Below are 45,473 nucleotides of genomic sequence, written 5' to 3'. Positions count from 1 at the left end.
CCGGAAATCCTCCAACCGATCCGACCACCGCAACCCCCCACGCGCCACCGCACCGAACCGCAAATGCACACCCTCCACCCGCGGCGAATACACAAAAATCTCGAACCGCGGACGCGGCTGCGGCAGCTCGACGATCTGCTGCGGTTCCACCTTGATGGCGAGGAATTCGCGGGGTGTGCCCGCCGCGTCGGTGACGTAGTAGTTGGTCCGCAGCGTTGCCGCGATGAGACCGAGGAAAGCACGCAGGATACGGTCGGCATCCAGGCTGACGACTTGATCGATGCGTTTGCGCACCTGCTCTTCGAGTTCGGCGGCGCGCTCCGCGGAATGGGCTTCCGGATCGAAATGGGCCGCGAACAGTTGCGCGAACAGCCGCGCGGCATCCGGGTAGGCGAGCAGCACCCGCGCGATATTGGCCTGGCTGTACGGGAAGTCCGCCTGTTGCAGGTATTTGGCATAGGTGCGCAGTACCGCGACCTCGCGCCACGGCAGACCGGCGCGCAGCACCAGCTCGTTGAGGCCGTCGGCTTCGGCCCGTCCGAACCAGGTCGCTTCGAAGGCTTCGATGAACCTTTCCCGCACCCCTGAGGTCCGGGTTTCCACCGCGCCTGCCACGGTCAGTCCGTCGCGGGCTGCTTCGAGCAGTTCCGCGTCGAGATCCTGGTCCACCGCGCCACGCAGCAGTTCCGGACGGGCCAGCAAGCCGAAATCGTAGATCCAGCGTTCGCTCCGGTCGCCGTCGGCAGCCCCGTCGAGCTCGATTCGATAGGGGCGTTCGTCGACGACTTCGACGCCGAGGCTCTGCAGCACCGGCAGCACCTGGCTCAGTGATATCCCGGCACCACCGATATAGAGGGTGAAGCGCCAGGAGCCTGCACCGGAATCGGCGCGGCGGTACAGGTATTGGTCGATATCGCCTTCGGACAGCTGCTCGAGCCGGGCGATATCGGCCAGCGCTCGGCGCGGCGGGAAATCCTGTTTGTAGCTTTCGGGAAATGCCGCGGCGTAGCGTCGTACGACGCCCGGGTCGAGCACCGTCGAGGTGCTGACCGCTTCGTTGAGGTAGTCGTCCCAGGTGTGGCTCGCCTCGGCGAGCAGGTTCTGGATGCGGCGGCGGTCGGTTTCGGAAATCTCGGGAACCGCCCCGGCTTGCGCCGACCCAGCTGCGTCGGCGTCCGCACCCGGCATCCGGACCGTGAAATACACGCTGGCGAGCTCGCTTTCGCTCACCCGTGCCGAATAATCGATCGATACACCGCCCAGCTCGCGGACCAGGATGTCCTGCATTTCCAGCCGCACCCGGGTGGTGTAACGGTCACGGGGCAGATAGACCATGGCCGCCACGAACCGGCCGAAGGTATCGGTGCGCAGGAACAACCTGACCTGCCTGCGCAGGCCGACGTTCAGCACCGCGGTGGCGGTGCGGCGCAGCGTTTCGGTGTCGGAGGAGAACAGTTCGGTGCGTGGGAACGACTGCACCACTTCGAGCATGGCCTGCCCGGAGAACGAGTCCAGATCGAAACCGCTTTCCTCGATCACGGTGCGCACCCGGCGCGAGATGACCGGGATGTCGAGCACGTTCTCGTGCATGGCGGTGACGGTGAACACCCCGAGGAACAGGTGCTGACCGATCACTGCGCCGGAGGTGTCGAGCTCGGCGACACCGATGAAGTACGGATATACCGAACGGTGCACGGTCGCAGGCACCAACCCCTGCGTCATCAACAGCAGCGGGATATCGGCGCCGGTGGCCGGCACCCGGAAGTCGGTGCCCACATCGGGCCGCAGCACACCAAGGCACGAATCGGGCACCACTTCCGTCGCCGCCGCAGTCCTCCGATAGCGGGCGTAGCCGAGGATGGTGAAATGCCCTTTGGCCAGCCAGCGCATCAGGCTCGCGCAGTCGGCCAGGTCGATGGACGGCAGCGAGCCGTTGCCTGCGGTGGCGGCACGATCCAGGTCGTCGGCGAGGGTGCGCTGCGTTTCCCGGATGGCTGCGGTGTCGTCGACGACCTGCCGGACATCGGCCACCACATCGGGCATGGCCGCCTCGATCCGTTCCAGCAGTTCGCTGCTGGTCGAGGGATGTAGCTGCACATGCATCCACGATTCCCGTAGTCCGGTGCCACCGGTGCCGTCGACCTCGCGCGGTTTCGCGTCGGTAAGCTGCCCCTCGGTATCCCGATGCACCTCGAAGATCGGGTGAATGACCTCGCTGACGCTGGCGCCCATCCGGCTCAGTGACGAGCTGATCGATTCGACCAGCAGCGGCATATCGTCGCTGACCAGTTGCACGGCCGCCCCGAGCCCCGAACCGTCCTCCGGGTGGTAGACCCGAACCAGAGCACGGCCGGGGCGCCGGAGCATGGCCAGCTCCACGTGCCGCCGGAAGATCTGGGTGATACCGGTGATCACACAGTCCACATCGCTTGCATCGACATGGCGGAAGTACGCCTCTTCCAGAGCGCCGAGGTCGCTGCGCAACGCTTCGGGCAACTCGGCAACCCATGCCGCACCGGACAATTCGGACGAGACCGTCATTTTCGCCAACTCCCTCGGATCTGGTTCCGCACTAAAGTGACGCCGGTCTCGACCCTAGCCCTGCGCTCGCGCGCAGAGAAAGTTTCCTGCGGTTACCCGCGGGTCAGCTTCCGGTGGGTCACGCGGTGCGGGCGAGCGGCTTCCGGACCCAGGCGTTCGATCTTGTTCGCTTCGTACGCCTCGAAGTTGCCTTCGAACCAGAACCACTTGGCCTCGTTGTCGGCGTCGCCTTCCCAAGCCAGGATGTGGGTACAGGTGCGGTCGAGGAACCAGCGGTCGTGAGAGATCACCACGGCGCAGCCGGGGAACTGCTCGAGCGCGTTCTCCAAGGAACCGAGGGTTTCCACGTCCAGGTCGTTGGTCGGCTCGTCGAGCAGGATCAGGTTGCCGCCCTGCTTCAGCGTCAGCGCCAGGTTCAACCGGTTGCGCTCACCACCGGACAGCACCCCGGCCGGCTTCTGCTGGTCGGGCCCCTTGAAGCCGAACGCGCTGACATAGGCACGCGACGGCATCTCCTGCTGACCGACCTCGATGTAGTCCAGGCCTTCCGACACCACTTGCCACACGGTTTTGTTCGGGTCGATACCGGCCCGGTTCTGGTCCACGTAGCTCAACTTGACGGTATCGCCGACGCGCACGGTACCGCTGTCGGGCTCCTCGAGGCCGACGATCGTCTTGAACAGAGTGGTCTTACCGACGCCGTTGGGTCCGATGACACCGACGATGCCGTTGCGGGGCAGCGTGAACGACAGATCCTTGATCAGCTGCCGATCGCCGAAGCCCTTGTCCAGATGCTCGACCTCGACCACCACATTGCCCAGGCGCGGACCCGCCGGGATCTGGATCTCCTCGAAGTCCAACTTGCGCGTCTTCTCGGCTTCGGCGGCCATCTCCTCGTACCGACCCAGACGCGCCTTGTTCTTCGCCTGCCGCGCCTTGGCGCCCGAACGCACCCAGGCCAGTTCTTCCTTGAGCCGCTTCTGCAGCTTCTGATCCTTCTTGCCCTGCACCGCGAGACGTTCGGCCTTCTTCTCCAGGTAGGTGGAGTAGTTGCCCTCGTAGCCGATGGCGCGGCCGCGGTCGAGCTCAAGGATCCAGCCCGCCACATTGTCGAGGAAGTACCGGTCGTGGGTGACCGCGAGCACGGCGCCGGGGTACTGGGCCAGATACTGCTCGAGCCAGAGCACGCTCTCGGCGTCGAGGTGGTTGGTCGGCTCGTCCAGCAGCAGCAGGTCGGGTTTGCTCAGCAGCAACTTGCACAGCGCGACCCGCCTGCGCTCACCACCGGAGAGGTTGGTGACCGGTTCTTCCGGCGGCGGGCAGCGCAGCGCGTCCATCGCCTGCTCGAGCTGGGAGTCCAGGTCCCAGGCGTCGGCATGGTCGAGATCCTCCTGGAGTTTGCCCATTTCCTCCATGAGCTCGTCGGAGTAGTCGGTGGCCATGAGCTCGGCGATCTCGTTGAAGCGGTCGAGCTTCACCTTGATCTCGCCCATACCCTCCTCGACGTTGCCGCGGACGGTCTTCTCCTCGTTCAGCGGCGGTTCCTGCTGCAGGATCCCGACGGTGGCCCCCGGCGCGAGGAAAGCGTCGCCGTTGTTGGGCTGGTCCAGTCCGGCCATAATTTTCAGCACGCTGGATTTACCGGCGCCATTGGGGCCGACGACGCCGATTTTGGCGCCGGGAAGGAAGTTCAAGGTGACATCGTCGAGCACGACTTTGTCGCCGTGCGCCTTGCGAACCTTCTTCATTTGGTAAATGAACTCAGCCATACCGATCACCCTAACCCGTCCAGGACCGCCCACCCACACTCGGCACATGCGTAACACATATACATAAGTGCTGGTAACAGCCCGATTTCCTACGAACAAATATCCGGAGGTCCGTGTCTTGCGGACCAGGCCCGCGCTCCCCACTCGACTGCGGGCACACCACGTTCACCGGACCTGTTCCGCGGCGAACCGCTCAACCGACCCTCGCGAGTGTAGGTACCCACTCGATCCGGTGGCCACGAACCCTCGGCTCAAGTGCCAGCCGGCTCGGGATCCAGGGCCCGCTCGCCACCCGGGACAGCCGGGTCGCTGGGTCCTGCGAACCTGCCCGCCGCTTCCGGCTCCCGGCTCTGCCCCTCCTCAGCGTTCGCGGAGGCAGAATTGTTCCCCGCCGTCCGCCACCGGCGCACCGTTGCCGTGCACCGGGACAGATCCGGCCCGACAGCGTTGGCCCGCATCTCCAGGTCACGGCGCTCGACACCGTCGCGGGTGCGGTACTCGTTGGACCGCAGCTGCCCCTGCACGATCACCGGGTCACCGCGCCCGATCGAGGCGTCCACCCCGGCCACCAGTTTGCGCCAGCAGTTCACGGTGAGAAACAGCGTCCCGCTGTCGACCCACTCCCCGGAGTCGTGGTCGAGCCTGCGCGCATTGCTCGCCATCCGGAAGGTCAACACCTGTTCCCCGCCGGCCAGTACTCGCTTGACCGGGTGGGTGACCACGGTGCCGACCACCGTCGCGATCGTTTCGTACATATCGTTCCCCCTTCCGCCGCCCGCTCCCGCCGGGCCTCGTCCGTTGCTCGTTGCACGACACCATCGTCGCCCGCCGCGCACAGATTCGGGGCCAGGCAAGGGAAATTGTGGACAACTACACCCGCTGTGAACACCGGGTGTTCCAGTTCGAACGGCAGTGGCACGCAGACCGCGACCGGGCGGTTACAGCACGCCCAGGTCGGTATTCGCTCCGCACAGCACGATTACCGGCCGCTCCCCCTGCGGCGGCACATACGCCCCGCTGCGGATCGCCGCCAGCGCCGCGGCTCCCGCGAGTTCGACCACGATCCGGAACTCCCGCCACAGATACTCCCGGGCGTCGGTAATCGCGTCATCGCTGACCAGTATCGAACGCAGCCCGTAGCGCTGGCTCACCTCGAAGGCGATATCGCCGATCCGCGCCGCGCCCAGCGCGTCCGCGGCGATACTGGACACCCCGACGGACACCGGTTCCCGCGCGGCCAGCGCGGCATGCAGCGTCGGATTTCCTTCGGGTTCCACACCGATCACCTGCTGGCGACGCCCCAGCGCCGCCGCCACCCCCGCCAGCAGCCCGCCGCCGCCGACGGCGACCAGTATCGGCGGTTTGCCGCGCACCTGTTCTTCCAGTTCCAGCCCGATCACTCCGGCACCGGCCACCACGGCGGGCAAGTCATAGGCATGTAAGTGCAGGGCGCCGCGCTCGTCGGCGAGTTCGGTGGCGTAGATGTAAGCCTCGGCGTAGGTGGTCCCGTGCCACAGCACCTCCGCACCGTGTGACCACATGGCCGCCACCTTGGTGTGCGGCGCCGACTCGGGAACGACGACGGTGCACGTTTTACCGAGACCGGCCGCGGCGAGCGCCGCCGCGATCCCCGCATTACCGCCGGAGGCGATGACCACCTGCTCGGTCTCCGCACCGGCCTCCAGCAGCGCATTGAAGCTGCCCCTGGCTTTGAACGTGCCGCCGTGCTGCAGGTATTCGAGTTTGAAGGTGACCGGGACACGGCCGCCGGGTCCGTCGACGTAGGTGTGGAACACCGGTGTTTTGCGGATGCGTCCGTGCAGGCGTTTGCGCGCCGCACGCACATCGGATCGGCCGACGCGGCGGGCCGGTTGTCGGGAGGGCAACTGGGTGGTCTGGTCGGTCATCGGTGTGCTGCTCGGTCTCGCTGGGCCAGTTCGGCGAACATTGCGTTGTGTGCGGCAAGTTCCGCATCGTGATCGCGGTCGGCGGCGCGGTCGGTGCGCTGGGCCAAGCGCTGGTCACTGCGCGACCACTGGATCAGCAGCGCCAGCATCACCACCACCAGCGGCACCTCGCCGCTGGCCCAGGCGAGACTACCTCCGGTGCGCTGGTCACCGAGTAGATCGTTGTGCCAGTCCAGGTCGAGGCTGCGATAGAACCAGTCGCCGAGAACGGTGCTCATGCTCATCAACGCGACGCCGAAGAACGCATGGAACGGCAACGAGCCGAAAACCATGCCCAGCTTGGTCAGCGGTTCCACCTGCCGCGGTTTCGGGTCGATACCGATGACCACCCAGTAGAAGAGGTAGCCGCTGAGCAGGAAGTGCAGGTTCATCAGCAGATGCGCGGCGTGCGAGTCGGCGAACGCGTCGAAGATACCGCCCATATAGAGCGCGTAGAACCCGGCGACGAAAATAACCGAGGCCACGATCGGATGGGTCAGGAACCGCGATACCGGGTTGTGCACGGCGGCCAGGATCCATTCGCGCGGTCCCGGCGGCGCCCCGCGACCGGCGGGCGGCAGCGCTCGCAGCGCGAGCGTGACGACCCCGCCCAACGCGAACAGGATCGGCACCAGCATCGACAGCGCCATATGCGCGCCCATATGCACGCTGAACATGGCGGTCGAATACCTGCCGATACCGGAGCTGGTAGTGATCAGCAACACGAAGCAGCCGGACAGCCAGGCGATGGTGCGTCCCATCGGCCAGGCATCGCCGCGGGCACGCAGCCGCCGCACCCCGAGCAGATAGAACACCGCAAGCAGAATGGCCAGGGTTCCGAAAACCAGGTCGAACCGCCAGTCGAACAACAGCCTACCCAGGGTGGGAGGTCCGGCGAGTTCGTAGCCGAGCTCCACTTCGACCGGGGTCGGCACCGACTGCGGTGGCGGCGGCGGGGTGCGGCCGAGGCCGACGGCAAGGCCGATGGTGGCGGCGAAGATCAGCACCTCGACTCCGGCGAACCGGATCAGCGCGCCCCGGTCGCGCGGGTCGGCGGTCAGCGCGGGCAGGGCAGCGCGGCGCTGCATATAGCCGAGGACGCCGAGCGCTGCCAGCGCGGCGACCTTGGCGAGCACCAGCTGACCGTAGGTGCTGGTGAACATCTCATCGATGGGCAGCCGGACCAAGGAGTTGATCACACCGCTGGCCGCGATGACCACGAACGCCACGGTGGCGGTGAGCGAGAAACGGCGGGCGGCGATATCGGTGTGCGTTCCGTCCCGCAGGGCGTGTATCAGCACCGCAACGAGCCCGCCGACCCAGATCGAGACCGAGATGAGGTGCAGGATCAGGCTGTTGGTTGCGACGTCGTGCGAGCCGCCGGAGGACGAATGACCGGTCAACGCGAGCGGCATCATCGTGGCGACGGAGGCCCCGAACAGCACCGGCGTCCAACCCCAGCGCAGCACCAGCCGGCAGGCCACGGCGAGGATCAGCGCGAAAATCGCGGTCAACCGCCAGGTCCCCGCGAGTTCGACCTTGTCGATGACGCCCCACAGCTCCTGGGGCGCCAGTACCGCACCGACCGGGCGCCCGGTGGTGTCGGAGACGGTCAGCGGGACCAGCAGCGCCGCACAGACAGCCCAGGCCACCGCGCTGTGCGCGGCGCGCCGCACGGCACGATAACCGCCGACATCGAGCACCCCGCTCGATTGGGGGGGCGTCAGGAAGGCGGCGAAGAACAGGGAGCCCACGGTCAACGCGGCGCACAGGTCGGCGAGCGCGCGCACGGCGGGCAGACCGTAGGTGGTCAGCGGCCCCGGGTCCGGGATCCCGAGCAGGCTCAGCGCCTGCGCCGCCGACAGGGTGACGATCAGGGCCGCGACCACCGCCGCGACGACTCCGATAAACGCCGTCACCACGGCCGGAACAGCCGCCGCAGCACCGGGCCGGACTACCCCGGCGGGGTGTTCGGCAGGCGGGGCCTCGGTCGATGACATAGGTCCGAGCGTAGTCGGCCGCCCCCGTGCACCCCGGTGGGGCCGCCGAGTGGGCAGCACAGATCACATCGGTTTTGGTCGGCCGCTATACTTTCTCGGCTGGACAGTGCGGTCGTTGTCGGCCATGGTGGAAACCAGCGCACACCACCACTGCCTCCGTAGCTCAGTTGGATAGAGCAAGGGCCTTCTAATCCCTAGGTCGCAGGTTCGATTCCTGCCGGGGGCGCTGGTCAGGGGCGTTTCTGGAACGCCCCTGCACCTCATCTCTCGTTCATGAGGACAGCTGGTCGAGTACGTAGGTCACTTCGGGGGTAACCGTTCACGGCCGAAGTAAACATCTCGAGTTATCGACACGAGCCGGTCGGCTCCGGCCCGCGTGAACAGGGCGGCGTCATCGATCAGCGTTGCTGCCGTCTTGCCGAAACTGTGGCCGGATACCGAACGGGGACACACGCCGCTCGGGGCACGTGTGTGTCCCCGTCGCTCAGCCGACCTCGACTGCGGTGGGATCGGAGTTGATCCGCCATTCCGCAGCGTCGTGCTGATGTGCCCAGAACCCGGCGAACCGCCCTGACGCGGCCAGCAATTCCTCGACCGTGCCGTCCTCCACAATGCGGCCGTCTTCGAGGAAGAGCACGCGATCCGCGCCCGCGATGGTGGACAGCCGGTGGGTCACGACCACACGCGTGCGCCGCTGCGGGTCATCGCTGATCGCGGCGACCACCGCGGCCTCGTTCTCCATATCCAACGCGCTGGTGCCCTCGTCCACGAGCAGCACCGACGACCGTTTGAGCAGCGCCCTGGCGATCGACACCCGCTGGCGTTCACCACCGGAGAGCGCGGTTCCCGCATCTCCGACCAGAGTGTCGAGCCCTTCGGGCAGCCTGCTCGCGAACTCCGCCACCCGGGACAGCCGCAGCGCCGAGGCCAACTCCTCCGCGCTCGCCTCGGGATTGCCCGCAAGCACATTCTCCTTGATCGTGCCCGCGAACAGGTACGGCTGCTGGAACACCATGCTGGTCACCGCCGGTCGCTGCACCGGATCGAGGGCACCGCGATCCACACCGCCGACAAGGACGTGGCCGGAGGTGGGCTTCTCCAGCCCGGCCACCAGGTTGAGCAGGGTGCTCTTGCCGGAACCGGACGGCCCGACCACGGCGGTCACTTCACCGGGCCGGAACTCGACATCGAAGCCGTCCAGTACGGGCGGCGTATCGGGCCCATAGTCGAAGGACACCGCGCGCAGCTCGACGCTCGCGGCGCCGTTTTCGACGGCCCGCGGCTGCGTGACGGCCGCGGTCGTCGGCTCGGGCGCGGCGATGACGGCCCGGATATCGCGCAGGATGCCGCGGCTGCTCTCCAGCGCGGGCGCCAGATCGGCAAGCGCGCCGAACGGCTCGAGGAACCGGACGACCACGACGATGAGCGCGATGGCCTCGGGCACCCCGATCGTGTCGTTCACCGCAAGCCAGGCTGTGGTGCCTGCGAGCAGCACCAGGGCGATCTGGCTGGCCACGCTGAACAGCACCTGTCCGGGGATGTTCAGCAGCAGTAGCCGGGTCGTCGCGCCGTGCTGCGCAGCGAGCGCCGCACCGGTCTGGCTGCGAGCGGGTTCCACCCGGCGGGCGGCCCGCAGCGCGGCCTGCGTGCGGGCGAATTCGAGGATGCGCGCGGTGAGCGCGCTGTTCGAGTCCTTGGCCACCTCGTCGGCGCGGCGGGTGATGCGCCCGCTCACCCATAGCACGCCAAGCAGCAGCGGAACGACAAGCAGCGCGATCGCGCCGAGCTGCCAGGCGATGGGCATCAGCCCGACACCGATCGCGAAGGGCAGCAGCACCGACTGCACCAGCGGCGTCACCTGGTAGCCGAGCAACCCGACCAGGTCCGGGCCGGTACTGGCGATGGCGCTGCGGGTGGCGGCCGAGTTGTCCTCATCGAACCAGCGCAACGGAATGCGCGCGACCTGCTCGGAGACATCGCGTTGCGCGTGGTCGAGAATGGTGAATCCCAGGTCGAAACCGAGGCGCGATGCGATCGCATCCACGATCCACCCGGCGGCGACGGCGACGGTCAGCGCGCCGACCACCGGCCATGCCTCGGCGGGATCGTCGCCGAACAGGGCAGCGACGAGCGGGACCATCAGTACCACGCCGATCGCGCGCAGGACGGTCGAGACGACGATCAGCGCAAGGTAGCCGCCGAAGCGTCCGCGACGCTCGGGGGGCAGCAGGCTCAGCAAGGTGCGCGTCATCGGGCGTTCTCCTTCAGATCTGCGGCAACGGCGCCGGCTTCCCACAGCTGCTGATAGCGGCCATCGGCAGCGAGCAGTTCCAGGTGCGTACCCGACTCGACCACCCGGCCGCTCTCGAGCACGACGATGCGGTCGGCGTCGACGACGGTACGCAGGCGGTGGGCGATCATCACCACTGTGCGCCCGGCGGTCAGGCGGTTGAGCGCCTGCTGCACCAGGTATTCCGACTCCGGGTCGGCGAAGGCAGTAGCTTCGTCCAGGATCAGCACCGGGGTATCGGCGAGCAGCGCCCTGGCGATGGTGAGGCGCTGGCGCTCACCGCCCGACAGGGCGGTATCAGCGCCGAGCACCGTGTCGTATCCCTGCGGTAGCCGCAGGATTCGTTCGTGGATCTGCGCGTCGCGGGCTGCCCGCTGCACTGCGTCGTCAGAGGCATCGGGGACCGCAAGGGCGATGTTCTCTCGCACTGTGCCGTGTACCAGCTGGGCGTCCTGGAAAACGAACCCGATGCGCTGGTACAGCTCGTCCGGGGTGAGCGTAGCGATATCGCGGCCACCCACCCTGATACTGCCGCTGTCGAGATCGTGGAAACGCGCCAGCAATGCGGCCAGCGTCGACTTGCCCGCGCCCGACGGCCCGACCAGGGCCGTGACGGTGCCCGGTTCGAGGGTGAGCGAGACCTTGTCCACCACGGGCACACCGGGGCGGTAGCCGAACGACACCTCGTCGAGCACGACCCGGCCCGCCGGGTCCGCCTGCTCCGCGCCGTCGGCTCGCACACCGAGTTCGGCCTCGTCCAGAGTGAGCTGAATGTTGCGTGCGGCGAGGCGTCCCTCCCGCAGCCCGGACAGGCCGTAGCCGATACCGAGCAGCCGGGAACCGAATGTGGTGCCCAGGAACAGGAACGGCAGCAGGTTCACCGGGTCCAGGCGGCCGGTGGCCACCAGCGCGGTGCCGACGACCAGGATGAGCCACAGGAAGGTGACCGGCCTGGTGATGATGTCCATCGCGGCCTTTTTGCCGGTGAACGGCCGCTGCCAGGTGTCGAGGAACCGGATGTAGTCGTCCAGGCTGCGGCGGAACGGCGAGGCCGCCGCGCCGCCGAAAATCCGGATGACCGGCTGACCGTCGAGGTAGGAGGTGGCTTCGCCGTTCATCCGCTCGGCCCAGCGCTGCGCCTGCACGACCTTGACACGCGACTGCGCCATCATCGAGAACATGATGAAGACGTAGCCGAGCACGGGCACCAGCAGCACCAGTCCCAGCCGCCAATCCACCCACAGCAGGTAGCCGAGCACCACCAGCGGCGCGACGACCGCGGCGACCGCGTCGATAACGGCGTGCGTCACCAGATAGTGCAGCGACAGCGTGTCATTGGTGATCAGCTTGTTGATCTGCCCGGAGCTGCGCGCGGTGAACCAGCCGAGTGGGAGCCGGGCGAGTTTGGCCAGCAGGCGGCTGCGTAGGTCGCGGCTGAACCGGGCGTCGACGGTGTGCAACCACAATTGCAACGCCAGTTCGAGTACGGCGCCGATGCCGAGCAGCGCCAGTACCCACAGACCCAGCGTCCACAGGGTGGATTCCGCACTGCCTGCCAGCAGGTTGCGTGCCAACTCCACCAGCAGCACGTACGGGGCCAGCTGGATCAGCGTGATGAGGAACTGCAGCACCCCCGCGACGTACAGCTTCGGACGTACTTCGGCGAACAGCCTGCTCGCCGCCTGCGAACGCCAGTTGCCGGGTGGTGCGGTGCTCGCCGCGGCGGGGGCGGATGCGGCGGGCGCAGCGGTCTCGGGTGCAGCCCCAGCGGGCGCAGCAGCCTCCGATGCAACCCCAGCGGGCGCAGCAGCCTTCGGTGCGGTCTCGGCGGCCGCGAGTTCAACGCTGTCACGTTGCTTACCCATGGCACGCCCTTGCATCCAGTAGGCCTGGGTATAGACGTCGCTCTTCGGGAAGCCGAATTCCTTGAGTCGAGCGCGGACGTGCTTGAGCGACTTGGACTCCGTGCACGCCCACGCATACCAGTTCGACCAGTCGCGCGCCTCCAGCGCGGCTGCCAGGGCGTCCTCCGAGGTGCGCGGCACCCAGCGCACCCGCACGCCCGGGTGCGGGGTCAGCGGGATGAGCAGCTCGTCGTCGTGATGCTGTTCCAGGTAGACCTCGACCGACAGCTGTGGCGGCACGGCGGCCAGGATGGAGTTGATCGCCGGGATCGACGCGGCATCGCCGATCAGCAGGTACCCGTCCTGATCCTCGGCGATCGGGAAGCCCTTCGATCCGAACGAGGTGACCTCGATCGTCTCGCCACCCTGGACAGTCCGCGCCCAGGTCGACGCCGGTCCGGCGGGTTCATGCAGGACGAAGTCGATGGCGAAGCGCCCGGTCTCCTGATCCGCCTCGGCGATGGTGTATCCGCGCTGGAACTCGGTCTCCGTGCCCGCTGGGTCGGGGAACCAGATGCGCAACCACGCGGTGGGTTCTATGTCGATCTCGTCGAACAGCGAGGGGGCGCTCAGCCAGATCCGCCGCATGCGAGGCGTTGTCTGTTCGGTGTTCAGCACCGTAGCGGTGTGGTACTGGACGCCGAACGCGTTCAAAACCACACCCGAGAAACCTCTGCGCGCCATGATTACTTGTCTCCGAACCGATGTGACCGATGCCAACTTTGGTTAGCCTACACATAGTTGACCGGTTCCATCCTTCGGAGCCATCGCGGCACCACCCGGCCGCGCCGATATTCCCTTTCCCGAGCCGGGCTGCGCCGGTAATGTATTCGCCTTGTGCCTGGCTCAGGAGGGGAAACATCAGTGCTCGCCACCGCAGTGGCTACACGTCAGCTGTCGGCTGTCTATTGGCGGATGGCTGTTGCCGGTTTCCGGCGGCAATGGCAGTACAAGATCGCCATGCTCGCCGGGTTGTGCACCAACTGTGTGTTCGGGTTCGTCCGCGCCGCGGTGATGGTGGCCGCGGTGGGTACAGGGGCCGGGTTCGCCGGGTACGACGCGGGCGGTATCGCCGCCTACGTGTGGATTTCGCAGGGACTGCTGGGCGCGACGCAGTTCATGGCGTCAGAGATCGAGCTGACCGAGCGGGTGCGCAACGGGGATATCGCCATCGACTTCCTCCGGCCGGTCGATGTCCAGTTGGGTGCGCTGGCCACTGATCTGGGGCGGGCCACCTGCACGCTGCTGCCGCGTGGTGTGCCGAGTGTGCTGGTCGGGATGCTCACGGTGGGCCTGACGATGCCGTCGGACCCGCTGTCGTATGTGCTGGGCACGATCAGCGTGCTGCTGGCGGTATCGGTGTCGTTCCTCGGCCTGTTCGCTCTGGCCACCGTGGGTTTCTGGGTGGTCGAGACGCGGGGTATCCGAGTGCTCTACCAGATTATGGGCACCTTCCTGGCCGGCTTGTTCGTGCCGGTGCACTTGTTCCCGGACTGGTTGCGCACAATCGCCAACGCGACCCCTTTCCCGTCGATTCTGCAGGCGCCGGTCGATGTCTTGTCCGGACGAGTCGTCGACATGGAAGCGCTGCAGGTGGTGGGCATCCAAGTGTTCTGGGTCCTGGCGGTGGGCGCGATCGGGCGGCTCCTGCTGGCCGCGGGCAGGCGCAGGCTGGAGGTACAAGGTGGTTGACACCCTCGAACCGCACGCTCCGCCCGCCCGCGACGAGCGCGCGTCGGGGTTGGCACGCCGATTCGCCCCGTATGCGGCGGTATTGAGTTCCCGGATCCGCGCGCAACGCAGTTACCGGCTGTCGTTCGCCAGCGATCTGATGGGTGCGCTGCTGGTCGGCCTGATCGAATTCGCCGAGGTGTGGGTCATCTTCCACAACGCCAGAGTGCTCGGCGGGCTCGATCTGAACGCTGCGCTGCTGCTGTTCGGTTTGAGCAATACCTCGTTCGCGCTGGCGCAAGTGCTGTTCGGTCATCTGGACAAACTGCCCACCCTGATCCGCCTGGGCACCCTCGACGCCTATTATCTGCGCCCGCAGCCGCTGCTACTGCAACTGATCACCAGCGAGGTGTCGTTACGCCGGATGGCGCGTGCCGCGGTGGCCGTGGTCGTGCTCGCCCTCGGATTGGTGCGCAACGACATCGATTGGGACGCCGGTGTCGTCGCGCTCATCACGCTGACCCTGGTTACCGGTGTCGCGCTGTTCGGTGGGCTGTTCGTCGCCGCAGCGGGCTGCCAATTCTTCCTGATCGACGGCGCCGAACTCACCAACAGCTTCACCTACGGCGGTTCGTTCGCCGCCGCGCAACCGGCTTCGGTTTTCCCCACACCGTTGAAACTGCTGTTCTGTTACGCGGTGCCGGTGGCGTTCACCGCATATCTGCCGACGCTGGCGATACTCGGCCTGCCCGGCCCCTCCCTGATCCCGTCCTGGCTGGCCTGGCTGTCGCCGCTCGCCATGGTGTGGGTATGGCTGGCGGCGCTGGGTGTGTGGCGGCTCGGCACCAGGCACTATCAGGGAGGCGGCGGCTGATGACCGGCGATCCGATTATCGAGATCGATGAGCTGACCAGGCGGTTCGTGGTGTACCGGAAGAACGGCACCAGCTGGCGGCGGCGTCGTGAGACCCTGACCGCTGTCGACGCGATGAGTTTCCGGGTGGAACGCGGTGCGGCGGTCGGCTACATCGGGGCCAACGGCGCGGGTAAATCCACCACGATCAAAATGCTCACCGGCATCCTGGTGCCCACCTCGGGCCGGGTCCGCACCTGCGGGTTGGAACCGGTGCGGCAACGGCGGGAATTGGCCAGCCGTATCGGCGTGGTGTTCGGCCAGCGGTCGCAGCTGTGGTGGGATCTGCCGCTGCGGGAATCGTTTTCGATCCTGGCGGCCATTCACCGGTTGGACGCCGCCGCCGGGCGCGAACGTATGCGGCACCTGATCGATCGCCTGGAGATGGCAGGCACGCTGGACACCCCGGTACGGCAACTCTCGCTCGGGCAGCGGATGCGCGCCGAAGTAGCCGCTGCCCTGCTTCATTCGCCCGAGCTGATCATTCTGGACGAACCGACCATCGGCTTGGATGTGGTGTCCAAACAGCGGTTACGCGAATTCCTGCGCGCCGAACGCGAGGAACGGGGCACCACCCTGCTGCTGACCACCCACGATATGGGCGATATCGAGCGGTTGTGCAATCGGGTGCTCGTGGTCGACCACGGGCGTCTGGTGTACGACGGTTCACTAACCGGTCTGGGCGCGAAGGTCGGCGCGCAGCGGGTGCTGGTGGTCGACCTCGCTCAGCCGACTCCTGAGCTGGTCGATCTGCCGGGGGCGGTGCTGCTGTCCAGTGAAGCCGACGGGATGCGGCAGCGGCTGGCGTTCGACGCCGAGCACATCACCGCGGCGCAACTGCTGGCTACGGTGTCGGCGCGTGCCGAAGTGCGGGATCTGTCCATCGAGGAACCGGAGATCGAAGACGTCGTCCGTCGGGTCTACGAATCGGCGCACTGATCACCGCACCACGAAACAACGCGCGTGGACACCGGCGAAGGCAGACTTCGCCGGTGTCCGAACCGATTAAGGCTTCGTCAGGTCGAGGTCTCCGCTGTCCTCCCGTGCGCCGCCCTCCCGTGCGCCCTGGTCGAGCCGGAACGGCGGATATTCGTCCCGCATGAGCGAGGTGTACGCCTGCACCCGGATCATCCAGCGGTTGATGCCGAGGAGGAAATCGAACAGTCCGCGCGGATAGCGGGCGGTGAACAGCAGCGCGATCACCGCGACCAGCACCAGGATGCCGAGCAGCGGAATCGAGAACCCACCCCACTCGTCGCCGTCCCAATCCCCACCACCCGCATCGACCACGCCCCAGACCAGGGCGCCGATGATCAGGTAATGCGGTATGGCCAGCAGCCACCACTTCACCAGGGCCAGCCCACGGTGCAGCCGCTCCGGATAGTCGACCTCCAGATCCGCCGGATAGCCGGATTTCGTCTCCAAACTGAAGGGTGGGTATTTATCGGTGCCCAGGACAGTCCACGAATAAAACATGACCCGCCACGTCCAGCGCATCACTCCGACATTGAAATCGAACAGTCCCTTCGGGTATTTCCCGGTGAACAGAATCGCGAAGAACGCGATCACCGTCACCACCGCGTAGGCGATATGCAGAAAGAACAGGACAATATAGTGCGGTATCGCCAGAATCCATTTCACGATCCACATCCACCGCGACAGCGCGGGGTCCAGATCGCCGCGGACGCGGACCGGATAGGTGGGGGTAACGGGATTGCCGGGTTCCATGATCGGCGCTCCTTCGAAAGAGGGTCGAGCAGAGCGGGCACGTGTAGCCGCATCTCAATTGTGATGCACAACACAAAAAACGGCGGCAACGTTGCCGGACCGACACCCGAACGAAACCCTTCGCCCCCGAGCCCTCAGGGATCAGCGCACCGGCAGGGGGGCTTCCATCGCGGGGGCCGTGGGGATCTTCGGCAAGGCGTACGGGTGCTCCCGCCCGAGCCATCCGAGCAGTTCTTCCCGGACCGCGCAGCGCAGCGTCCACACATCGTCGGAGTTGGCGGCCGTCATCGACGCACGCACCTCGATCCCGGTCGGGGTACTGTCGGTGACCAGCAGGTTCCAGCTGCGTCCGTCCCAGTCCTTACGCCCGCGCAGGAATTGACCGAGGTACTCGCGCAGTTCACTGATCGGTGTGCTGTGGTCGAGGTACAGGTACACGGTGCCGGTGAGCTGCGGGCCGCCCTTGGACCAGTTCTCGTACGGCTTGCTGTTGAAATACGACACCGGCATGGTGAGCCTGCGGTCGTCCCAGATGCGGACGGTGAGGAAAGTCAGGGTGATCTCCTCCACGGTGCCCATTTCCCCCTCGACCACCACCGTGTCACCGATCTTCACCGAATCGCCGAACGCGATCTGCAGACCGGCCAGCACATTGCCGAGCGTGGATTGCGCGGCCACACCGGCGATGATGCCGATGACACCGGCCGAGGCCAGCAGCGATGTGCCGAGGGTGCGCATATCGGGGAACAGCAGCAGAATCGCCACCGCGGCGGTGGTGATCACCAGCACCGTGGTCACGATGCGGCGGATCAGGGTGAGCTGGGTGTTCAGCTGCCGGACCCGGGCGATATCGCGGGCGCGGCCCGCATACTTGGTGAGCGTGTTCTCCGCCACCGCATCGGCGACGCGTATGACGAGCCAGGCCGCAGCCATGGTCGCCATCGTGGCCAGGATGTTGCGGATCACCGCGTCTTGCCGCAGATCCAGTTCGGCCATCGGATACGTGTAGTGCAGAGCAACGCACCCCAGCAGCAGCTGCAGCGGCAACTGGATCCGGCGCAGCAGCCCCGGCAGCCGGTTCTTGGGATGTTTGTCGGCGCTGTAGCTGAGCAGACGGTCGATGAGCAGACCGACTGCGATCGTTACCGCAATCGTGCCGCCGAAAACAATGAGCGGCCGTAGTACGTTCTCCAAGGCGTCGGACTCCTTGCCATCTGGTCGTCTCGGTGCTGCCCCCGCCAGGCTACATTTCGGTAACGATGGGCCCGTCCCCAGTGTGGCCCGGTGTGGGTTATCTCCCGAATGCCCGAAGATCGCGGCGATTCACGTCAGCGCGGCGAGTCGCCCTGCGCGGAATACAGGCGGATATCGCCGTCGTCGCCGAGGAACGCATTGACCAGCATCACCTGGCTGGCGCGCAGTTCGTCGGGTTCGGGTGCGCTGGTGGTGATGGAGATCTGTGGAATGGCGGCCCAGTTCACCACATATCTTTCCGGCGGGCCCGCGTCATCGGACAGCCGCGCCAGCCGGAACACCGAGACGGTTTTGCGCAGCTGGAGCTCGCGCACCACCTCCGCGATTCGCTCCGGGTCTTCCAGAGCGAACATGAAGCCGAAGGTCAATTCCGGCGAGGACACGTAGGCGGGCACGAACTCCGAGGTTAGCCCATGGAATGCGACGTTGAGCGGCGTTTTCGCGAGCGGCAGGAGAAACAACGCCGACCGGGGGACGTACCCTCGGCCGGCGATTGCTCAGCGATGTCGTTCGGTGTTTCCAGGGTCGACCACTTCGGCGTCGACGATCGTGCTCGCGGTGCTCTGCTCTCCGTACCCGGGAGCCGGATCGGGAACGGCGTCGAGATCGCGATCGGACGCCTCGTCGGGGCGTTCCACATCGTGCGGGGCCGTCTGTGCCGCCGCGTCGCGACGGGCCGCGGCCGCGGCTTCGTTCATTTCGATGGCGTCGGTGATCCATTCCCCGATCTCGCGGGTGACCTCCTGCACGGTCCCGGCGACGATCGAAGCGATATTGCCGACGCGCCGCGCACCGGAAGTGGTCAATTCCTGGATCAAATCCTTGTTGGCTTCGAATTTCCCGATCATTTACCCGCCCACTTCGGTTGCTGTCCGCTGACGCATCACGATAACACCGGGAGCGGGTCGTTTCCGCAACGCGGAAGGCAGCAGTTTGGCGAAACGCGATTCGAGCAGGCTCGGCGGAAGCGCCAGCTGGAAAATCTTCACCCACACCGAGCCGATCTGCCTACCGAGCGGGCCGGTGTTGTAGGGCAGGCCGTACTTCTGGCACAGCTCCCGCACCTCGGGAGCGATCTCGGGGTACCGGTTGGCGGGCAGATCGGGGAACAGGTGATGTTCGATCTGATGCGACAGGTTGCCGGACATGATGTGGAACAGTGTGCTGCCGCTGATATTGGCCGAGCCGAGCATCTGCCGCACATACCATTCGCCGCGGGTCTCGTTCTCGGTCTCCTCCTCGGTGAACGTCTGTACTCCCGAGGGGAAGTGGCCGCAGAAGATGATCGAGTAGGCCCACAGGTTACGCACCAGGTTCGCGGTGAAGTTCGCGGTGAGAGTATGTGCGAACAGCGGGCCGCTCAGCAGCGGGAAAATGATGTAATCCTTGAGGACCTGACGGCTCGCCTTACGCCACTGCCCTTTGAGCAGCGGCTTGATCTCCGACCACTTCCGCTTGCCCTGGATGATGTTGTCGGCCTCCAGGTCGTGGAGCATGACACCCCACTCGAAGAACACCATCAGCAGGAACGCATACAGCGGGTTGCCCAGGTAGTACGGGTTCCACTTCTGCCCCTCGTCGATACGGAGCACGCCGTAACCGATATCGCGGTCGCGGCCGTGGATATTGGTGAAGGTGTGGTGCATGTAGTTGTGCGAATGCTTCCACTGGTCCGACGGGCAGACCGTATCCCATTCGAACACCCGGGAGTTGAGGCCGTTTTCCCGCATCCAGTCGTACTGGCCGTGCATGACGTTATGGCCGATCTCCATGTTGTCGAGGATCTTCGACACCCCGAGCGCGGCAACGCCGGCCAGCCAGAACGGCGGCAGGAAACCCAGGTACAACAGACCCCGGCCCGCGATTTCGAAACCGCGCTGGGCCTTGATGATCGAGTAGATGTATTCGCGGTCGCGCTCGCCGAGATCGGCGACGATACGGCCGCGCAGTTCGTCGAGCACTCGGCCGATCTCTTCGACCTGTTCCGGGGTGAGGACCAGCGGCCCGTCCGTGGTTTCGGTGAGGATGGTCATCTGTTATTCCCCTTCAGTTCTTCAGATTTCGATGTCGACATCGCCGACGGCCGCGTTGACACACAGTTGGATGGGCTGGTCCGGGTCGGCGGCGAGTTCCCCGGTGCGTAGGTTGCGGGTGCAGCCGCTGCGCCGGACTGCGGTGCAGGAGAAGCAGATACCCATCCGGCAGCCGTACTCCGGGCTCAACCCCGCGACTTCGGCCTGTTCCAGCAGGCTCGCGCCGGTGTTGTCGGCATCAACTCCGCTGGCAGAGAAGATGGTCCTGCCCTGCACTTCGGCGGCGTCGACCGGCGCGACGGAGACCGTGAACTCCTCGGTGTGCAACCGGTCGGTGAGCTGTTCGGCCTGATACACCGTGCGCACCGACTCCATCAGCGGTGGTGGGCCGCACAGGTAGGTGTCCGCGGCGGCGAACCAGGGGGCCACCCGTTCGAGTTCGTCGTAGTGGAAATGCCTGCCGTCGCGTTCGGGGTAGCGCAGTTCCAGGGCGACGTTCGGGTGCGTCGCGGCGATACTGGCGAGTTCGTCGCGGTGCGGCACCAGTTCTGGTGAACGGGCGTAATGCAGGAAAACCACCGGCCCCGGATAGCCCTCGGCGACGAGGGTGCGCAGCATGGACAGCACCGGGGTGATACCGCTGCCGCCGCTGATCAGCAGCACCCGCTCCGGACGCGGGTGGGGCAGGTGGAACACTCCGCCCGCAGGTTCCAAGCCGATCACCATCCCGGGTTCGGCATGGCGGTGCAGATACTGCGAGACCAACCCGTGCGGGTGGGCGCGGATGGTGAGATCGATACGGCGGTCACGTTCGTGCTCGGAGTTCACCGGCGAATAGCAGCGGGTATGCCGCACGCCGTCGATCACGACGCCGATCTGCACGAACTGCCCGGCGCGCAAGCCTGCCCACTGCCGGGTGGGGCGCAGGGTCAGGGTCAGCGAGCCGGGTACCGAGCGATCCACCGCAGTGATCTGGGCGCGCATATCGCGGACGGTGAGCATAGGGCGCACCAGCTCCAGGTAACGGTCGAGTGGATGCGGTGTGGTCAGGTGCTGCACCAGATTGATCAGATCCACCATTTCGGTTCTCCGTGCCTGTTGTCTGTCCGGTCACGACCGGCAACCGTTTCGGTGTACGTCTGTACACTGAACTAGTGTGCCGGATGCCCTGGCACCCCTGTCAACAAGGGATAGATGTGACGCGAACGACATCTGGGGAATGAGCGCATGGTGAACGGATGTATGCTCACCGAAATGAGCGAGCAGGCCCAAACGCGCGTCGAGCGCAAGGAGCGCACCCGGCAAGCCCTCCTGGAGGGCACGCTGGCGCTGGCTGCCGAACGCGGGTTCGGCGCGCTCAGCCTGCGTGAGATCGCGCGCTCCGCCGGTATCGTGCCGACCGCGTTCTACCGGCATTTCGCCTCCCTCGACGACCTCGGCGCAACCCTGGTCGACGAGGGTGTGCGCGCGCTGCGCCTGGCCCTGCGCCAGCTACGGCGCACCCCCGATGCCCGGCTGTCGGAAACGGTACGGTTCGTGTTCGACCAGGTGGACGCCAAACGGGACCTGTTCGGGTTTCTGGTCCGGGAACGACGCGGCGGTACCGCAGCGCTGCGGCAGGCGATCGCCCTGGAACTCCAGTTGATCGTCCGCGAGCTCGTGGTGGACCTTTCCCGTATCCCCGCGCTGGACACCTGGCCATCGGAGGATCTGGAGATCGCCGCGGATCTGATCGTCTCGACCGTGGCCGACGGCATCTCCGACTACATCTCGGCCACCCCGCGTGAGGAGGGGCCGCTCATCGAACACACTGTCCAGCAGGTTCGCCTCATCGCCCTGGGAATGGGCGTGTGGCGCCCGCGCGGGATGAACTAGCGGGATGAACTAACGGATATCGACCTGCTGGTCGCGGTCTGGTGCCGGGACAGCAAGCAGGGCGAGCAGACCAGCACCGAGGACAACCAGCAGTCCCGCGATCCCGGCGCGGTCGGTGGCGAAAGCCCAGGCGAAGAAGCCGAAGAGCAGGGGCGCGAGGAACGATACGGCGCGACCGGTGGTGGTGTAGAGGCCGAACAACTGCCCTTCCCGACCGGGTGGGGCCAACCGGGTGAGGAACGAACGCGCGGATGCCTGCGCCGGGCCGACGAACAGTGTGAGCAGCAGGCCGAATATCCAGAACATGACCGGACCGGAAACCATCAGCAACGCCATCCCACAGATCAGCATCGCGAGCAGCGACACCACGATCACCCGTTTCGGCCCCACCCGGTCATCGAATCGCCCCGCCACCGTCGCGCCGAGCGCCGCGACAACATTGGCGGCGATCCCGAACAGCAGCACATCCGCGGCGGCCAGCCCGTACACGGCGACCGCGAGCACCGCGCCGAAGGTGAACACACCGGCCAGACCGTCCCGGAACACCGCGCTGGCCAGCAGGAAACCCACGGTGCGCCGATCGGTGGCCCACAATTCGCGCAGATCCCGCCACAGCACCCGGTAGGACCCGAGGAAACCGGCGGTATCGGCGCCGGGATCGGCACCCGGGCGCCGCAGTTCGGGCACCGCGACCAGCACCGGCAGCGCGAAAGCGGCGAACCACACCGCGGCCAGCATCGCCACCAGCCGGATATTCAACCCTGCATCAGTGGGCACCCCGAGGAGCCCGCGCCGGTCACCTTCACCGGCGATGAAACCGAAATAGCAGATCAACAGCAAGAAGATGCCGCCGAAATAGCCCATGGCCCAGCCGAACCCGGATACCCGGCCCACCGTGGCAGGCGTCGAGACCTGCCGCAGCATCGCGTTGTAGGGCACGTTGGCCAGCTCGAACACCACCGAACCCGCAGCGAGCAGCACCAGCCCGAGCCACAAATCGTGGTAGTCGTCGCGGACGAAGAACATCGCGGCCATCGTCACGACGGTGAGCGCGGTCAGCACGCCGAGCGACCTTTTCCGGTTGGCGGTGGCATCGAACCATTGCCCGCTGACCGGTGCGGTCACCGCCACCACCAGTCCCCCGATGGCCAACGCCCAGCCCAGCCATGCGCTCGCCGATATCCCGCCGGGCAGATCGTCGCCGACCGTATCGGTCAAATACACCGAGAACACGAAGGTGAGAATCACGGCATTGAAAGCCGCCGACCCCCAATCCCACAGCCCCCACGCGATAACCTGCCCGCGCCGTTCACGCTCGACAACCCGCGCGTCCACCTCGCTCATATCCGAACCCTAGTGTGTCAGGGTGCTTCGTGATCGAGGCGTCGAAGTTCTTCTGGCAGCCGATCTACCCCTCGGCCTATATGCACCTAGTTGCATATAGGCCGGCTGCGCGCTTATTCTTGCGCTCATGGCCCTCGAACACGCCTTGCTGGTGTCGCTGACCGAGCGCGCCGGTTCGGGTTACGAGCTGGCGCGGCGGTTCGACCGATCCATCGGGTTCTTCTGGAGCGCCACCCATCAGCAGATCTACCGGGTGCTGCGGCGGATGGAGGAGTCGGGCTGGGTGGTGAGCGAGACCGTCGCCCAGGAAGGGAAACCAGACAAGAAAGTCTATTCGGTGAGCCCGGACGGACGCGCCGAACTGGCCCGCTGGATCGCCGAACCCACCGACACCGGCGCTCTGCGCAATGAGCTCGCGGTCAAAATCCGCGCCGCCGCCTACGGTGACCCGACGGCGCTACTGACCGAGGTGAGCCGGCATCGTGATCAGCATGCGCAACGGCTGGAGCTGTACCGGCTGATCGAAAAACGCGACTTCCCGGAACCGGAACAGCTCTCCGGCACCGGACTGCACCAGTACCTCGTGCTGCGCGGCGGTATCCGCGTGGAAGCCGGGTTCACCGAGTGGTGCGATGAAGTTCTGCACGCCCTGCGAAGAAAGTGAGCCCGCCGTGAGCTCGACACGTTTTCCGCATCTGTTCTCCCCGCTCGACCTCGGCCACACCACGCTGCGCAATCGCGTGATCATGGGCTCGATGCACACCGGCTTGGAAGACCGCGCCTGGGACACCAACCGGTTGGCCGCCTATTTCGCCGAACGCGCCCGCGGTGGTGTCGGACTCATCATCACCGGTGGTTACGCACCGAACCGCACCGGCTGGCTGCTGCCGTTCGGCGCGAAGCTCACCAACAAAACCGAGGCCTACCGGCATCGCGTTATCACCAAGGCGGTGCACGAGGCCGGTGGGAAGATCGCGCTGCAGATCCTGCATGCGGGCCGCTACGCATATGTGCCGGGCAGTGTGTCGGCGTCGTCGATCAAAGCGCCCATCAACCCGTTCCGGCCGCGCAAACTATCCGCCAAGGGCGTCGAACAAACCATCGACGACTACGTGCGCTGCGCGTCCCTGGCCCAGCTCGCCAACTACGACGGCGTCGAAATCATGGGCGGCGAAGGCTACTTCCTCAACCAGTTCCTCGCTCCGCGCACCAATAAACGCACCGATGAATGGGGTGGCACGCCCCAGAACCGACGGCGGCTGGCGGTGGAGATCGTGCGCCGCACCCGCGCCGCGGTCGGTCCCGATTTTCTCATCGTGTTCCGGTTGTCGATGGCCGAACTGGTGGAAGACGGCCAAACCTTCAGCGAAATCCTCGCCCTGGCGAAGGAATTGGAGGAGGCAGGCGCCAGTATCCTCAACACCGATATCGGCTGGCACGAAGCGAGGGTGCCCACCATCGTGACCTCGGTGCCGCGGGCGGCGTTCGTGGAATTCACCGCGAAAATCGCCGCGCACGTCGGTATCCCGGTGTGTGCGTCGAACCGGATCAATATGCCGGAGACCGCCGAGGAGATCCTCAGCCGCGGTGACGCCCAGCTCGTCTCGCTGGCCCGGCCGCTGCTCGCCGACCCGGAATGGGTGAAAAAGGCCGCTGCGGACCGCACCGACGAGATCAACACCTGCATCGCCTGCAACCAGGCATGCCTGGACCACGCTTTCCAACGCAAAACGGTATCGTGCCTGCTCAACCCGCGCGCCGGGCACGAAACCGAACTGAAGCTGCTGCCCACGCGACGGGCTAAACGTATCGCCGTGGTCGGGGCGGGCCCAGCCGGTTTGTCCGCCGCGATCAACCTCGCCGAACGCGGGCACCATGTGGAATTGTTCGAAGCCGACGACAAGATCGGCGGCCAGTTCGATATCGCGCGACGTATCCCCGGCAAAGAGGAATTCGACGAAACCCTCAGGTACTTCACCCGGAAACTCGAGGTGACCGGGGTGCATGTGCACCTGGGCGAACGCATCACCGCAGCAGAGATCATCGCAGGCCGATACGACGAGGTCGTGCTGGCCACCGGGGTGCGTCCGCGGATCCCGGATATTCCGGGGATCGATCACCCGATGGTGCTGTCCTACGCCGAACTGGTGCGGGAGGACAAACCGGTCGGCCGGCGCGTAGCGGTGATCGGTGCGGGCGGTATCGGCTACGACGTGAGCGAATTCCTCACCGTTGCAGGTAATCCCACTCTGAAATTGGATGAATGGAAACAGGAGTGGGGGGTCGACGCCGACGACGAACACGTCCGCGGCCAACTCCGCACCCCCCGCCCCTCCCCCGCCGCCCGCGAAGTGGTGCTGCTACAACGCAAAACCACCCCGTTCGGTAAGAACCTCGGTAAAACCACCGGCTGGGTACATCGCGCGGCACTCAAAGCCAAAGGTGTCGAACATATCGGCGGCGTCAACTACGACCGCATCGACGACGAGGGCCTGCACATCAGCTTCGGCGAGAAACACTGCCGCCCCCGAGTAATACCGGTCGACAACGTGGTGGTGTGTGCCGGTCAGGAATCGGTACGCGACCTGGCGGACGAACTACGCGCCGCCGGCCTGACCCCGCACCTGATCGGCGGCGCGGACCTGGCCGCCGAACTCGACGCCAAACGCGCCATCGACCAGGGCACCCGCCTGGCCGCCCGATTGTGAACCCGACCGCTTATGGCGGAGGTACCATAACCATATGGCTCTCAAGAAAACCACCGTCATGGTCGACGAGACCGACCTGGAGACGATCAAACAGGCAGCGGCTCGGGAGGGCCGCCCGGAGGCCGAATACTTCCGCGAGGCGTTCCACCTTGCGGCACTTCGAGCCCGTCGATGGCAGGAGAAGTGGGATATTCCGGTCATCGACTTGGGCAGGCCGGTCACCGCGGCAGAAGTCGATCGAACCGTCCGAGCGGCCATCACCGACGCCGAGGATCGTGGATGATCCTGATCGGTGACACCTCCGGGCTCATCGCTGCGTTCAACTCGGCCGATCCGGAACACGCCACGGCGCGCAGTGTCCTACAACACGCCGGTTCGACGGTGGTTTCGCCGCTCGTGCTACTCGAGATCGAGCACGTGATCACACGGAACCTGAACCGCGACGTGGCGTACAGTGTCAACGACTGGCTACTCGCACAAGAAGGCGTCGGCCGAGTCGAGATCGGCGCGGTCCCGGCAGAGTTGCTACGTACGGCTCGCCGTGTCCAGCGTCATTATGCGGCTCTGCGCCTGGACCTCACCGATTCCGTGAACGTCGCCCTGGCGGAGCGGTACGAAACCCCGGACATACTCACTTTGGATCGGCGCGATTTTCGGGCAGTCGCGCCTTTGACGCGACATGATGCCTTCCGAGTGCTGCCAGACGATTACTGAGCGGGCGGGCCAGGCCTGAACAGCCGGTGGGTTACGGCAGCCGGTGGACCGGAGCTTAGGGTGACGGGGTGAGTTTGCCTTCTCCTACCGCTGAGAACCGGGCCGTGGTGACCGGGGCGTCGTCCGGTATCGGGACCGCGCTCGCCGCTGAACTGGCGATGCGGGGTTATTCGCTGATCCTCGTCGCCCGGCGTGAGCAGCTGCTCGACGAGCTGGCGCAGCGGCTGACCCTGGCGCACGGCATCACCGCCGAGGTCCGCGCCGTCGATCTGGCCGACCGCGCGCAGCGGCAGCCGCTGGTGGACGAGCTCACTGCCCGCGATATCGCGATCCTGTGCAATAACGCCGGTATCGCGACCTTCGGCCCTGTCGCCGAACTGGACCCGGCCTATGAACGCGACCAGATGGAACTCAACGCGGTCGCCGTACACGATCTGACACTGGCCGTGCTGCCCGGCATGCTGGGTCGGCGCGCGGGCGGCATCCTGATCTCCGGTTCCGCGGCGGGCAATATGCCGATCCCCAACAACGCCACCTACGCCGCCAGCAAGGCATTCGCCAACACGTTCTCCGAGTCACTGCGTGGCGAACTCAAAGGTTCCGGGGTGAACGTCACCCTGCTGGCCCCAGGCCCGGTCCGCACCGAGACCCCCGACCCAGCCGAGGCATCCATCGTCGACCGCATGGTCCCCGGTTTCATGTGGGTATCAGCCGAACACACCGCAAAAATCTCCATCGACGCACTCGCCCGCAACAAGATGCGCGTCGTCCCCGGCCTGATCAGCAAAGGAATGAGCGTCGCAGGCCAATACGGGCCACGCGCGTTCACCGCCCCCATCGCGGGCGCGTTCTACCGCAAACTCGGCGGCTGAACCGCGGCGCGGACGCCCTGGATCGGCTCGATGCCGAACAGCAGTAGGCCGAGTTCCTGGCCAGCGAAGTTCTGCGGTCCCGATGGTTCCGCGCCGACCATTATCCGAGGGCTACAGGATCCCTGGGGTTCCCGCGTCGCGCCTTGATCGCATTACCTCCGATCCGCAGATCTGCCATGGCCAACCGGTTGTGCGGGGCCTGCGAATACCGGGCCGGGTCCTGAGATCAGCGCCGACGCACCAGGACATCGGGCGGGATCATGCCCAGTGTGCGCAGCTTCTCCAGGCGGGTGATCGCCCCGTCGATCGCCTGCTCCTGGATCCCGGCGTCGCCGAGTGCGGCGTACAACAGATCGTTATCCGCTCGCTTCAGCGCGTTCAGTACATCCGGCTCGAACGGTATTCCGCGCTGGGCGTACACGAACGGTGACCTGATATCGACGGTGAGCGGGTTGCCGAGCGAGAAGGACCGTGCGTGATCGATGGCCAAGACCTGCGCGTGACCTCCCACTATGACTGTGCGGTAATTCCCGATATGGCGGTCACGGTTCCCCATGATGTAGTCGTCGACAGCAACCTGCTGCTGTTGCAGCCTCGGATATCGCCATGCCCGGCGTCCCTTCGGTGATTCGATGAACTGCTGGATCGTTCCCGGTCCGGCGGACTCCACTTCGGGGCCGACGGGCCCGCTGGTCCGGGCCGTCGGGGGAATGCGGCCGAACCCCAGGATCTCGTCGAGGCGGTAGGCGGCGATCTCCCGGTCGGTGAACCCTTCGAGCATGCGCCGCTCCAACGAGTCGGGTTCGAAATCCAGGCCCCCGGTGGGTTTGTAGATATTCAGTTGGCCGTCATCGGAGCGCATCTTGTAGACCTCGGAGATGCTGCGCAGGACATCGATGCGCATGTCGCCGGTGAACGGGACCTCGGCGACCATCCGTCGCGCGGCCATCCGGGATTCGGCTGCGCTGGGCCGATAACCCCAGTCCCGCCCAGGCGCGGGGGCGGATGGTGGAGTGCGGCCCAGTAGTTGTCCGAGAACGCCGTCGGCGTATTCCAGGTGGTCGGCCGTGTATCTGCTGAACCGGCTGGTGCGGCGAAATTTGTCCGCAACCTGCCAGGTGCCCTGCTGCAGGGTGGAGTCGATACGGTCGGTGAGGCCGTGCAGCAGTGAGGCCGCCCGGTCCGTGGTTCCCGGCAGCACGTCGCATCGTCTCCGGTCACCGCTGGGCGCGGCCCGAGGCGTCCGGTTGGCTGGACGAGCCCTCGGCGACGAGCCGGTAGTAGCTCATCGGAGGAAGGTCCAGCAGCGCCTGCAGGAACTCCGCGCCGTCGTCGGGAGGGACGAGCGTCGGCCCGGGTTCGCCGGACTCGTATCGTTCGACACCGTCGGCGTACCAGTCCTCGGCCAACGGGCACTCGTCGGGGCCGGGGGTGGTGAGCGCGACCGATCCGGCGGAGGTCAGCCGGAACTCGGCCACTCGCCGAGGTTCGTCGAAGCCGAGATCGTAGACCGCGACCATCGTGAGCCGCGTTTCCGAGTGCCCTGGTATCAGCGTCCGCCCCTCGGAGTTCGGATAGCCGCCTTCAGGAGAAAGCTCTGCGCCGTCGGCTCGCCCCGCGGTGCCGTCGTCCGCCGCGGCTTCCCCGGTCGTCTGTTTCCGCCACATGTAATAGTCCACGGCGGCGACCGTAGGTCCGCGCGCTTAAGACGAGCTTGGGTCCCACTTGTGCCGATACGCGTCAGCTGGCTTCCGCGCCGTCGAAATCGGGAGTAGTGGCACGATCGGATCGATCTGGATGCCAGATCGAAGCGTATGCGCGGGTACTACATGTCGGCGGCCCGGACACGATCACGCTCGCCGGCTTCGCCCGCACCGCCATCGCGCTCGCGGGCAGCGGCTGGCTGGAGACTGGCCCCGCAGGCATCACCACGCCCGTGCCGCACCACCGTGATCTGCCGACGGAATGACCCGCCACGGCGGCGGCAGGTGGGTGAGGAACGAGCCACGCAGGTGACACGCATGCGATGCGCTGACCCCGCCGCGAACGGACGGAACCTGCGCGCTACGTGATCACGTCACCGAGCTGACTAGGGTTATACGGGTGTCCGACAAATTAGTGGTGTGGATGGATTGCGAGATGACCGGCCTGCGCCTGGACAGCGACAAGCTGATCGAGGTGGCCGCGCTCGTGACCGACAGCGATCTGAACGTTCTCGGTGAAGGTGTGGATATCGTCATCCACGCCGACGAGGAGGCTCTCGCCGCCATGCCACCGGTGGTCGCCGATATGCACGAGCGGTCCGGGCTCACCGAAGAAGTGCGCCGCTCCACCGTCACCGTCGCCGACGCCGAGCAGCAGGTGCTCGATTACATCCGGCAGTACGTGCCGGTGGCGGGCACAGTGCCACTCGCGGGCAATTCCATCGCAACCGACCGCGCTTTCATCGCCCGCGATATGCCGCTGCTGGACGGGCACCTGCACTATCGGCTGATCGACGTCAGCTCGATCAAGGAGCTGTGCCGCCGCTGGTATCCACGGATCTACTTCGGGCAGCCGGAGAAGGGGCTGGCCCATCGCGCGCTGGCCGATATCAAAGAATCCATCCGTGAGCTCGAGTACTACCGGCGCACCGCGTTCGTCGCCGCGCCCGGACCGTCGACGGCGGAGATCTCGGCTATAGCGGCCGAGGTCAGCGGGCTGGCAGAAGGCCTGCCGACACCCCCGGTGACCGGCACACCGGATACCGATTAGCCCTGACGGGGGTGGACGCGCTAGTATCTAGCGGCCGGTGCAAAAACCGGCGATGGTGAGTGTAGTTCAGTTGGTAGAGCACCAGGTTGTGATCCTGGCTGTCGCGGGTTCGAGTCCCGTCACTCACCCCTGAAGGGCCGGGTCAGAGGCAAACGCTTCCGACCCGGCCCTACTTCTATGCCCTACTTCTATTCGGAATCTGTTCGCTTCGTCACAGCGGGGGGAGATGCCAGCTGCGCACTCCAGCGGGTCCAGCGAGGGTCACTCGCCGTCGACGACAACGAACTGCCCCATCATGCCCTGGTCCTCGTGCCAGAGGAGGTGGCAGTGATACATGTAGGGCAGGACGGGGTTGGTGTAGCGGGAAAAGCGCATGATGAGCCGGAAAGACACCGCTGGCGGGGTGTAGACGGTGTCCTTCCAGCCCGCGAGTCCGGGAGGTGGGGCCACACCGTTGATGCTGAGGATCTGGAACTGCACGTCGTGGATATGAAAGTTGTGGGGCTGGCTGTGCATGTTGACGACATCCCACACCTCGGTCGTGTCGACGGTGATCGTGGCATCGATGCGGCTCATGTCCATGCGCTTGCCGTTGATGTGGTTGTTGCCCAGTTCGAACGATCGAGTCTTGACCGCGTCCGCCGGGTCGAGGGCTGGGGCCGCGCCGAGGCGAGCCGGAAGGGTAGGTGAGGGGCGCAGCGTCGCGGCAGCGGTGAGCTGGAGGATATCGAGCTCGTCCGCGGCACCCGCGCTCTGCGCACGACTGGCAGAGACCCCGAGGTTCTGCGGATACGACCTGAGTGTCACGGTCTCGCCAGCGGTGAGCGAGACGATGATCTCGGCGCGCTCACAGGGTGTGAGCACGATGCGGGTCAACCCGCTCGGTCCTGGCCCAAGCCCGCGCGGGTTCCACCGGTGCTCATCGCGGGCGTCGGCCCGAGGGTCCTGGATCGGGTGCTCGAGCACGGCGATGGCTGGCTGCCGCTGCCCTTGTTCACCGCCGAGCAGCTCGGCGCGCATCGACGAACTGCGCGACCGTGCCGCCGCAGCGGGCCGCACAGTGCAGGTCACCCTCTACGGCGGCACCCCCGAGGCCCTGGAATCCTACGAAAAGGCCGGGGTCGACCGCGTCCAGTTCGAACTCCCCGACCACGAGACCCCGGACCAGGCACTGCGCGCACTCGATCACTTCGCCACATTCCTGCCCTGAGCGGCCGTCCGTGCGGAACCGCCATGAGGCGCCACCCTGCCCCGAAAAGCACGTAGCGCACGTGTCGTCGAACACGTGCGCTACGGTCTCGTCGCTCGCTCAGCCGATATCGGCGTTACCGGCTTTCCACTCCGCCCACGGGATGTTCCAGTCGCCCAGACCGTCCACACCCGACAGCGTGCCACCGACGGTGTTCTTCACGATCGTGATATCGCCACGCTTGGCGTTCTCGAACACCCAGCGCGCATCGGCGGGGCTGAGGTTCAAACAACCGTGGCTGGTGTTCGTGTACCCCTGCTGGGCCAACGACCACGGCGCCGAATGGAAGAAGATCCCGCTGTAGGAGATGCGGGTCGCGTAATCGACCGGGGTGCGATAGCCGTCCGGTGAGTTCACCGCCACACCGTAGGTCGAGGAGTCCATGATGATCTCCCGGTGCTTGTCGGCGACGATGTAGATGCCGTTGTCGGTGGGTGTGGAGTCCTTACCCATCGAGGTGGGCATCGTGCGGATCACCTCGCCGTTGCGTTCGACCACGACCTGCTTGGTGTTGTCGTCAGCAGTGAAGATCACCGCGTCGCCGATGGTGAAGAACGAATGAATGTCTTCCTGGCCGTAGAGGCCGTCGCCCAGGTCCTTGCCGTAGACGTTCACATCGACGGTGACCTTGGTGCCCGGAGCCCAGAAATGTTCGGGCCGCCAACGCACTTCGCGGTTGTTCACCCAGTAGAAGGCGCCCTCCACCGGCGGATCGGTGGTGATCTTGATCGCTTCCTGGGCGGCCTTACGGTCGGGGATGTTCTCGTCGAACTGGATCGCCACCGGCTGGCCGATACCGACCACCGCACCCTCGCCCGGGTTCAGGTAGGGCTTGGTCTTGTTGTCCGGCGCGGTGGTCGTGAAACTCAACGTGGTGGTGGTGGCGCCGCCCAAACCGATCGCCTCGACAAGCAGGCGGTAGGTCCGGTCGTAGCCGAGCGGTTCGGTGGTGGCCCAGGAGCTGCCGTCGGCGGCCATGGTGCCGTTCACCGGGACACCCTCCGGGTTCAGCAGCGAAACCTCGGTGAACTTACCGTCCTCGACCTGGAAGGTCATCGGCATGGCCGGAGAAACACCGATATCGCCGTCCTTGACCGGCGCCAGCAGCTTCGGCTTGATGAGTTCGGTGATGGGATTGCGGTCGATGGCAACGGTTCGATCACTTGCATCCGAAGACGAGCACGCCGATAGCACAAGCGCCAGCAACGCGAACAAGACCACAGGTACGGTGAATTTCCCGGCCGACGGACGCCGACCATGACGTATGCGCATCTACAACCCCGTTTCAAGTCCCGGTGCAACAGCCCCGCACCGACGGCTTCGGATCCGACCGAACAGCCCAGCACCCCCACCGCGCGGGCGGGATCGGTCGAGACCACGTGCTGTCATTCTGCCAGCCCCGCAGACCCGAACCCAATTACGAACAGCCCCCGGTAGGCCGCGGGCACACCCGTAGATACCGTCCGCAGCGCCGCGCGTTACGCCCGCTCAGCCCCCGCAGATCCGGCCCACACGGTATCGATTTCACTTCTGCGCCTCCGGCCTGTTAATCTCTGTCCCGCACCGCAACGGTGCCCGCGCCATTAGCTCAATTGGCAGAGCAGCTGACTCTTAATCAGCGGGTTCGGGGTTCGAGTCCCTGATGGCGCACCACGACATTCACTCAGGCGGAATCCGCCGCCCCGGCTTGCGCTGTTCGGAAGATCACACCACATTTCCGCCCGCGGTCGAAGCACGCGAGCCAGCCTGTGGCTGAGCCGATAACGGTCGGTGAAGTGACTGTTATCACCGCACCCCCCACGCGCCGGTCGCGCACCGGCAGCGATTCGGCGCGCCAGCAGAGGGGCGCACTCCGGTGTTCGCGCCGCACCCTGAGGCGTCCCACCTCCCGCCTCAGGTCACGAAAGAGTCACCGATACCCAGCGTGGGCGCGATATCCACGTAATAGTTTTGTGACCTCTGTCACGTGAGGTTTAAACGCAAAACTCCAGCTCGAGCGGTAGATCACTGCCACTGGTTTGCGACCTTCAAGATCGCCAGAGCTTTTTCTTCCCCGCCCGTTTACCTGGCGTTCACCTTCCGTGACCATTCTGCAATCCGGTCGTAAAAAGACCTGGAGTTTGGTTAGTCCGCGTAGTGCGTGACACACGGTCGGACATGAGGCGCCCGAAAGAGCGCAGCGGATCCGGAACGGAATCGCGACAACCAATCTTTGCCAACGACTCCGCCGCGGGTGGAGTTCCCGCGACACCGCGGACCGGGAGGCATCCAGCCGCCGCCGCACCACAACCGTGTCGTTCCCAGGGAGCCGAAGCGTTCCCGTCACAACAAAACCCCACAACAGCACAGCCATGTTCCGGCAGACGGGCCAAGCCGTCGCCGTGGAGCCGTGCTGACCACGTCAGGACAGCACGCCCGGATCGTTACCGAGATCGACCAAGGAACTGACTTTCAACATGCCTGACAGACGCTTCCCCACCCTGGCTCGCCGCACCAAACGCGACGTGTTCACCGTCGCCGTCGCCGCCGCCGGCCTCGTCGCCGTCGCTACATCCTCCGCTGTCTCCGTCGCCGACAACAGCGTGCCCGCCCGCATCGCGACGGTCGCCGAACAGCAGCCCGCCCAGCAGACCACCCAGCAACCCACTGCCGCCGCCGAACCGATCGCGGCCGCACCCGTCCCGCAGGCCGAAGCCATCCCGGCACCCGCACCCGCACCCGCCATGGCTCCCGCCCCTGCCCCGGCACCAGCTCCCGCACCCGCCCCGCCCGTCTACCCGGACAACCTGGACGGCTGGATCCGCGAAGCGCTCGACATCATGCGCGCCAACAACATCCCCGGCAGCTACGAGGGCATCAAACGCAATATCTTGCGCGAATCGTCCGGCAACCCGCAGGCCATCAACCTCTGGGATTCCAATGCCGCCATGGGCATTCCGTCCAAGGGCCTGCTCCAGGTGATCGACCCCACATTCGCCGCCTACCACGTGCCCGGCACCCCGTTCAACGTGTGGGACCCGGTCGCCAATATCGTCGCCGCCTGCAACTACGCGGCGCACCGCTACGGCACCATGGACAACGTTTCCGGGGCTTACTGAGTCTCGTACCTACCCGGCGTTCAGGCCACCCAGACCGTAATCGGCCACGACGTACACTGCTGCGTCGTGGCCGATTACGCGCATTCGGAGGCAGCGGCAGCCGGGCGGGCCGCGAAGGCACGACGGCTGGCCCGCTACCTGTGGGACCGCGATATCTCGGCAGCAGAACTCCACGCACTGGACCGATCGGTCCGGCGCAAACTGGCGCGCGCCGCAGGCACGAACCCGCCGAGCACCGACGAAACCTGGCTCTCGGTGGCGCGTCTCCTCGACGACAAGGACGCCTGGGCAGCACGGCATCCACACCACCCGGCAGCCCGCCGCGCGCATACCGACGAAAAACTGCTCTGGGTGAAACCGCCCATCACGCCATGGTGACGAGCCCCGCTCACCACCAGCCGGTGGCCGCTCCGATCTGGCGCTCCAACTCCGCGGTGATGGTGCGCACATAGGTTGCGGTCAGGTGATGCTCGTCGTGGTAGACGAGGACATTGCCCTCGACAACCCGGCAGATCTCAGGCCCGCACACCGCGTCGGTCAGGTCGAGCAGGTGCATGTTCGGGAACGCCGACACCGGTTCCAGCGCCGGGTTGACCGGTGAGAGCGCATCGCTGCGCCGCATCCCGCAACTCTCGGGATTACCGCCCGCGGCCAGACAGTCCACGGCACGGTAGCGGGCGCCGGTGTCGTTGCGCAGCCAGGGAGTGTCGCGGATGGCGAGAACCTTCAGGTCACGTTCGGCCATCGCCTCCCAGACGTCGATGAACTCCGGCGGGACCACGTCACCGCCGATCGGCCAGCGCGGGGCAGTGGCGGTGGTGAACACCCAGTCCGGACGGTCCACCGCCAGCCGGTCGATCACCTCGCGCGACCAGTCCCGGCAATCCGGGATGTCGAGGCCGCGATACGGGGCGTCGTCACGGATATTGAGCGGGCAACCCATCTTCAGATAGACCACGATCTTCACCGAATGGGCGCGGGCAAGCAGCTCCATCGCAGGCAACCAATGCTCGGCATGGGAATTGCCGACCACCGCGATCGTCTTCGTTCCGGCCGGGTCGCCATAGGTACAGGTGACGACCTCGGTGGTGTGCCAGTCGGCGATACAGCCGTCCACCGTCGGCGGCGGCAGATCCGACGGCGCCTCCAACACCGAGGGCCGCCATTTGGCCGCGGGCACCGTGACACCGGTCAGCAGCGCCTCCGCGCCCGGATACATATCGGTATCGAGCGCTTCCACCGGATGCGATGGTGTGGTGAGCACCACTGTCTGCCAGAAACCGGAACCACCGAGCACCAGGGCGCCGACGACCGTCACCGCCACCGCCGAAACCCGGCGCAGCAGCACCGGAGATGACGCTGCCGCCCCCGACCGCAACCGCAGCGGTTCCTCCACCAGCCGATTGGTCAACACCGCGAGCACCAGCGAGATACCGATCACGAGCAGCCCACCGGCCAACCCGGCATGGTTCCTACCGGTGTGGATCAGGTAGTAGATGAGCAGCGGCCAATGCCACAGATACAGCGAGTAGGCGACGGAGCCGAGCTCGACGAACGGCCGCGTCGCCAGCATCCGCGTTATCCGCGGCCGCCACGCCGATGAGGTGTTCACCCCGGCCACGATCAGCACCACCGCGGCGCCCACCGGGAACAGGGCGGCCGGACCGGGGAACTGCCTGGCGCCGTCGAACAGCATGCCGCAAACGAGCACAGCGCTCAGCCCGGCGATCGCCAGCCCCGACCTGACCAGCCGCGCCCAGGTGCGGTCCGGCCAGCGCAGCAGCGGCGCCACCACCGCGAGCAGCGCACCGGCCAGCAGCTCCCACGCGCGCGCAGCGCTGTCGTAGTAGGCCCACTCCTGATAGGAGATCGAGCGCAGCGCAGCATAGACGAACGACGCGACACCCAGCGTCAGCGCCAGCGCCCCGAGCGCGGGGCGCGTGGCCGACAGCCTGCCCGCCCGGCGGCAACCCCAGCACACCAGCGCAAGCAGCAGCGTGATGGCCAGGTAGAACTGGCCCTGCACCGCCATCGACCACAAATGCTGCAGCGGGCTCACCGACGGGTCGGCCGCGAGGTAGTCGGCGGCCGCCCGCGCCAGATACCAGTTCTGGTAGTACAGCGCCGAGGCCAGCGTCTGACCGGACAGATCCGCCCACTGGGTGTACGGCCGCTGCTGCACGGTCAGCACCATGACAGCGGCCAGCACCACCAGCAGCGCAGGAAGCAGCCGCCGCCCGGTGCGACGTGCGGTTTCCCACAGCGCGATACGGCCGCTGCCTTCAGCGCGCCGCAGCAACATCCCGGTGAAGAAGAAACCGGACAACACCAGGAAGATGTCCACACCGCCGGACACCTTCCCGAACCACACATGGAAGGCGACAACCAACGCGATCGCGATACCGCGCAACCCGTCCAGGTCCAGGCGGTAATCGGCCTTCTTCGCCGCGGATGCGCGCGGCTGCCCGGTCACCATCTCGGTCGGGCCACTGTCCTTGATCTGTAACAACTGTCCGCTCCCGCGCTACGCCAGCCGCATACCGACCGAGCAAGCAGCAGTAACGAGCAGCGGTCTACGAGCAACGGACATAGCAAGAATCCCTATCACAACCGGCTGTTTCACCGGAATTCACGACAGCGGCGCCGATTGGGCCGCCCCTGGCTTATTACCCAGACGGGTAGGCAGGATAGTCGTCGGTATCTCGAGGCTTATCTGGCGTGAGGGTGTCACCCGGTTGACAAGCGAGTCACCGGTCACAACAGTGGATGCGGCGTTCTCAGTCCGAACGTGCGAATACACCGCCCATCCAGACATATAGAGGAATTCATGAACGTTCGCCGGCTCACCGTCAGCGCTGCCGCAGCGGGGCTGACCTTCATGGCGGCCCCCGCCGCCCTGGCCGTCCCCGCTCCCACCGGTTCCGCGGGTACCGGCTCGTCCGCTGTCGACTCCGGTTCGGCCGCGACCGGCTCGTCTCAGCTGTCACAGACCGGGTCGGCCGGTGGCGCCTTCCAGAACTGCGACGAGGTCCGTGCCGCAGGTCGCGCCCCGATCTTCCGTGGCGAGCCCGGCTTCGGCCCGCACCTCGATCCCGACGGCGACGGGTTTGCGTGCCCGACGGTCTGACACGGTGCTCGACGACGAACACCCGGAGCGGTTCGCACTGCTCCGGGTGTTCTCGTTTTCGGGTCAGCGGAAGAGCTTGACCAGAACCAGGCCTGCCACCAGCACACCCGCGCCGATCAGGGTGTATTTCACCTTCGGCTCGTTCACCTTGGCGACGACCAGCTGCTTGGTGTCGTCGGCGATCCGCTGCGGGTCGGCCCGCACCGCGATCTCGTCCAGCGTGCTGGCCAATCGTGCCCGCGCGGCCTCGATCTCCTGTTCGATCCGCTCGGTGTCCCTTGCCACGTGAAAGCCTCCTGTATCTGATCTGCCGCGGGCGCGGGCTGTCCTGCTCTAGCCGCTTTCCGCGGGCCTCGGTCGCGCCCCTCGTCTGCGCCGGACCGCACGTGCCGCCGCGACCGCATCCGGTGCGGCCTGCGTGGCCGTACACGGACCGGTCCAGGGCTCGCGGACGAGTGTATCCGCGCGCCGCGGCGCCGGTACCGTCTCTTCACATGACCGACAACCACCGACTTTCCCCGGGAGACACCGCCCCCGATTTCACCCTGCCCGACGCCGACGGCAACGAGGTCTCGCTCGCCGACTACCGGGGCCGCAAGGTGATCGTCTACTTCTACCCGGCGGCCAGCACCCCCGGCTGCACCAAACAGGCCTGCGATTTCCGTGACAACCTGGCCGAACTGAACGACGCGGGCCTCGACATCATCGGCATCTCCCCCGACAAGCCGGCAAAGCTGGCGAAATTCCGGGACGCGGAGAACCTGAACTTCCCGCTGCTGTCGGACCCCGGCAAAACCGTTCTCACCGCGTGGGGCGCCTTCGGCGAGAAAACCATGTACGGCAAGAAGGTCACCGGCGTCATCCGCTCCACTTTTCTGGTGGACGCCGCGGGCAAGATCGAGGTGGCCCAGTACAACGTGCGCGCCACCGGGCATGTGGCGAAGCTGCGCCGCGACCTGTCGGTGTAGTCAGGTGTAGGAGGTGATCAGCTGCTCGTAGCCGTCGAGCAGCCGGTCGAGCCCGAAACCGAAGAACAACTGCTCCCACGACTGTTCGTCCTGCTCGAAGGCCTGTGCCTGCACTATGGCGGTCAGCGCCGGGTGGCGCTGCGGATCGATCACCTGGCCGAGCAGCTCCCAGTCGCCTGCGTCTTCCTGATCTCCCGCAGCGATCTCGCCGACCGCCCGCGCCCGGCCGATCACATAGATCGACAGGTTCGTCACCAGTTGCATTTTGATCGGTTCGGGCACCGCGGTCCGCGACAATATGGCCAGCCCTGATTCCAGCCATGCCACATTGCCCGGTCCGAGCGGCGGTGTTTTCAACGGCACTTCCAGCCACCCCGGATGCGCGAGGAGCGCGTGGTACTCCGCCCATGCCCACTGCTCCAGCCCCTCCCGCCACGGGGTGCCTTCGGGGATCTGTGGCGGCTGGCCGATTACCCGGTCCATCGCCAGCGCGATCAGGGTCGCTTTGCTGTCGACATAGCGGTACAGCGACATCGCGGTGAAACCCAGCCGCTGGGCGACCTTGCTCATCGATAACGCGGCGAACCCTTCTTCGTCCACGAGTTCGATGGCGGCACCGACGATCTGCTCGAGGCTCATCCCGCGGCGTGGTCCACGACCGCCCTCGGGTACGAGGCCCCACAGCAGTTCCATCGTCTTCGACAGCCTGCGATCACCGGCAATCTGCTCATCTTTGTCGTGTCCCGCCTGGTCGTGAGCAGCAGATTCCACCATCTCGTCAACTCCTTTCGCGGAACACACTCTTGCACGGCCCAATAACTGTGTATGCTCTAAACAATGTTTACGCAATACACAGTTTCTGGATCGGAGTCACCATGACCGCCCCTCCCCGCCCCGCCATCAGCATTCACGGGCTCACCAAGACATTCGGCGACCGGCAGGTACTCGCCGGAATCGACCTGGACATCACAGCCGGAACAGTGTTCTCGCTGCTGGGCCCCAACGGTGCAGGCAAAACCACGATGGTCCGCATCTTGACAACCTCCACCACCGCCGACCAAGGCACGATCCGTATCGGCGGACACGATCTGGCAGCCGAACCCGACCGGGTGCGCGACAACATCGGCGTCACCGGGCAATACTCCGCCGTCGACAAAGTGCTCACCGGGACGGAGAACCTCCGATTGATCGGCAGGTTGCTGCACCTGGACCGAGCGGTCGTCCGGCAGCGCACCGCCGAACTACTGGAACGCTTCGACCTCGGCGACGCCGCCGACCGGCCCGCCCGCACCTACTCCGGTGGGATGCGCCGCCGCCTCGACCTGGCGATGAGCCTGATGGGACAGCCGCGGATCGTGTTCCTCGACGAGCCGACCACCGGACTGGACCCACGCAGCCGCCGCGAACTGTGGCAGGTGATCCGGGAACTGGTCGACGACGGCATCACCATCTTCCTCACCACCCAGTACCTGGAGGAAGCCGATCAGCTGGCCGACCGGATCGCGGTACTGCACGACGGGCACATCGTCGCCGACGGCACCGCGGCCGAACTCAAACAACTCACCCCGGGCGGGCATATCCGGCTGCGGTTCGCCGATGTGTACGCCATGCAGGCCGCGGCCCTAGCCACCGGACGCGGCGAAGCCGACCCGAGTGAACTCACCTTGCAGGTGCCCTCCGACGGCAGCGTCGGCGACCTCAAACGACTGCTCGACCATCTCGAAAACTGCGACATCAGCGTCGAACAACTCACCGTGCACACCCCCGATCTCGACGATGTGTTCTTCGCCCTCACCAGCAGGCCATCCGACCGGATCCCGGCCTGAGCACACCAAGGACCTGACATATGACCTCGACCATCCGCGCCGTCCAGGATTCGACCACCATGCTCGGCCGCAACCTGCTACACGCCCGGCGCAGCCCTGATGCGGTGATCATGACGCTGGCGCTGCCGATCATGATCCTGCTGATGTTCGTCTACGTCTTCGGACGGGCCATGGACGTCGGCGGCGCCTATATCGATTACGTCGTGCCGGGAATCATCCTGCTGTGCGCCGGTTTCGGCGCGGCGACCATCGCGGTCACCGTATCGGTGGATATCACCGACGGTATCGTTGACCGCCTGCGCACCATGCCGATCAGCCAGTCGGCGGTACTCACCGGACATGTCGCCGAAAGCGTGTTGCGCAACCTGGCCACCACCGCCGTGGTGGTCGGCGTCGCGGTGGCGCTCGGATTCCGGCCGACCACCGATCCGCTGCGCTGGCTCGCCGCGGCCGGTCTGATCGCGCTGTTCGTGCTGGCGCTCTCCTGGGTCGCGGCCGCCGTCGGGCTGCTGGCAAGCACCCCGGAAGCGGCCAACGGTTTCACCATATTCGCCATGTTCCTGCCGTATGTGAGTAGCGCCTTCGTACCGACCGAAACGCTGCCGTCCTGGCTGCGCGGGTTCGCCGAGTACCAGCCGGTGACGCCGATGATCGAAACGATTCGCGGATTGCTGATGCAGACGCCGATCGACAACAGTGCCGTACTCGCCGTGGCCTGGTGGAGTGCGATCGCGCTGGCCGGTTACACAACGGCCAAGGTGCTGTTCCAGAAGCGGACTACCACCTGAGACGCCTGGACCGGAAGGGCCCGATACCGGAAGGGCATCGGGCCTGGTCCTGGTCAGCTCTCGATCTCGGGCGACTCGGCCTCGGACAACTCGACCTCGAGTGTCTCGACCTCAGGTTGCTCGGCCTCGGGCAGCACCTGCTGGGCCGCCCACTGCACCAGCAGCCGGAGATGCTTATCCCACCAGGCGTACGATTCCGGGGTGAACGCGGGCGGCGGCGGTTCCTCCCCCGGGAACAGCAGGCCGTTCGGCGCTTCGAGTTTCACCGCAGGCGCGGGAATAACCGAGGTCTGCGTCGAACCTCCTGCGGTATCGCGGGTTTCGGGATCCGCGGCCAGCAGCGGCAGGCCGGGATTCGCCGGGAAGGCCCACTGCGGGCCGGTGTGCTGCGGATCCCGCGACGGATACAGGCTCACGGTTTCCGGGATCGTGGTCGCCGGATCGGGCTCGAACCGCAGTGGTGCGGACGTATCTGCGGCCTCGGGGTTCTCGCCGTTCTGCCACCCGGTGTGCTCCAGCGTCCGCGAGGCAGCGGTCGTGGCGGGGTCGGCGGCCAGCGAATCGGCCTGCGGCTGCCCGTCTGCAAGCACATACACCCCGCTGCCGGTCATCCCGCCCGCGAGCACACCGGCCGCGGTGACCCACACCACCGACCCACGGCCCGACCGCTCGGGTTCCGCGGGAACCGCCACATCCTCCAGATCGGCCATCGCAAACAGCGCCGCCCCGACCGCGGGCGCGGACCCAGCGATCCGGCATGGGATAACGGGTGCGCCGAAACCACTGACCGCACCCATCACCGCAGGCTGGTCGGCGCCGGAACCGATCAGCACAACCGCGTCCGGCCGCACCTCCGCGGCGTCGAGCTGATCACGCGCGGCCGCCACCGCCGCGCTCATCGCAGCCATGGTGGGCACCGCGGCGGGCTGCCCGGTCGCCGCAAGCACCCGGCTGCGCGCCGCGTCGACCAGAGTGAACGCCTGATAGCCGGGCACGACCTCGCAGATGAGCAGGTGATCGAATTCGTTCAGCCAGGTCATCGCCCCGGCGACGCTCAGATGCGCCGATTTCGTCGACACCAGCGACGCGCTGTGCCACGGCCCGGCAGCGAGCCGGGTGACGATACCGCGCCGCTCAGCGGTATCACGGTAGGCGACGGCAGCGCCCGCGATCTGGTCCGGGGAACCGATTTCATCGGCCACCTCGTCCATGACCCGCGCCACTGCCGCCGCCAACTCGGCCTTGCTGTCGCCGTGAATGCAGACGACCCGGTGCAGCAGCACCCGATCGGACAATTTCACGCTGCTATCGTCCAACGCCACCGCGTGGACGGCACCGCGTTCGGTGGAGACACCAAGGGTGATGACAGAACGAGTTGCCTCCGACTGAGCTACCACAGATCACGCCTCCCTGTGCCGATACCGGCTCATGAATTGCCCGAAAACGGGCGCTTCGTTCGGCGCCGCAGCGAAATCCCTGCCAGCGCGCTACATTCCCCTGCTCCGGACGCCTCTTTTCTCGAGCGTCCTCGTTATGTGTTCTACACCACAACGTTCGTGGATGGGTGGTGATTCGTGACAGAGGGGTTGATCGTGCACAACGCTGATGTGTCCTAGCGAACGCGGTACCGCTAGCCTGGGTGTGTGGAAGTACGCACGGAGGCCAGGGTGAAACGACGCCCGGACCCTGCGTTGGAGCTGCAGGACGACCCACAGGAGCTCATGCCGAGGCGTCGGCCGACGCAGGCACGCAGCAAACGCAAGTTCGATGCGTTACTGCAGGCTTCCAGAGAACTGCTGGTCGAAGTGGGTTTCGAATCGTTCACCTGCGAAGAGGTCGCCGCGCGGGCCGAGGTACCGATCGGCACTCTCTATCAGTTCTTCGCCAACAAGTACGTCATCGTGTGCGAGTTGAATCGGCAAGACCTGGTAGCGGTTTCCCAGGAGTTGGCCGACTTCCACGGTGAGATCCCGTCACTGGACTGGTTGCGGCACATGAACCAGTTCGTCGACCATCTGGCCAGCCTGTGGATGACCGACCCGTCGCGGCGCGAGGTCTGGCTGGCGATGCAGTCCACTCCGTCGACGCGGGCCACCGGCGCCATCCACGAAAAGGAATTCGCCGAGGTCGTCTCGCAGATGCTGCGCCCACTGACCCCGCGCACTCCTCGCGAACGCCGCACCATGATGGCCGAAGTGCTGGTGCACGTCGTGTACTCGATGCTGAATTTCTCGGTGCAGGACGAACAGAGCCACAGCGACGCCGTCGCCGAGCTCAAACGGCTCATGGTCGCGTATCTGCTGGTCGCCGAGAAGGAATCCCGCACCGCCAGTCAGGGGTGAACTCCCCCGCTGTCGTTATAGCCGAAAGGTATTGCACGGCAGAAACGAGGAACGGCACAGCCGCCAGGGATCGCAGCTGTGCCGTTTGCTCATGCTCCTTCCGGTGCCCGCCCCTCGATCAAATCAGCCAGTTCACCCGGGTCCTCCAACACCACCATCGCCGCGGCGGTATCGCCATCGTGGGTGAGCGACAGATGAACCCGCACCCGCGGCAGGAATTCGGCGGCCAGGCCGTGCAATTTGATACTCGGCCTGCCCCACGCATCGTTGACCACTTCGATCAACGGATACGGGTTGTCGCCGATCTGCGGGCGGCGGGCGAACCGAGACGATGCCCAGGCTTTGAGCACCGCCTCCTTGGCCGCCCACCGCGCCGCGTAGCTGCGCGCCGGGTCGGTTCCCTTGCTCTGGCAGTACCGCCGCTCACCGGCGGTGAAACTCTCCCGGAGCATGGTGGTTCCGGCACGTTGCATTTGTTCGGCGAACTCGGAGACGGTCACCAAGTCCAAGCCGATACCGAGGATGGTCACAGGCAGGCAGCCTACGACTGACTCGGCACGTCGGCAGCAGAACCAGCTCCTTCATGCGATGACCCGGTGCCGCAACCCCATCCGTTCGCCCGGTAGGCGCCGTCGGTGCCCAGCCGGGCATCATCGGACAGCAGCATATCGGCCTCGAGCTGACGGATCTGCGCGGACGGGGTGCCGTCGGCACCCAGACGCCGGTCGGCCGGACGCTCGTAGAGCGCGCTGCCACCGCACATCGCCTCGGTGAACCGCTGCCGTCCGGCGAGCCTGCGCTCCTCGGCCCTGCGCTGGTATTCAGCCCGCCGCTGCGGGTCGATGGCCTGAACGAACGCCTCCGGATGCACCACAGCAAGCAGCCCGGACACATGACCGAAGCCGAGCGAGGTAACCAGACCGGCCTTGAGCGGGAACCGCTCACCGAACCGCAGCGGTTCGCGCGGCCACACCAGATGCGGGTACTCCAGCATCTTGTCGTCGACGCAGTCGAGGCTGCGGTTCGGCGGAACCACACCCTGTTCCAACACCTGGCACAACCCGATCAGCTGGAACGCCGCCGCACCGCCCTTGGCGTGGCCGGTGAGGGCCTTCTGCGAGATGACGAACAGCGGTGCGCCCGCACTGCGTCCAATGGCTGTCGCGAGCCGTTCGTGCAGCTCCGACTCGTTCGGATCATTGGCGGCGGTGGAGGTGTCGTGCTTGGACACCACCGCGATATCGTCCGGCCCCACACCGAGTTTGCGCAGTTCGGCGGCGAACCGGGATTCCCGGCCGCCCCGACCCGCACCCAGCGCACCGAGACCCGGCGCCGGAATCGAGGTGTGCACACCGTCGCCGAACGACTGCGCCCAGGCCACCACACCGAGCACCGGCAGACCCAGCTCCAGCGCGATATCGCCGCGGGCAAGCAACACTGTGCCACCGCCCTGGGATTCCACGAACCCGCCGCGGCGGCGATCGTTGGCGCGGGAGAAGTAGCGGTCGCTGATGCCCTTGGCGCTCATGGCCGCCGAATCCGCGGTGGCCGACATGTCACCGAAGCCGACGATGCCCTCGATACCGAGATCGTCGAAACCGCCCGCGACCACCAGTTCGGCCTTACCGACCCGGATCTTGTCGACGCCTTCTTCCACCGACACCGCCGCCGTCGCGCAGGCAGCCACCGGATGCACCATCGCGCCGTAGCTGCCGATGTAGGACTGCACCACGTGCGCGGCAACGACGTTCGGCAAGGCT

General features: G+C 66.1%; 43 protein-coding genes, 3 tRNA genes and 2 pseudogenes (1 of these 48 only partly in view). 24 read left to right on the top strand and 24 right to left on the bottom strand.

Annotated elements, in window-relative coordinates:
- The 5 genes from B0T44_RS08875 to B0T44_RS08855 form a co-directional block, all read right to left on the bottom strand.
- A partial coding sequence (locus B0T44_RS08875) for an NAD-glutamate dehydrogenase domain-containing protein (protein WP_139347917.1) occupies positions 1-2,541 on the bottom strand: 2,541 nt, incomplete at its 3' end.
- Positions 2,542-2,633: 92 nt separating this feature from the next.
- Complete coding sequence (gene ettA, locus B0T44_RS08870; protein ID WP_077119195.1) at positions 2,634-4,310, bottom strand: energy-dependent translational throttle protein EttA; 1,677 nt, start codon at positions 4,308-4,310, stop codon at positions 2,634-2,636.
- A 251-nt stretch (positions 4,311-4,561) separates the two neighbouring features.
- Entirely contained in the window at positions 4,562-5,065 is a 504-nt protein-coding gene (locus B0T44_RS08865) for a single-stranded DNA-binding protein (protein ID WP_081511817.1), read from the bottom strand.
- 183 nt (positions 5,066-5,248) lie between these two features.
- On the bottom strand, positions 5,249-6,217 hold the full coding sequence (locus B0T44_RS08860) for a serine/threonine dehydratase (protein WP_077119192.1): 969 nt from the start codon (positions 6,215-6,217) through the stop codon (positions 5,249-5,251).
- Complete coding sequence (locus tag B0T44_RS08855; protein ID WP_077119189.1) at positions 6,214-8,256, bottom strand: bifunctional copper resistance protein CopD/cytochrome c oxidase assembly protein; 2,043 nt, start codon at positions 8,254-8,256, stop codon at positions 6,214-6,216. The genes B0T44_RS08860 and B0T44_RS08855 overlap by 4 nt, the downstream gene beginning before the upstream one ends.
- Before the next feature lie 152 nt (positions 8,257-8,408).
- On the opposite strand from B0T44_RS08855, the gene B0T44_RS08850 reads away from it, so the two are divergent.
- Positions 8,409-8,482: transfer RNA gene (locus B0T44_RS08850), tRNA-Arg, on the top strand.
- A 258-nt stretch (positions 8,483-8,740) separates the two neighbouring features.
- Here B0T44_RS08850 and B0T44_RS08845 read toward each other — a convergent pair.
- Both B0T44_RS08845 and B0T44_RS08840 read right to left on the bottom strand, forming a co-directional pair.
- A complete protein-coding gene (locus B0T44_RS08845) occupies positions 8,741-10,507 on the bottom strand; it encodes an ABC transporter ATP-binding protein (RefSeq protein WP_077119186.1) in 1,767 nt (588 codons plus the stop codon).
- Positions 10,504-13,134 (bottom strand): ABC transporter ATP-binding protein/permease, encoded by a 2,631-nt coding sequence (locus tag B0T44_RS08840; RefSeq protein WP_077119183.1) that lies wholly within the window; start codon positions 13,132-13,134, stop codon positions 10,504-10,506. The genes B0T44_RS08845 and B0T44_RS08840 overlap by 4 nt, the downstream gene beginning before the upstream one ends.
- A gap of 180 nt (positions 13,135-13,314) precedes the next feature.
- Here B0T44_RS08840 and B0T44_RS08835 point away from each other — a divergent pair, with 180 nt between their 5' ends.
- Genes B0T44_RS08835 through B0T44_RS08825 form a run of 3 tightly spaced genes read left to right on the top strand, consistent with a single transcriptional unit; the run spans position 13,315 to position 15,972 of the window.
- Positions 13,315-14,142, top strand: coding sequence for an ABC transporter permease (locus tag B0T44_RS08835; RefSeq protein WP_254854222.1), 828 nt, complete (start codon positions 13,315-13,317; stop codon positions 14,140-14,142).
- Positions 14,135-14,995, top strand: coding sequence for an ABC transporter permease (locus B0T44_RS08830; protein WP_342749193.1), 861 nt, complete (start codon positions 14,135-14,137; stop codon positions 14,993-14,995). Before B0T44_RS08835 ends, B0T44_RS08830 begins: the two co-directional genes overlap by 8 nt.
- Positions 14,995-15,972, top strand: coding sequence for an ABC transporter ATP-binding protein (locus tag B0T44_RS08825; protein WP_077119177.1), 978 nt, complete (start codon positions 14,995-14,997; stop codon positions 15,970-15,972). Before B0T44_RS08830 ends, B0T44_RS08825 begins: the two co-directional genes overlap by 1 nt.
- Positions 15,973-16,038: 66 nt before the next feature.
- Here B0T44_RS08825 and B0T44_RS08820 read toward each other — a convergent pair whose 3' ends face one another.
- From B0T44_RS08820 to B0T44_RS08795, 6 genes are all read right to left on the bottom strand, one after another.
- Positions 16,039-16,761, bottom strand: a complete 723-nt coding sequence (locus B0T44_RS08820) for a DUF4389 domain-containing protein (protein WP_077119174.1) — start codon at positions 16,759-16,761, stop codon at positions 16,039-16,041.
- A 141-nt stretch (positions 16,762-16,902) separates the two neighbouring features.
- The gene (locus B0T44_RS08815; protein ID WP_077119171.1) at positions 16,903-17,955 is read right to left on the bottom strand and encodes a mechanosensitive ion channel family protein; all 1,053 of its coding nucleotides are present in this window, start codon (positions 17,953-17,955) and stop codon (positions 16,903-16,905) included.
- 134 nt (positions 17,956-18,089) lie between these two features.
- Positions 18,090-18,410: a hypothetical protein gene (locus tag B0T44_RS08810; RefSeq protein ID WP_077119253.1), complete on the bottom strand. Its 321-nt coding sequence runs from the start codon at positions 18,408-18,410 to the stop codon at positions 18,090-18,092.
- A 102-nt stretch (positions 18,411-18,512) separates the two neighbouring features.
- Positions 18,513-18,863 (bottom strand): hypothetical protein, encoded by a 351-nt coding sequence (locus B0T44_RS08805; RefSeq protein ID WP_077119168.1) that lies wholly within the window; start codon positions 18,861-18,863, stop codon positions 18,513-18,515.
- Positions 18,864-20,048 carry a fatty acid desaturase family protein gene (locus B0T44_RS08800; protein ID WP_077119165.1) on the bottom strand — a complete coding sequence of 395 codons (1,185 nt, stop codon included), beginning with the start codon at positions 20,046-20,048 and terminating at the stop codon, positions 18,864-18,866.
- A 21-nt stretch (positions 20,049-20,069) separates the two neighbouring features.
- Positions 20,070-21,128: a ferredoxin reductase gene (locus B0T44_RS08795; protein WP_077119162.1), complete on the bottom strand. Its 1,059-nt coding sequence runs from the start codon at positions 21,126-21,128 to the stop codon at positions 20,070-20,072.
- Positions 21,129-21,302: 174 nt separating this feature from the next.
- Here B0T44_RS08795 and B0T44_RS08790 point away from each other — a divergent pair, with 174 nt between their 5' ends.
- Positions 21,303-21,923, top strand: coding sequence for a TetR family transcriptional regulator (locus B0T44_RS08790; RefSeq protein ID WP_077119251.1), 621 nt, complete (start codon positions 21,303-21,305; stop codon positions 21,921-21,923).
- Between the two features lie 9 nt (positions 21,924-21,932).
- Here the strand turns inward: B0T44_RS08790 and B0T44_RS08785 are convergent, their stop codons facing one another.
- The gene (locus B0T44_RS08785) at positions 21,933-23,267 is read right to left on the bottom strand and encodes an MFS transporter (RefSeq protein ID WP_077119158.1); all 1,335 of its coding nucleotides are present in this window, start codon (positions 23,265-23,267) and stop codon (positions 21,933-21,935) included.
- Positions 23,268-23,394: 127 nt separating this feature from the next.
- Here B0T44_RS08785 and B0T44_RS08780 point away from each other — a divergent pair, with 127 nt between their 5' ends.
- From B0T44_RS08780 to B0T44_RS28520, 6 genes and pseudogenes are all read left to right on the top strand, one after another.
- Positions 23,395-23,931, top strand: a complete 537-nt coding sequence (locus tag B0T44_RS08780; protein WP_077119155.1) for a PadR family transcriptional regulator — start codon at positions 23,395-23,397, stop codon at positions 23,929-23,931.
- 7 nt (positions 23,932-23,938) lie between these two features.
- Positions 23,939-25,975 carry an NADPH-dependent 2,4-dienoyl-CoA reductase gene (locus B0T44_RS08775; RefSeq protein WP_254854221.1) on the top strand — a complete coding sequence of 679 codons (2,037 nt, stop codon included), beginning with the start codon at positions 23,939-23,941 and terminating at the stop codon, positions 25,973-25,975.
- Positions 25,976-26,009: 34 nt separating this feature from the next.
- Positions 26,010-26,258 carry a CopG family transcriptional regulator gene (locus B0T44_RS08770; protein ID WP_077119151.1) on the top strand — a complete coding sequence of 83 codons (249 nt, stop codon included), beginning with the start codon at positions 26,010-26,012 and terminating at the stop codon, positions 26,256-26,258.
- A complete protein-coding gene (locus B0T44_RS08765) occupies positions 26,255-26,689 on the top strand; it encodes a PIN domain-containing protein (protein ID WP_077119148.1) in 435 nt (144 codons plus the stop codon). The genes B0T44_RS08770 and B0T44_RS08765 overlap by 4 nt, the downstream gene beginning before the upstream one ends.
- Positions 26,690-26,757: 68 nt before the next feature.
- Positions 26,758-27,561, top strand: coding sequence for a mycolate reductase (gene cmrA, locus B0T44_RS08760; protein ID WP_077119146.1), 804 nt, complete (start codon positions 26,758-26,760; stop codon positions 27,559-27,561).
- An 82-nt stretch (positions 27,562-27,643) separates the two neighbouring features.
- Positions 27,644-27,772 (top strand): annotated as a pseudogene (locus tag B0T44_RS28520) (DUF433 domain-containing protein); the annotation flags it as partial.
- 15 nt (positions 27,773-27,787) lie between these two features.
- On the opposite strand, the gene B0T44_RS27955 reads toward B0T44_RS28520, so the two are convergent.
- Together B0T44_RS27955 and B0T44_RS08750 are read right to left on the bottom strand one after the other, a co-directional pair.
- Positions 27,788-28,762 (bottom strand): protein kinase family protein, encoded by a 975-nt coding sequence (locus tag B0T44_RS27955; RefSeq protein WP_254854220.1) that lies wholly within the window; start codon positions 28,760-28,762, stop codon positions 27,788-27,790.
- 16 nt (positions 28,763-28,778) lie between these two features.
- The gene (locus B0T44_RS08750; protein WP_077119142.1) at positions 28,779-29,240 is read right to left on the bottom strand and encodes a hypothetical protein; all 462 of its coding nucleotides are present in this window, start codon (positions 29,238-29,240) and stop codon (positions 28,779-28,781) included.
- 95 nt (positions 29,241-29,335) lie between these two features.
- Here B0T44_RS08750 and B0T44_RS08745 point away from each other — a divergent pair, with 95 nt between their 5' ends.
- The 3 genes from B0T44_RS08745 to B0T44_RS08735 all read left to right on the top strand — a co-directional run bounded on the left by B0T44_RS08745 (position 29,336) and on the right by B0T44_RS08735 (position 30,443).
- Positions 29,336-29,530, top strand: a complete 195-nt coding sequence (locus B0T44_RS08745) for a hypothetical protein (RefSeq protein ID WP_077119139.1) — start codon at positions 29,336-29,338, stop codon at positions 29,528-29,530.
- Positions 29,531-29,664: 134 nt separating this feature from the next.
- A complete protein-coding gene (gene orn, locus B0T44_RS08740) occupies positions 29,665-30,315 on the top strand; it encodes an oligoribonuclease (protein WP_077119137.1) in 651 nt (216 codons plus the stop codon).
- A gap of 55 nt (positions 30,316-30,370) precedes the next feature.
- Positions 30,371-30,443 (top strand) — tRNA-His (locus B0T44_RS08735).
- A gap of 133 nt (positions 30,444-30,576) precedes the next feature.
- Here B0T44_RS08735 and B0T44_RS27535 read toward each other — a convergent pair.
- Positions 30,577-31,122, bottom strand: a complete 546-nt coding sequence (locus B0T44_RS27535; RefSeq protein WP_497006599.1) for a multicopper oxidase domain-containing protein — start codon at positions 31,120-31,122, stop codon at positions 30,577-30,579.
- Here B0T44_RS27535 and B0T44_RS28770 point away from each other — a divergent pair.
- A pseudogene (locus B0T44_RS28770) lies at positions 31,033-31,284 on the top strand (hypothetical protein); the annotation flags it as partial. The gene B0T44_RS27535 and the pseudogene B0T44_RS28770 overlap by 90 nt on opposite strands.
- Before the next feature lie 91 nt (positions 31,285-31,375).
- The gene (locus B0T44_RS28685) at positions 31,376-31,525 is read left to right on the top strand and encodes a hypothetical protein (RefSeq protein ID WP_217808766.1); all 150 of its coding nucleotides are present in this window, start codon (positions 31,376-31,378) and stop codon (positions 31,523-31,525) included.
- A gap of 99 nt (positions 31,526-31,624) precedes the next feature.
- Here B0T44_RS28685 and B0T44_RS08725 read toward each other — a convergent pair whose 3' ends face one another.
- Positions 31,625-32,836 (bottom strand): L,D-transpeptidase, encoded by a 1,212-nt coding sequence (locus tag B0T44_RS08725; RefSeq protein WP_077119130.1) that lies wholly within the window; start codon positions 32,834-32,836, stop codon positions 31,625-31,627.
- 305 nt (positions 32,837-33,141) lie between these two features.
- Between B0T44_RS08725 and B0T44_RS08720 the strand changes: the two genes are divergently transcribed.
- The 3 genes from B0T44_RS08720 (at position 33,142) to B0T44_RS08710 (ending at position 35,040) form a co-directional block, all read left to right on the top strand.
- A tRNA-Lys gene (locus tag B0T44_RS08720) sits at positions 33,142-33,217 on the top strand.
- An 803-nt stretch (positions 33,218-34,020) separates the two neighbouring features.
- Complete coding sequence (locus B0T44_RS08715; protein WP_077119128.1) at positions 34,021-34,662, top strand: transglycosylase SLT domain-containing protein; 642 nt, start codon at positions 34,021-34,023, stop codon at positions 34,660-34,662.
- Positions 34,663-34,728: 66 nt separating this feature from the next.
- Positions 34,729-35,040: a hypothetical protein gene (locus B0T44_RS08710; RefSeq protein ID WP_077119126.1), complete on the top strand. Its 312-nt coding sequence runs from the start codon at positions 34,729-34,731 to the stop codon at positions 35,038-35,040.
- A gap of 10 nt (positions 35,041-35,050) precedes the next feature.
- Here the strand turns inward: B0T44_RS08710 and B0T44_RS08705 are convergent, their stop codons facing one another.
- Entirely contained in the window at positions 35,051-37,138 is a 2,088-nt protein-coding gene (locus B0T44_RS08705) for an acyltransferase family protein (protein ID WP_077119249.1), read from the bottom strand.
- Between the two features lie 351 nt (positions 37,139-37,489).
- Between B0T44_RS08705 and B0T44_RS08700 the strand changes: the two genes are divergently transcribed.
- On the top strand, positions 37,490-37,789 hold the full coding sequence (locus B0T44_RS08700; protein WP_077119123.1) for an excalibur calcium-binding domain-containing protein: 300 nt from the start codon (positions 37,490-37,492) through the stop codon (positions 37,787-37,789).
- Between the two features lie 63 nt (positions 37,790-37,852).
- Here B0T44_RS08700 and B0T44_RS08695 read toward each other — a convergent pair whose 3' ends face one another.
- Positions 37,853-38,074, bottom strand: coding sequence for a DUF3618 domain-containing protein (locus B0T44_RS08695; protein ID WP_077119120.1), 222 nt, complete (start codon positions 38,072-38,074; stop codon positions 37,853-37,855).
- Between the two features lie 209 nt (positions 38,075-38,283).
- Here B0T44_RS08695 and bcp point away from each other — a divergent pair, with 209 nt between their 5' ends.
- The gene (gene bcp, locus B0T44_RS08690; RefSeq protein ID WP_077119118.1) at positions 38,284-38,757 is read left to right on the top strand and encodes a thioredoxin-dependent thiol peroxidase; all 474 of its coding nucleotides are present in this window, start codon (positions 38,284-38,286) and stop codon (positions 38,755-38,757) included.
- Here the strand turns inward: bcp and B0T44_RS08685 are convergent, their stop codons facing one another.
- Positions 38,758-39,531, bottom strand: coding sequence for a TetR/AcrR family transcriptional regulator (locus tag B0T44_RS08685; protein WP_077119116.1), 774 nt, complete (start codon positions 39,529-39,531; stop codon positions 38,758-38,760). It abuts the gene before it with no gap.
- Positions 39,532-39,632: 101 nt separating this feature from the next.
- On the opposite strand from B0T44_RS08685, the gene B0T44_RS08680 reads away from it, so the two are divergent.
- A complete protein-coding gene (locus B0T44_RS08680) occupies positions 39,633-40,583 on the top strand; it encodes an ATP-binding cassette domain-containing protein (RefSeq protein WP_077119114.1) in 951 nt (316 codons plus the stop codon).
- A 20-nt stretch (positions 40,584-40,603) separates the two neighbouring features.
- The gene (locus B0T44_RS08675; RefSeq protein ID WP_077119112.1) at positions 40,604-41,371 is read left to right on the top strand and encodes an ABC transporter permease; all 768 of its coding nucleotides are present in this window, start codon (positions 40,604-40,606) and stop codon (positions 41,369-41,371) included.
- A 53-nt stretch (positions 41,372-41,424) separates the two neighbouring features.
- On the opposite strand, the gene B0T44_RS08670 is transcribed toward B0T44_RS08675, so the two are convergent.
- Positions 41,425-42,672, bottom strand: coding sequence for a hypothetical protein (locus tag B0T44_RS08670; RefSeq protein WP_139347916.1), 1,248 nt, complete (start codon positions 42,670-42,672; stop codon positions 41,425-41,427).
- A 420-nt stretch (positions 42,673-43,092) separates the two neighbouring features.
- On the opposite strand from B0T44_RS08670, the gene B0T44_RS08665 reads away from it, so the two are divergent.
- Entirely contained in the window at positions 43,093-43,713 is a 621-nt protein-coding gene (locus B0T44_RS08665) for a TetR/AcrR family transcriptional regulator (protein WP_077119246.1), read from the top strand.
- An 89-nt stretch (positions 43,714-43,802) separates the two neighbouring features.
- Here the strand turns inward: B0T44_RS08665 and acpS are convergent, their stop codons facing one another.
- Both acpS and B0T44_RS08655 read right to left on the bottom strand, forming a co-directional pair.
- Complete coding sequence (acpS, locus tag B0T44_RS08660) at positions 43,803-44,243, bottom strand: holo-ACP synthase AcpS (RefSeq protein WP_077119108.1); 441 nt, start codon at positions 44,241-44,243, stop codon at positions 43,803-43,805.
- An 11-nt stretch (positions 44,244-44,254) separates the two neighbouring features.
- Positions 44,255-45,473 carry the 3' portion of a type I polyketide synthase gene (locus B0T44_RS08655; protein WP_077119105.1) on the bottom strand. Its footprint extends 8,156 nt past the window's final position, so the window shows 1,219 of its 9,375 coding nt (coding positions 8,157-9,375); its start codon lies off the right edge, out of view; its stop codon occupies positions 44,255-44,257.

It is taken from the genome of Nocardia donostiensis (assembly GCF_002081715.1).
Taxonomy (GTDB): Bacteria; Actinomycetota; Actinomycetes; order Mycobacteriales; family Mycobacteriaceae; genus Nocardia; species Nocardia donostiensis.
Note: the sequence above shows the minus strand (reverse complement) of the source record. Positions and strands in the feature narration are given on the sequence as shown.

Bases quoted from the DNA above. Each gene is read 5' to 3' on its own strand.
- B0T44_RS08845 (WP_077119186.1), bottom strand. From the start codon at position 10,507: ATGACGCGCACCTTGCTGAGCCTGCTGCCCCCCGAGCGTCGCGGACGC.
- B0T44_RS08820 (WP_077119174.1), bottom strand. From the start codon at position 16,761: ATGGAACCCGGCAATCCCGTTACCCCCACCTATCCGGTCCGCGTCCGC.
- B0T44_RS08685 (WP_077119116.1), bottom strand. From the start codon at position 39,531: ATGGTGGAATCTGCTGCTCACGACCAGGCGGGACACGACAAAGATGAG.
- B0T44_RS08785 (WP_077119158.1), bottom strand. From the start codon at position 23,267: ATGAGCGAGGTGGACGCGCGGGTTGTCGAGCGTGAACGGCGCGGGCAG.
- B0T44_RS08865 (WP_081511817.1), bottom strand. From the start codon at position 5,065: ATGTACGAAACGATCGCGACGGTGGTCGGCACCGTGGTCACCCACCCG.
- B0T44_RS08795 (WP_077119162.1), bottom strand. From the start codon at position 21,128: ATGGTGGATCTGATCAATCTGGTGCAGCACCTGACCACACCGCATCCA.
- B0T44_RS08860 (WP_077119192.1), bottom strand. From the start codon at position 6,217: ATGACCGACCAGACCACCCAGTTGCCCTCCCGACAACCGGCCCGCCGC.
- B0T44_RS08805 (WP_077119168.1), bottom strand. From the start codon at position 18,863: ATGATCGGGAAATTCGAAGCCAACAAGGATTTGATCCAGGAATTGACC.
- B0T44_RS08855 (WP_077119189.1), bottom strand. From the start codon at position 8,256: ATGTCATCGACCGAGGCCCCGCCTGCCGAACACCCCGCCGGGGTAGTC.
- B0T44_RS08765 (WP_077119148.1), top strand. From the start codon at position 26,255: ATGATCCTGATCGGTGACACCTCCGGGCTCATCGCTGCGTTCAACTCG.
- B0T44_RS08715 (WP_077119128.1), top strand. From the start codon at position 34,021: ATGCCTGACAGACGCTTCCCCACCCTGGCTCGCCGCACCAAACGCGAC.
- B0T44_RS08700 (WP_077119123.1), top strand. From the start codon at position 37,490: ATGAACGTTCGCCGGCTCACCGTCAGCGCTGCCGCAGCGGGGCTGACC.
- B0T44_RS08800 (WP_077119165.1), bottom strand. From the start codon at position 20,048: ATGACCATCCTCACCGAAACCACGGACGGGCCGCTGGTCCTCACCCCG.
- B0T44_RS08770 (WP_077119151.1), top strand. From the start codon at position 26,010: ATGGCTCTCAAGAAAACCACCGTCATGGTCGACGAGACCGACCTGGAG.
- B0T44_RS08665 (WP_077119246.1), top strand. From the start codon at position 43,093: ATGCCGAGGCGTCGGCCGACGCAGGCACGCAGCAAACGCAAGTTCGAT.
- B0T44_RS08780 (WP_077119155.1), top strand. From the start codon at position 23,395: ATGGCCCTCGAACACGCCTTGCTGGTGTCGCTGACCGAGCGCGCCGGT.
- B0T44_RS08790 (WP_077119251.1), top strand. From the start codon at position 21,303: ATGAGCGAGCAGGCCCAAACGCGCGTCGAGCGCAAGGAGCGCACCCGG.
- B0T44_RS08840 (WP_077119183.1), bottom strand. From the start codon at position 13,134: ATGGCGCGCAGAGGTTTCTCGGGTGTGGTTTTGAACGCGTTCGGCGTC.
- B0T44_RS08680 (WP_077119114.1), top strand. From the start codon at position 39,633: ATGACCGCCCCTCCCCGCCCCGCCATCAGCATTCACGGGCTCACCAAG.
- B0T44_RS08825 (WP_077119177.1), top strand. From the start codon at position 14,995: ATGACCGGCGATCCGATTATCGAGATCGATGAGCTGACCAGGCGGTTC.
- B0T44_RS08725 (WP_077119130.1), bottom strand. From the start codon at position 32,836: ATGCGCATACGTCATGGTCGGCGTCCGTCGGCCGGGAAATTCACCGTA.
- bcp (WP_077119118.1), top strand. From the start codon at position 38,284: ATGACCGACAACCACCGACTTTCCCCGGGAGACACCGCCCCCGATTTC.
- B0T44_RS08705 (WP_077119249.1), bottom strand. From the start codon at position 37,138: ATGGTGACCGGGCAGCCGCGCGCATCCGCGGCGAAGAAGGCCGATTAC.
- B0T44_RS08675 (WP_077119112.1), top strand. From the start codon at position 40,604: ATGACCTCGACCATCCGCGCCGTCCAGGATTCGACCACCATGCTCGGC.
- ettA (WP_077119195.1), bottom strand. From the start codon at position 4,310: ATGGCTGAGTTCATTTACCAAATGAAGAAGGTTCGCAAGGCGCACGGC.